This window comes from Pokkaliibacter plantistimulans (assembly GCF_003194385.1).
In the GTDB taxonomy this organism is placed as follows: domain Bacteria; phylum Pseudomonadota; class Gammaproteobacteria; order Pseudomonadales; family Balneatricaceae; genus Pokkaliibacter; species Pokkaliibacter plantistimulans.
The window spans coordinates 1-52,417 of sequence record NZ_LAPT01000028.1 but is presented as its reverse complement, the minus strand read 5'-3'; the positions used below and the strand labels follow the sequence as shown (position 1 = coordinate 52,417).

Genomic DNA, 52,417 nt, shown 5'->3' with positions numbered 1-52,417 from the left:
AGCAGAGAGCAGAGAGCAGAGCCGCAAAATCTATGCGGCCACATCCCCTTTTCAATATGAAGAGTTTAGCTAAAAAGCTTATTCTTGATCTTGTTCTTTATTTCACTCGCGAAACTTCTTTCTTCACTCTTTTCGTCAATTTGATTTGGCGTTAGTTGAATGGAAGCCTCAAACGCGGTGATTTTGTCTTTCACGCGTATATCGTTAATGCCTTTTAATACTGCATAGGTTTGGTTTCGACTAACAGCTAAGCTTTTTGGTATCTCGTCAATAGATTTCTGCGCTCGGCTTGTGACCATTTCTTGAGCAGACGTTATGAGATGATCTAAAGACAAAAGCTTAATGAATCGCTCTCGCTCTAGACTGTATTTTTCAAATGCTTCTGCAGGTAGCATAACGTTAATAGAATCGTGTCTATCTCGTTCAAATCCTCCTTGCCGATTAAGCTTCAGTAGTGAGTTGTTTTCAGGATTACCTCGGTATAGTGATGAAAGATACTCCAGCTCAGATCTAAACATTCTGTGTATTATGTAGGCATCTTTTACTGATACCTTTGATCTTTGAAGTATTTGCGGGTTGTTAGACTCAGGTATGAACTCATTACCATTTGCAAGAAGTGTTGTAGTCGGCTTGGCGTAAACTGGAACATGGCATCTGAAAAATTTAATTTCAGTATTGCTGGGAAGCAAAGTCTTGACGAGTCCATTTTGAAAACATTTAAACTCACTTTGTAGTGAGGTGAAGTTATCATTACTTCCAAATTCACATAACCATTCGTATGCAACTGGTAAGTTCTTTCCAAGATGCTGTAGATGAGATGTTATTGGTGTCTCGAAGTCTTTTGGTGTCCAATATTCGTCAATATCCAAAAATAAAATGTAATCATAGTGATTTTTGTTATTATGAAAACTCTGAGCATAACTTATCTGTTGGATTTTAGTGCTTACAGCATCACTTACTTGATCAACCCAATCATTATAATAAAAATTAACAGATGGAAATCTACTTCTTATGCTTCTTAAAATCTCTTCCGAGTTATCAGTAGTTCTGTTGATATGTATATCGATTGCTGAGAAACCAAAATAAAGATGATGGAAGATCCAATCTGCTAGATAAGGCGCTTCGTCTTTAGCAACGGCGACCAGCTTGATGTTGGGAAGAAGCTTGGCTTGAAGGCTCATTTAATGTAATCCTCAATTCTAAAGCCAGGCGGAATCATTCCGACAGGCTTATACTTTTTCCCTGAAAAAAGCGTTGGCTCATTCATATATTCCTTGGCCAGACGATTGTTGCTGCCGACAAAAAAGTCATCGAACGCTTTCTGCTCCGCAGGTGTAAATAGAAAATATCTGTCGTGTTCAGTTGGAATATTTGGAATGATAGATAAAATATTATCCCGCATTTTAGCATACTCAACAGGATTAGCTGCTTGCCTGCAGCGATGCTGTATGACTGCAAGTGCTCTAGTTGGCAGTGAAGGGTTGATAATACTGCTGCTTGATTCATTTTGTATAGAATCGATTTTGAATATATTAAAAAAATCGTCTACGACGTGATCGCTGTAACGAATAGCTATTATATTCTCTTTTCCTACATGTTGTGCCCATCTATCTGCACCTTGAGCATAGTTGAGCCAAGCGGCATTGCTGAATGCAAGTGTAAATAACGTTGAACCATATCTTACGTTAGGATCTTTTATTAACTGATTAAAAAGTGAAATAAGTAGTTCTGACTGTTGTCTGACAGTTAATATTATCTTCGCTTGCTTAAAGTTCTTTGTATAAAATCTCAAGAATTTTTCATTGTTAAAATATACTGGTGATAGCTCTGAAGAGATTATTGCATTTTTGGAGTCAGAGCTCTCTAGCTCTTCCTCTAATAAAGAAATTGCTTGGTCAATATCATACTCTGGCTGGTAGCCATGTATTTTCTTAAATGCAAAGGCAAAATGGTGATGAGAGTGATCATTCCACTTAATACTTTGTGGATAAAGAATGCCTTTTTCTAGAAGTAAGTCTTTATTGTTCTGCAAGGCAGACTGAATTGCAGATGTGCCAGTTTTAGACCAGCCTACATGTAGATAAAGTGTATCAAATTTCACGATTATAACTCAATTAATAAACTATTTATCCGCCAATCAACGGATAGCGGCCATTATCACTAATCATGCTGCCCCACTTGAGAATGTGAAGCTCATTCAATTTCTCTGCGGAGCTAATTACATCAGGGAAACCGCAAGCCAGCCATTTGTCGTTGGGGTGAAGAATATGGAATGTACTAAAACCAAGGTCGCCGGGTATCTGTGCATCTGCACGAACGTTGTCGCCGATATGAATTAGCGAGGAGATTTTTTTCTCCGTTACTTGCTCCTTCATATACCGCCACATAGTTCCATTATCTTTACGCTTCTGCTCTTCGCTCGAAACCAGCAATTGATAACGGCCATGAATGCCGACTTTGCGTAGCATTTTCTCAATTTGGTGGGGCGTATAGTAGGTGTCAGAAATAATAAATAGGTTTTTCTCACTTTGTGACAGCTGATTAAACAGCTCAACCATCTCATTTTTGGGTTGAATCATAGCCAGATCGTGGGAGAACTCCTGCCACATCCATTCATCTGCTTTCGATTCAGGTACGTTTAGTGAGCTGGCGATACGCCGATAAATGGCTTCAATACTGATATCACCCTGAAAACTGGACTCTTTACGAAGTTCGAATTCTGTTTCGTTGCGCAGCCTGACAAAAGTTTGTGCGTCATTGACGACACCTTGTTCTGCCAGTGACTTTCCTAGGAGTAACTTTGCGTAATCTGGTTCAGAAAATTCACGCCGCACCAAGGTGTCGAAAACGTCAAAGGAAACCGCATGATATGCATGGATCGCGCTGCTGACGGATTCCAGTGACTGGTTGTAGTTCATGTAGATATAGCTGGAATCCTGAGTGAACTGCCCGGTAGGTGGATAGTAGAAGAACTGTTCAAAGCCATTGTGCTCGGTAAGAACGCCCAGCAGCCGTTCGATAGCATGTAACATGGAGCCGTCATTAGGCAGGGGCTCAGCAGGGAAGTCTTCATAGCTGAAGCGCTTGCTTAACAACTGTTGCAAAGCCTTGGGCCTTGCCCAAAACATACCGCCTACAGGATACGGCAGGAAATCACTCTGCATCTGTACTTGCCATTCATCTAGAAATGGCTGGGCAAATCCCTTATTACACGTCCAGTGATTGACCCAGCTCGGCATCATCCAGAACGAAGTAGGGTAGTACAGACCAAGTTCAGGATGGTCGCTGAACATATTGAGCAGGCGGGTGGTGACTGAGGGGTCTTTCAGAATGAACTCGTTCTGATAGTCAGACCACTGGGTCTGCTCTTTGCCAGAGTACAAAGACTTCTTGGAGTGTAAGTGACAGAACAGATCATACTCCTGCAACTTACTACCGTACTCCACCAGCAGCGGGCCGAAGTTACGCCCTCTGTTGGGCACAACAGCCGTATCAATCTGTTTGACATTTTTGAGCTTGCCAAAGCGCGCTTTGGCAAGCTCGATATACTCCGGTTTGGAGAGTGTCAGCAGTAGGTCGAACTCAACAGGAAATTGCACCAGCGTATGATAAAAGCGCTCTATGAAGTCTTCATAAAAGATGTGCAGATGTACAGCAACCTTCTGCTCTTTAGCACTCTCTGTAAGGGCTGTAGATGCTTTCAGTTCGCTGGAAGGGCTCCACTTATTGGTAGCAGGTGTAGCCATCCGGCCTTCTCGTTGGCCATGTTCAAGGTAGTGGGCGAGAGGGCATAAACCAAGATGGTAAACATCTGTATGGAGCTTGTGATAAGTCTCGCTGTCAAAACTAGGAGAAGGGTTGACGTTGGCAAAGCTGGACTTCCTGAAGTAGTCGCTAAATAACTGCTCCAGATCATCGGTTTCAAGCTTGTATGTATCTTTGTACCAGGCCGGATCGAATAAACCTCCTCGCAGTGCACTTGCAAGGATACCTGCACGGTATGAACGTTGAGGGTCACGGCTGCCCTTAATGATCCGTTTAAGCTGCTTCTTGAAGGGGATTTTCATGAGATTGATTGCAACCTGGAGGACTTAGAGGCAGAAAAACTGCATTGGGTTAATAAAGTCGTTACCAGAAATGCTGTCATCAGCAAGAAAAAGGTGCCAGCTATTCTTAGGTAACATATTTCGTTGGGTCACAAAGGGTTTAAAAAGCTGCTCCACCTCTTCGGCAGTGTAGACTATGCCATGGTTATAACAGTGCGCAACATGTGACAGGGCACCTTGCATGACGAGCTCCAGATCGGAGAAATAGCGCTGCGCATTGGTTTCTCTGCCGTAATAGAAGGTAAAGGGCATTTCTTCTGTGCCACCCAGCTGGTCGATGTCAACAAACTGCCCATTAGGAGAAGTGAGTAAGCATTCGACAAACATCGAGCGATCCAGCATAAGATAACCATCACCTAGCTTCACGCCTTCTTTCAAGCAACCTTGCATCGTGACCTCTTTTCCTGCCACCAGGCTCGTGCCTGGCTTAGTCGCGATAACGTAAAACCCCTCAGTATGCTGTGCGGTGAGTAAAGTGAGGAGTTTTTGAATAGTACCTGAGTACCCAAGATCAAGCAGTAAAGGGGTGTACAGCGAGTCCATAAAGCCAACGTGTTGCAGATAAGCAAGATAAGCTTCACGACTCGGACCAGTCTGCTCACGGAGCAGTTCAAGATTGTCTTCCAGAAACGCTTCCATTGCCTGCAGGTCTGAGCTGCTGGATAGATCAAATCTATCTTCCAGTAGAGTCTCATCGAAAATCAGAGAAAGTGTTTGTTGAGTGAAACCAAACCGATCTTGCAGAAACGACCCAACTGTTCCTTCGTATTGTCCAGCAAGTGACCACTGCCAGGAGTCAGGCAAATGGATGCATATCCTGAAAAGAAATGTGCGTGATGCTAGAAGATAGGTACTATCTATATTGACTGCTTTAAGCGCCTGCTGAAGGTAATATCCTTCGCGGGCCAACGCAAATAGCTTAAATGGATAATCAGACGTTTTTCTGGCAATTGCAGTAACATAAGAAACTAAAATCGGGCCCACAAAAGACTTACCGAGACTATGGAGCGCAATGGTGTTTTTCTTTACCATCTTTGAACCTCAAAGCCTGAGAAAATAATAATTAATAATGGATTATTGCATTAGGTGTCTTCGATAAAATGCAGCCTCAAAAAGAAAATAATAATTTCTACTTGCGAATATCGAAGTAAAGGAGATGTCTCAATGGTGTAGATTGATATAGAAAAGATACGGATATAATACTGACGTTGGCCGTATGCAATAGTCATTCGATGAGTTGCGTCGCCAACACTCACCATTATATGTCAGAGCTAGTTTCTTAGGCGAAAACTAGCCATTTTCTGATTTCTGGGATGTTGCCAATCGCCATACATAGTGAAATTAAGGCCAGCAGATTCTGCAACGCTGGCTATCTCATCAACAGAATAGTGAAATGGATCAGAGTTGTACTTCGTCACGATACCGCCTGGCTCTTGCCTGATATCTTCTGTGTGTGAGGATGCTGGCGCTAGGAAAAAGGTAGCATAATAGATGCCATCAGGCTTTAGATTTTTCCTGACTTCAGATAGACATTTATGAATTAGTTCCAAAGGAAGATGGGTAAACAGGGATATCGATATCATAAAGTCAAACTTCTGGCCAAATCTTTCTATGAGAAATGAGTCATCTACAAGTAGATTTGGGCTTTTGTGGGTCAGTCCTGCTTCTTGTATCTCTATCTTGCCTGCATTTATAAGAGAGTTATTTATATCGAGGCCATAGTAATGTTGTTCTTCAAGATAGTTTATAAAGTGCAAACCACCTCGCAAGCATCCACAGCCAAGATCAAGTAGCTTATGCTCGGGTTGCAGACCTGATTTGAGCATAAAATCAAACTGCAATTTTCCGATTTCTTCCCACATCCCGCCAACGAATGCTCTATGGGCCCTATTATTTATGTCGTCTTCTGTCAACTCTCTATAATAAGAGTTGATTCCCTTCATATTGTGCACTGGTCCACTCCTGAAAATTAAAGAAGACTATATAAGTAGGTGAATGAAAATAGAAATTTTAAACATTAAATTTAGATTTTTTGATTAGAAGGTTCATATTTCCTGCTCCTGTAAGATCTTATCAATTTCAATAAGTGAGAAGTATCTTCTAAGTTGTTTTAAGCTATAGGTTAGGAAGCACATTTCTGAACCTGAGTCTGAAATACTCGACATTACTTTGGCAATCTGACTAGAAATATTAATGGTGCTGAGCTGCTCTCGAGCTATATTCTTAAATGTCTGTTCAGCCCGTTTTGTATCTATAAGCGCCTCTAGCCTTGCTAGCGTACTGGAAACGCTATTCTCCTTTGAAAAACTCGTAAAGCCGTTCAAAAATGAAATTGCACTTTCTGGTCCCTCAGACTTTAGGACAGAGTCTGCGGCATGGCATACCAATGCAGCTGAAGGGAATTCAATATCAAATGCATCTTTATAAGTTAACGCAGCACGTTGATGCTGACCAAGGCGTCTAAGCAGATTGGCTAACCGAATTTTGAAAGCGGGATTTTGAGGGTTTTTAAGTATTGCAATCCCATAATATCTCTCTGCCTCTAGTAATTTTCCTTGCTCTTCATAGATGTCACCAACGTAAACATATGCATAAGGGAAAGAACCTAAAGATATTGCCTTCAAAAAAAATCTTTCAGCATCAAAAAAATTTCCCTTAGACTTTGCTGTAATGCCTAAATCAATGATTGCTTGCCATGGCATCATTTCTTCTTCTGGTTTACTTTCCACGCTTTTAGGATGCGCAAGGTTTACTGCCTCAAAGGCAGTCGGCACCATCATTGGTGAGCATATTTTTTTTTGACTAAGCTTCTTTATTGTAAGAGCTTCTTCATCTGTCAGTGTGGAGGACCAGATAATATTCTCGTTTTCAGATTTTAGATTGGTGGATGATAAAATTTCATTCCATAAATTTTCTAAGCATTCAATCATATATGATGATGCGTTTTCTTGAATGATCTTCTCAGCTTTCTCTGTAAGTAGGTCTCTTTTAATAGGTGATTCTAGAGAAATATCCAACGCCAAGTTAAACTTATCATTCAGAATCTTAGGCAAGTGACAAGCATTGGATGTCATATAATTCTGTGTAATAAGTATACAGCGATCCTTGTTAAGACTATAAAAATCAAGAATTTTTTTATTATAGTTAAGCCACATTCTATGTGCTAAACATGGCTTTTCCCAAAACAGAGAATGGTCCAGAACATGTTGTCCATGAAGCAGTCTGTTACTTGCGCGACGATAAAGTGAGTCAATGCATGCAGCCCAATGTCTAACTATAAATATATAATTAACTTCATGATCACAGGCTTTATCCCAGCTCTCTAGCAGTAGTGATATCCTAGGGTCTTTTACACCCCAAAACTTAGAGTTGCTGTCTCGTCGTGCTATATATGAACGTAGCTGGAGTTTTGAGTTTTCATCGGGTTCAATGTTGACTTGGCCAATATCCATCCAAGACGTGCTACATGTGCTGAGTATTGCATCATTGACCTTAACTGCCTCCCAGTCCTCAAAGTGTCCCTTCAGATTTGAGAAGTTACCTTCCATCAAATTTAGACCCATATCTATTCCTAGATCTTGAAGCCAATTTGCAGTTACGGAAGTTGCACTCCTATGAAAACCGGTACAAATGAATCGTTTCACTATTCCTATACCTTTTTTCTCTTGGTTGAGGACTGTATAACTGCAATCAACATGGATTAACCAGTGTACTGTATATTTCTTTTAGCCTAGGTCCATTGGGACGCAATTTTAGTGCGCATTGAATGACTATAAGTGCTGCCTCTCTTTCGCCCACAGCCAATAGTCTTTCTGTTAGCACCCTCAATATGTCTACATCGACTGCAGATTCAATTGACTTAATTTCCTTAGCAATCTCGGATGTATGTCCTCCTCCAAATAAAACCGTTTCTAATGGCAGATGAGCTTCCGGTGTAGATATGTTTTTCTTGAATGTATCTAAAATATCGCAGAGCTTTTCTAGATCACAGTTTTGCGTAGCTCTCTCCAATATGAGAATATCAATTAGTTTTTTTCTGGCATTGAAGGCTATATCTATTAGCTCATCTTCACTGTCAACTCCATCATTAGATTTATCATCTTTTTCCAATATATCTAGGGACAGCCTATCTGATATCCAGTCAATATCTCCTTTAATTTGCTCCATGACTCTTTTAACAATATTATGTCCAAAAGAAAATTTCCTTCCTTCTATCCTACTCAGTTCAGTAATGAAGACATCGTTATCTCTAGGAGAGTTTTTATAGTTGCCATACCCCGAACCATACTTTCTTTGAAGATACAGCAATGCGGTGGCTTCCATAGATAGCGACTCATTTCTAGAAATGTCTTCTCTAATAATCCTAGGTATGCCAATTTGGTGGCAGAAGTCCGAAACTATATCTCCATCTTTTAAACTTTCACGGGAATATAAAACCAAACGAACATTGCTCTCTCCGAATACTCTATCAAACTTTTCAAATTTGCTTCTATATGAGGGAACGAGTATGTCAGGGTTGAAATAGTTTAAGCCATCTTTTACGAGTTGTTGAAATGCGCTCTGAATAAATGATACGGGAGGTCGAACATATCCAATAATTTTTACTTCACGGAAATGTGTCTTTAAATACTCTCTTAATGTAACCAGATCTTCCTCTGGAATATTGGATATGTCTTCGCCTGAGATAATTGCTTTATCTTTAGTGCAAGACCTTATTTCACTTTCTAGTCTTGCATTAAAGTTATCCCTCAGTATATCTATTTCATCGTGTGTTCGTGCAAGTTTTGTATGTCCATGATACTTGTAAGCATTACTAGAAAATACTGTTACAAAAAAGCCAGAATGGTTCGGGCTCCACAAATTTAGGTATTGACAGTTATCTATATTGGCATCGTGAAGTGTATTCTGGATAGTTGTTGAGCCGGTTTTGTGCATTCCAATATGAACTATACATTGCTTTCTCATTCTTCGGCCTTATTACCAGTAGTTATTTTCTGTGTAGACTGTTAAATAACTATACCCTGATGATTCACATAGGTGTGGTATCAGGCGTTCAATGGCATGCATAAAGGAGCCATCATAGGGTAGTGGTTCCTGCTGGAGATACGTAGAAAAGTTGCTTTCAAATAGAGGTAATAATATTTGTGGCCGTGCCCAGAACATAGTTCCAAGAGGAAAAATAAAGGCATGCTCCATAGATGGAAGTCCTATATCTGAGCATATCTTATCGGCAAACACCTTATTTGTACCAAAGTCAGATATATGATAGTCATCTGCGAATATCAAACCAATTTGATTATCGTTAAATAGTGAAAGCACCTGTTGAGCTGTAGCCTCTGTCCCTATGAGATTGTTCATCAGATATTTACGCCAGCGATCGCCTAGTCCACCTCCTACTTCCAGTGACTTCTTACTATGAAAGTGGCCAATGAAGGCATAGTTTCCACTAGTAATTTCTTCTTTTAGGTCAATTATTAAAGGTGCTATATCTCTTCCGATATTTTTCACCGAAATAACTTTAGTGTCTCTGGCTCCGCATAACTTAAATTTCTCTTTGACTGCATCGATATCCTCTCCATCAAGAACGGTAATGAAAAGATCGAAATTGCCGGGAAGATTCGAGAAATAGTCAGAAAATTCACTAGCTAAATCAGTATAGAAAAGGTGCAAGTGAACTGCATACATCTGAGCTGACTTCAGCTTGCTAGTGCCTTTGGTATCGTCTTTTAAAAGGACAGATTTGTGCGTGCTGGAAATTTGTTTCTTCAATGCGTTATAGAGAGGCACTGTGAAATAGTTTCCATTTTCTTCGTTACTTATCCATTCTAAGTCAGAGAATCCAGGCTTGGGGTTTCTAATATGAATTCCCTTTAAACAGCGTTCAACATAGTATTTTTGTGCAGTTTCTTTATTATTGTGATCATTGTAATCAGAGTCAAACTCATGCGTTTCGGATAGGAATTGGTCTATAGATTGACTCTTGTCTCTGAATGCTCGTGCTTCATCTATGCATCGTTCAATAAATTGTACATATTTAGAGAAATCTAACTTCTCTGCTACTAGTCTTTTGTTGATGCCTCTTTGGGAGTTTTTTTGTTTGATGTAGCTTACTATCTTGTTGGATAGATCTTCAGTATCCAGATAGCCAGCAATGCTGCTATTAGATCTGTTTCTGTTTAAAAACTCTGCACACCCAGTACTCTTGTCGAAACAAGCTACATGCACATCTGCTTGAAGAGCATCGATAACAACATTAGGGAATGGGTCCAGTCGTGACGTTAGGCAGAATACATCAGTAATAGATAGAATCGGGTCAAGGCTACTTTGATGCTCGAGAAACACAATATCATCTTGCATTGAAGCATTTTCAATGTGCGGTTCTATCCATACAGAATAAGCTAAGTCAGTTTCAGGCTTGTAGCCTGAGCCTACCCATACAAATTTGCACTTTCCCTTGTACTTCTTTTTGATCTTGATTGCAGTATCAACAAAGAGGTCTACGCCCTTTCGTATTTGAGCAAATCCTGCTCCCACAATCAGCTTGGTGTCACGTTCAAGCTTTAGCTTTGACCTTAACTGTTCCGCAGTTAATGATTTACCGTGACCTGCCGGTATATAAGGGAGTTTACCTTGGGGGTATACACTAATGTTATTAGGTGTGATAGATATATTGCATGTCTTTTTCAGCTCACGTTTTAGTGAGTCAAGAATGATATTAGCAGGGACAACTACTTTATCTGCCATCATCACTGTGTTGGTAATTTTCCCAACAGGGCGAGTGTAGTCTGCAAACTCATGTATTAGTGAGATACTGGGGATACATAGCTTATTTGCAGCTTGCAAAATATCTATAGTCTCTACAGAGTTGCAAATGATGCTCTTTATTTTATATTTCTGCTCAAGCCATTGTAGGATTTTAACTGATATTAGAAATACTCTGTGTTTAAGATCGGTAATGACCATACATGACCTTTCAGAAAAATCTTCATGAAGGTCTGACTCACGTAAAATGTAATGTATGATATTATACTTTTTTGACAGCTCGTTGCCGATATTTAGGCCAACTAGAGGGGCACCGGTCGCAGAGGATTCATGCGATACCACCACAATACTTTCTTTGTTACTATTAAATGCTTGTTTTCCTTCTTTACCATGCTTTTCAATTTCAAACAGTCCAACCCTTCCTTCACTTTTTCCATGTAGAAGATAATGTGATAGTGGGTTGACCTTACTTTTCTTGATGTCTGGATATAGCTCAAGATAAAGTTCGGTATCAAAACAATTGGGAACTATTAAATCGTTCCGTTTTTTCCAGTTTTTGATGTAGTGGTGTAATGGTGACTGCTTATAATCTGCTATATTGTTGCTTTCAAAATATTTACCCCAGTCAATATTAACTGTTGATAGGGTATCAAATTCAAACTGTTCAGCGTTATTTAGTCTTTGCTCTTCTTCCTCATAGCAGCCTAGTCGTCCCTCAGATTTCCCATGCGCTATGAAATGTACAAGCGGGTTTTGCTCGCTACTAGCAATATCATTATACTTTTTCAAGTAGTAGACACTATCAAAGAAGTTCTTAATTTCGATCTTTGATTTCTTCCAGTGTTTAATATAATGCTCTATTGGGTCTACATTTTCTGTGTCGTGAATATAGGTCTGAATGTAGGTATCCCATGCTAGGTTAGCTGACTGAAGTATTCCGTAAGCATGTAATTCCTCTACAGATAAGTGTGAATTGTGCTTACTTTTGATTGTAGAAATATCACTATCGACTGGTATGGTGGATGTGTCTTCTCTATTGACATTAAAAGAAGGTGCTTTTTCTATGTTTAATTGTTGCAGCACATTCTCTGTAGGTTGGTGAGGAATATCTTTAACCATCTCAATTTTATGGTGTGGTGCTTCAGAACTTGATTTTTTCTCATTATCAGCCGAAATGGCTGGTACTATCTCACTACTTTCAATTCCGGTGGTCATGCCTGTCTCGGGCAATTGCTCAGATTGCTGAACAGAGTCATCACTATGTGAGAAGCCGAGACGTCCTTCCGGCCTTCCATAGAGCAAGAAGTGTACGAGAGGATTAATACCTATCTCTTTTACATCAGTATTGTTAAGTAAATAGTAGGCAGTATCCAAGACGGCAGGAATTGTTGGCTGCAGCTTTTTCCAGTTAAGTATGAAATGTACAACAGGGTCTGTATTGGACGATAAATCATATAAAGTGCGATATTCATCCCACTCGATATTGAAATTAGAAATTAACTTGTATTCCTCATCCTGTTGAGCTGTTAACCTGAGTTTCTTTTTTATCAGGAATTCCATATTTATGCGTCCCACCTTGCTTAAGCTAATTTTTCATCAAGATATTCAAATAGACTTTTCATACTTTTGGGTAAGTATTTATAAGCTTTCTCAATGCAAATATGATTTTTTATGACGTCTTGACTGTTGGGAGAAATGTGGTGTAGGTCGATCTCTATACCTTTTTTCAGGACGTATTGCACTATTTCATTAAGACTATGTGATACACCAGATGCTATATTGTATATTCCTGAGGTATCTGACATAGATAGCTCTACAATAGCTGAAGCCATGTCATCAACATGAATAAAATCTCGATAGTATTCAGGATGAGAATAAATGTAAAAGCTTTTGCTGTTGAGGATGCTATTTACCAACACATCTATGAATCCGTGCTCTGAGTATCTTTTATTTCCAAACGGATTGCTAACTCTGGCGCATATAAATCTAATGCCTTGTCTGTTGCAGGCCTCTTTAAAATACAATTCTTCTACTAGCTTAGTTCTGCCATACCATGAGACTGGCTGATTAGTGTCAGTCTCTTTGCTTGGATGTCCTAAGTTTTCACCATACACAGTACCCGCAGAGGAAATGTGTACAAAGGCTTTTGCTGTAGATTGAGATATTGAATTTTCTATGTCGTGCAGTGTATGCCATGCTCTTTGCATTGATCCTTCAAAATCATCAATGAAAGATTTTGGCTTTAGTGATCCTATTGCATTAATGACAACTGGATATTGGGAAAATATTTCAGCCAAACCTTGAGTATCTTTAATATCTAGTTTAATGCAATTGTCTCTATTCGGCTCGGATCTTGTCACACCTACCCAGTCAATCCCTCTTTTCTCTAAAGAGTCCGCTATTGAGGATCCAATAAAGCCGTTAGCACCAATCACACATACTTTGTTGCAATTTATCTCTATTGTCATCTCAAATTCCTTGAGCTAGTAATTTACTTTACTAGCCCATAGTACGTCCTTGGTTTGAACAGATGTTTTATTTACTTGACTAAAGGAGACCACCAGGAGTTATTTTCAAGGTACCAATCTAAAGTTTTCTTAATTCCACTCTCAAAGGACTCGCAAGGCTTATAGTTTAAGTCTCTATTGGTCTTTGTTGCGTCGATAGCATAGCGCCGGTCATGACCTGCCCTATCTTCAACATAGGTGATCAGTTCTTCGGCATTGCCGTTAATTGCAGCGATAGCTTCTGGATACTTGGCAGTAAGTAATTCATTCTCTTTGAAAGTACTGTTTATTAGCCTGCATACTAGTTTAACTATGTCGATATTATGCCATTCGTTATGTCCACCGATGTTGTAACTATCACCAATGACGCCTTTTCGGATAACTAGATCAATACCTTGAGCATGGTCCTCTACGTATAACCAGTCTCGTACCTGTTTTCCATCTCCATATACCGGTAATGGCTTATTCCGCAATATATTGGTAATGATGAGTGGTATCAGTTTCTCTGGAAAATGGTATGGACCATAGTTGTTAGAACAGTTGCTTGTTGTTACCTCTAAACCATAGGTATGGTGGTATGCGCGCACAAGATGATCGGAGGCAGCTTTACTGGCAGAATATGGAGAGTTCGGTGCATAAGGTGTATTTTCATGGAATGCGGGATCATTAGGGCCAAGTGTTCCATATACTTCGTCAGTAGAAACATGATGGAAGCGGTGGGGAAGTGCAGCTTCACCTTTAGCTTTGGGTTCTTCCAGCCATACTTTACGTGCTGCTTTAAGTAAGCTGTACGTACCTAATATATTTGTTTCAATAAAAGCATCTGGTCCGGTAATCGAACGGTCAACATGGCTTTCGGCTGCGAAATGAACAATAGTATTTAGCTGTTTATCTCGTAATAGCTGTTCTACTAATTGTGTATCACAAATGTCACCGTGTACAAACTCGAAGCTTTCATGGTCGCTTACTGGATCTAAATTAGACAGGTTTCCTGCGTAGGTTAACGCATCTAGCACAACAACCTTGTCGTCTGGGTATTTCTTAATCCAATAATGGACAAAGTTGGCTCCAATGAACCCTGCGCCACCGGTGACTAGAAGTCTTTTTTTCATGTTAGCCTTCAAATTAATCAGAGAGGAAAAATATATACTAAATTTAATCTTTTAGTTCATCTAGCATTGAACTTAACTGGGTGCGCCAGTGTATGCCACTTTCAATGCCCAAGATGGATAGTAGATCTGTTTTATCAAGTACACTGAATGATGGGCGCTTTGCTGGTGTTGGAAATGAAGAGGAGGGAATAGCGTTTATGGGTACGGCTTTTGATAGTATTCCCTTACTGATTGCCAATTCTTGTATGGCAACAGCAAAATCATACCAGGATGCAATTCCTGAGTCAGTCCAGTTTAACTGCAAAGGGCTGTGTTCGGGTATTTCAGGATTAATGTCAATCAGCTGCCAAATGGTTGTTGCTAGTCCTTTTGCCCATGTAGGACTACCTACCTGGTCGTAAACCACGCCAAGCTTTGGTTTCTCCTGCATTAACCTAAGCATTGTTTTAACGAAGTTATTGCCATGTGCAGAGTATACCCATGCCGTACGGATGATGATGGAATTCTTTGCATTGTATAAGCAGACTGCTTTTTCACCTGCTAGTTTAGATGCACCGTACACTCCAAGAGGATTTGTTTTGTCGCTGTATGTGTATGGTGTACTTTTTCTACCATCGAAAACAAAATCAGTAGATATATGAAAAAGCCTGGAGTGATGTTTGGCACTCGCCTCAGAAATGAATGCTACCCCTTGTTCATTTATGGCATAGGCTGCTGTCATCTCAGACTCAGCTTTGTCTACGGCTGTATAGGCCGCAGTATTAATCACAATATCAGGTTTATATGCTTTAAATACTTCCCCTATTGCTTTTTTGTTTCTAATGTCTAGATCGTTAGAACCAAGAGCAATTAGTTCAATATTATCCGGCTTCGTTTTAACTACTTCCCGCGCAAGTTGGCCATTCTTTCCTAGAACCAGTACTTTTTCCATTGGCTTCTCCTGGCTATTCAAAAATATCTGCTTCTTTTAGAGACGGTGCTTTAGCATCTTTAGCTGACAGTTGCGGAGAGCCAATATCCGTTATTAATGGCCAGGTAATAGCTAGTGATGGATCATCCCATCGTAACGAACGATCATGCTCTGGTGAATAGTAGTCTGTGCATTTGTAAACAAACTCTGCCGATTGGCTAGTCACATAAAAACCGTGAGCAAAACCTTCTGGAACCCATAATTGACGTTTGTTTTCAGCGGAAAGTAATACTCCTACCCATTGGCCAAATGTGTTTGAGCTACGGCGTAGGTCAACGGCGACGTCAAATACTTCTCCATTTGTAACACGAACCAGCTTTCCCTGTGGATTCTTAATCTGGTAGTGCAGGCCTCTAAGAATGCCCTGACGGGATTTAGAGTGGTTATCTTGTACAAAAGGGCGTGTGCTGCAGTTTTCTTCGAAGAGGTTTTGGCGAAATGTCTCCATAAAGAAGCCACGTTCATCACCATACACTGTTGGCTCAATTATTTTTACGTCAGGTATTGCTGTATCAATAAACTTCATCTGGCATCTCGTCGAAAGATTGATGATTAGGAGCGGCAGGCCGCTCCTAACTAAGTTAGAACACTTTTTCAGAGAGTATTTTCATTAGGTATTGCCCATAGCCGTTTTTCAACAATGGTTTGGCTTGGGCTTCCAGTTCCGCAGCGTTGATGTAGCCTAGTCGATAAGCAATCTCTTCTGGGCAGCAAACTTTTAACCCCTGTCGGCGCTCTATTGCGGCAATGAAGTCAGAGGCTTCTAACAGTGAGTCGTGAGTGCCTGTGTCTAACCAAGCTGATCCGCGGCCCATCACCTCTACCCGAAGCTTACCTGCTGCAAGATACGCATTGTTTACGTCAGTTATTTCTAACTCACCACGAGGGGAGGGTTTTACCGCTTTGGCAATCTCAATGACGCTGTTGTCATAGAAATACAGACCTGTTACAGCATAGTTAGATTTAGGCTGTGCAGGCTTTTCTTCAATGGATATAGCTTGTCCATTCTGATCAAATTCAACGACTCCATATCGTTCAGGATCATTAACATGGTAGCCAAATACGGTCGCTCCTTCTGCCTGATCACTAGCACGCCTCAGTGAGTTAACAAGGTCGTGCCCGTAATAGATGTTGTCACCCAATACTAGGCAGCAGGGGGCATTGCCTATGAACTCTTCTCCAAGAATGAATGCCTGAGCAAGGCCATCAGGAGAAGGCTGCACCACATAGCTGATGCTGATACCCCATTGGTTGCCATTTCCCAATAATGACTCAAAACGTGGCAGTTCTTCAGGGGTTGATATGAGAAGAATGTCTCTGATACCAGCTAGCATTAAGATTGAGAGCGGGTAGTAAATCATAGGTTTATCATAAATAGGCATTAGCTGTTTACTAATGACCTTAGTAAGAGGGTACAATCTGGTGCCTGATCCTCCTGCCAAAATTATTCCTTTCCTATTTTGGGCTGTGCTACTAATCATCTCTGCTGTTAGTTCGATCATTCTATAACTCCTTTATTTGGTTTCTTTTACATGAGTCCTGAACAGAATTGTTGTGCATGCTGACTATTTACATATCCTTATGTTCGCGAATGGTAGCCAATATGATGACACCAATCCCGTACAGAAGAATGATCAAAATGCTGGCTGTAAGTAAGTTATACATTCTGTTAGGGAGTTCAGCACTTTCCGGAAGGCTGGGACTGTCTATCACTACAAGGTTCTTTAGTTTGCGATAGGCATCAATACGGGCTTTCTCAAGAGAGATCAAAGCACTCTTATAGGCATCTAAAGCGAAATCTGCGCTAATTTTTAGATCTTGGTACTGAGCATTCATATCACTTAATGTATTTTTCTTCTCAGAGCTTGCCAGCTTTGCCCGCTCCAATGCCAGTTGTTTATTAAGTGCGGTGATTTTGCTTTTGCTTCTGATTACGTCAGGCGCGCTGCTACTCATGTATGACAGTTGCGCTTTAAGATCTGCTTCAGCTTGGACCAGTTGTGCCTCAAGTTGGTTTACATTTCCCTGCATAGCGGCACCATCTTGCTCTGGGCTAAATAATCCGAACTTTTGCTGGAAATCTATTACGTCTTTCTGACTACCTCTGAGTAAGTCTTGTGAGCGTTTCAGTTCTCCTTCAACAAAACTTACCTGTTCTCTTGCTAAATTTTGACTTATCTGGTTAATGAACCATTCGCTACGTTTAATTATTGCCTGTACGACTTTCTGAGAGTATTCCGGGGTGAAAGCCTGCACCTGAACGTTTAGAACACCTGATACAGTATCAATATCTGCCGAGACATGATTTTTGTAGTATCGATACATATCTTCCTGGTTGAAGAATGTCCATGCTTTACTTAAAGGATCAGCACCGCTGTTTTCATAGTGGTTTCTAAGATGAAGTTCGCTCTCGAGATACTTCATCATATCTCTGGACAACACGTATTCCTGAACTAAAAGAAGGTCGCTGTTCCCTGACTTTCCTAATGCGCTTCCAAGCAAGGATAACTCACCTGTAGCTGTACTAAGCTCGTCCGATTGCTTAACAATCACGCTGGCATAGCTTACATATCTATCTGACTCTACAGCGAGCAGGTAGGTAGCTATCAAAAATATTGGTAGTACAACTATCAATAAAAAAGGGCGTTTCCACCAAATCTTTTTACCCTGCTTTGCAGGGGCAGCGTGATTGCTTGGAAATATAATAGGAGGCTCTGTATTCGGAGGTTGCGCTTTATTGGCAGGTTGCTGTACCGGAGGCTTGTTCGCCTGTTGTTGCTGAGCTGGGCTCGCAGGCTGCTGTGCCGGAGGCTTGTTCACCTGTTGTTGCTGAGCTGGGCTCGCAGGCTGCTGTACCGGAGGCTTGTTCACCTGTTGTTGCTGAGCTGGACTGGCTGGTTGCTGTACCGGAGGCTTGTTCATCTGTTGTTGCTGAGCTGGACTGGCAGGTTGCTGTACAGGAGGCTTGTTCACCTGTTGTTGCTGAGCTGGACTGGCAGGTTGCTGTACCGGAGGCTTGTTCGCCTGTTGTTGCTGCGCTGGACTCGCAGGTTGCTGTACAGGAGGTTTGTTCGACTGTTGTGGCTCTGTTGTGCCACCTGCAGATTGTTGCCCTGCCTCCGTTGTACTTTGATTTGAAATTTGGCTCATAAATATTAGTCGTTGAATTAGCCTGTTAATGGTGAAGTCGTATTTATAAAGATACTCTTTAGAGTGCATTGTAAATGGTGATGGCTCTATCAATACTCTCGTAAAATGTCATCTTGCCATCATCCAAAACAATGCCACAGTCACAGAATTCTTTAAGCAACCCTGGAGCATGAGAAACCATTATGACGTTCGCTGTTTCTCGTTTTTGATTCAATGCTGCTCTCGCTTTTTTTTGAAATCGAGGATCTCCTACAGAGGTAATCTCGTCTAGCAGATAAGTGTCAAAATCAAATGCCATGGATATAGCAAACGCTAGGCGACTTCTCATGCCAGAAGAATACGTTCTTACAGGAAGGTCATAGTTATAACCTAACTCTGAAAACTCCTGTGTAAAACTTTCAATTTCTTTTATGTTCTGTGCGCCATGAATTCTGGCCACAAAGCGAGTACCCTCACGACCTGTCATCATTGGGTGCAGTCCTGTAGATAAAGCAAGTGGCCAAGAAATTAGCTGATCAGTCTTTATTTCTCCCTTGTCGGGAAAGTCGATTCCACCTAGAAGTCTAAGTAGGGTAGACTTGCCTGCACCATTTCTTCCCAATATGCCTATATTTCTACGGCCAGGAATTGTGGCTGTAATATCACGGATAACATATTTTCTTCCAAGGCTTGTGGGGTAGTACTTTGTGACATTTATTAATTCAATCACGATGCCACTATCCTCTTCCATTCTAGTCGATACAAGGCAAGGCCAAGAAATAGGAAGAAAACTGCCCAAAAGGCTAGGTACTCAATGCTACCTCCAGCACTTGAGAAAGAGTCATAGCAAGCAGCTCGGGCCATTTCTGTACCATGTACGATTGGGTTCCAATCTATGTAGTGACGGTATTGTTGTGGTATCTCATCTAAGGAAAAAAATACGCCGGATATAAAGAAAAGAGGGCGCATTGCGATATCAATGAATTTTTCGGATTCAGGGAATCTGCTCTGTAATATACAGAAGCATATGCCAAGTCCTAAACCAAAAGTAACTAGGAAGAATATGCTTGCTATAAGTAGTAAAGGATTGTCGACCTGTACGTCTACACCAACCCAGAGGAAGACTAAAAATAGTAGTGCCAGTACAAATAGCAATATGAGACACTCTAAAAGCGTTCTGGCCAAAATGGCATCTATTGGTTTCACTTGCCTGTATCCAAATAAACCTTGGCTTGCCCGAATTGCTCCTGTAACTTGACTCTGTACCTTTAGGAAAAAGTTAAAAGGAATGTAGCCAAGCATAAAAAAGACGGGGAAAGGTATGCCTTGAACGCTATGCGATCCCGTAATGCTTCTAAATACTGTCATCATGAAAATGAAAGCTACAGGGTCTATAATTGCCCAGCCTATGCCTAATCTGAATGCACCAAACCTACCTTTAAGTTCACGGATAAATATGGCAAAAATAACATCTCTAACGATGAGTGCGGGATGTCGCTTTTTAAGTTGAGTCATACGTCAGTAATTTTGGGATAAGTTGGCTGGAACATGTAAAGAGAGCAGTAGTGTAGAAAGCTCATCGCATACATCTTTCCAGTTCGAGGCTTTTTCTTTCATGCGTGTCCGCATCTGTTCTCTAAGTTGATCATTGTCTGCTAAAGCAATTAAGCGCTTTGCTAACTGATCATTCACAGCATTAAACCAAATAGCGTCGTGATCATCTTGCGTGTATTGTGGTATTTCTCCACTTGGTCGGACTACAGGAATTGTCCCTTGCTGCATCGCCTCCATTACCACCATGGCCATGCCCTCGTTAGGAGATGGCTGCAGCAGATAGTCGTAGCTAGCGAGAATCGTGCTTATTTCTGAAGGGTTGCGCGAGCCAAAAAAGTGTATTTGCTCTTCCACGCCATATTGTTTTGCCATTAGCTGGAGCTTCCGTAAAGCACCTTCGTCTGGTCCATAACAGTCCAAATGCCAGGTTTGTCTCAGGCGTTTCAGTGCGACAATTAGTTGTATTCCTTGCTCAAGACCTTTTTGTGTCGCTAATCTACCTATATACACTAAACGTTTCTGTTTACGGACACCGGTTAGCAGCGGCTGTTGGATAATATGATGAAGGTGTTCAATACGTATATTGCTAAACTGTCTGATAAACTCAGCTGTTGCTTGTGAATCAGTAAAGCAATAGTTCGCATTCTTCAGGCTAAAAATTGTTGCTGCCTTATCTAGGATGTGTGAGAACCGTGTATTGTGGAAACAGGTAACTGTCTTATAGTTTTCCTGACGGCTCATCCATATAAGGGGTTGTGCGCGCCACAGTGATGCCATGAGCCAGTCAGGGGCTATTTCTTTTATTCTATGTATTGCCTTGAAATATGTACTAGGTCTATGTTTTTTCCCATTAAGAATATGCAGGCGAGTAAGAACATGTGCAGGTAGTTTTTCTATTAAATCTATATCAGCTTGCTCAATAACTAAAAGATGATATTCCACACCGTGTAAGGGACTTTGCAAGAGGTGCATTGCCACACGTTCCACACCACCTACTTTCAGCTCTGGTATGGCATGAATAACTTTAATGGTTCGATTCATAGTCCACCAGATTGAGAAATTCCTTGATGATTCGTTCGGGTTTATAGTGATCTAGCATGCAGTTACACTCATCGCATGTTGGAGGATGTAATGAGTACTGGTTTATCGACTCGGCAAGTACGCTGAGCTTTCTGATTGGTACTAGTTTTGCCAGTTTGCAATTTGCCACTGCTTCTCTAGCCCCGCTGCATGCAGTAGCAAGTACAGGCGTATGCAAAAGTAATGCTTCAATTAATACGGTTGGTAAACCTTCATAGTCTGATGAAAGAATGAGCAAACGTGCATGCTTCATCAGCTGGTAAGGATTTTCTACATGACCCAGAAAAATTACCCGATGATTAATTCGTAATCTTCTTGCTAGTCTCTGCAGTAGTTTTAGCTGGATACCATCACCGGCTATAACCAGTGGTAATTCGCAACTACTCATCGAGTAAGCTTTGAGTAGCCGATCAAAACGTTTTTGGGGAGCTAGCCGACCAACGGCTAGCAGATATTGTTTTTCTATAAGCTTTGCGGGTAGTGGACGGTCCAGTTTTGCAAGAGATGTAATTGCAGCACTATTAATCACATTTGGTAGAACACTGAGCTGATGTTTTTCTACATGCAGATACTTACTTAAGTCATTCCTTACCGCTTTTGACACTGCAATCGTTGACCGATCAACGAGTGCTCTGCTCATCACGTGTCGGTTGATCCAGCTTGGTAGCCACCAGGTGGCTTTCAAGTGCTTACTTTTTTTATTGTGAATAACTGGAAAGCACTTTGCTTCTTTAACTTTAGAAAAAAGTATTTTTGAATAATGACAATGTAGCAATATGTGCGTGTAGCCTTCTTTTTTAATAAGGCGGTCGAGCTGAGCACTTTTCTTTTCTGCTTTCAATGAGTAGTAGGCAAGGCTGCCTACCGTATATTTTGCTAGCTTTCTGACATATTTCACTATCGGGTTCTGACGCTTCATTAGTCCCGAACTGCCTAGTGAGTGAAGCTGTATGTCTATACGTAATGGGTATTCGGTCTTTTCCAGTACGATAATATCTGATGTTATGCCGCGGTCACTTAGCGTCTCGCATAGATTTATTACGGCTTTGGTAACTCCATTACCGTCAAGTCTATTTACCACGTGAGCAATTTTCATTTTTCTTTCTTACCGCTATTACATCTAGCGATGACTCTGTACGGCATACTGCGAATCAGCTGCAGAACATCCGTCAAGATTGAGCGCCATCCTGCTCCATGGCTGTAGTAGAGGCCGTGTCGTGACCATTTGAAAACTTCTTTTAGGCCCTCGCAGGGGGAAGTTCTTTGCTCTATAACGGCCAAGCGAAATGTCTGAAAGCGCAATACCGTATCTAACTTTTCACGAAAGTCGACTGGAAAACGCTGGTCTTCAATTAGCTGAGAGAATATTTCCAGACGCTGGTAGAAATCTTTCGGAAATTTATCTCGTGGCTTCCACAATGCTCGCCAGGCTTTCTGTAAGGGTGAGATGTAGTGAGCTCCTAGAGTGTTCTTATCATGTTGCCGATACTGAATCAGTTGCCGGTTTATACACACCAAGCCATTCTGCAATGCCGCATTCAATGCCAACCAGGCGTCATGCGGGTAGCTCTTGGGGAATGGCATACTGGCTAGTGCAAAATCTCTTCTGAATGCAACAGTGGCACCTGTTACAACGTTATGCCTCGATAACACCTCTAGGGAACGGCCATTACATAATTGGTGTTGACGTAACTCGTTAAAATTGACACAGCTCCATAAGTCGGGACTTAGCGCTGTTGATCTATCAGATATCCTGGCGGCATTACTAAAACTTAAAAGAGTGTTTGGTGCTGCCATATAGTTAAGTTGGACTGCTGCTTTCTCGGGAACCCAGACATCATCCTGGTCACTAAGAAAGATATACGTATTGCGGCATAGCTTTATTGCTTGTTCAAAGTTAGCTATATACCCCATATTTCTATCATTTCTGAATAGTCTTATGTTTAGAAACGGATTATTTTGCGCAAATTCTTCAATCAGTTTTAGCGTGTTGTCGGTTGAGCCATCATCACAAATGACTATTTCATCAGGCTTTAAGTCTTGATCAGCAATGCTCTGTAGCTGCTGCTCAATGAAACGTGCACCATTGTAGGTACAAAGTGCCACAGAATATGAGATTAACTCTGTATCTGGGAAATTTCTCTCTGGCGTTTGAGTCATGCAGTTTGCCGTAGATTAGTTAACCCAGAGGCGATATATAAAGCTCCTCTGGGTTAGCTTCAGTTAGAAATTAAGTGCGATTTTCGCTGCTACGGCAATTTGATAAATGATTTGGGTGATATCTTTCACTGCTTGCATATTTTTTGCGTCTACCTTTGGCAGTACCAGCAGTTGATCACCGGGACGAAGGGTTGATTTCTGGTTGAAATCTACCAGGCCATTAGCATGCACAATAGCGATCCGCTCAATGTCTGCACGTTCAGTGTAGCCTCCAGCCCAGGCAATATAATCTTCAAGTTTGGCTTTGGGGTTGAATACTACGGCCTGAGGCATCAGCACTTCTCCACCGACCTGAACCAAGTCGCTCTTCTGAGGAATTATTACCTTATCACCCTGTTCCAGGAGGATATTGGCAACGCTGCCGTTCTGTGAAACAACAACCGTGCCTTTAGGAATGATTTGCTGTGCACGTTTTACAAAGTCACTTACTAGTCCCGCTTCTTCTGTGCGGATTCGAGCCTCACCTTCAGAGGAGGCTGGTGCGGTATAAACGCTGCGCTCCAGGCGCTGCAGCGCTTGATCGATCATCTCTTTTTGTTTGGCAGCTACACTGGCTCGTTCGATGTAAATGGATTGGACATCGGCAAGTGCCGGATCTATCGCCACGTGATCAAGCAAATCCTGAAGGTGGGTGTCTTTCTTGACCGTGTAAGTTGATGGGCCTAAATAGCTACCCTGGATCAGTATATCGATGACCTGTGGTTTCAGGTCTGCATTGAAAGTGACGGTGTCGCCATCTTCAAGGTCAAAACTATTAAAGCGTGGGTAAGCAAGGTAAACCGAGAAAGGGACAGAGCTTCGAGACCCTTCAACGCCAACATGACTGATCTTGGCCAGAGGTCGGGCGTATTTGGTTAGTTCGCTACCGAGTGCCGTAGCGGTCGAGAACTCAAAACGGAATGGATTTCGTACTCCACCCTCGACTGTTACTGTTGAACCCTGAGGTTTGACCAGAATAACGTCCTGATCTTTAAAGCTGAAGTTGGGAAGGAAGCCCTGGCGCAAGAACTCATATAGGTCCACATCCAGCACAGGGTTGTTGTTCCGAAGAATGACGATGTGACGATAGCTACCACGCTCAGAATCTATGCCGCCAGCTCGGATAAGGAAGTAAAGCAGGCTGTCGGAGGCCATGCCCGCATACTGACCCGGGCGTAGTACAGGTCCGGTGACAAATACGCTAACAGGGGTTGCCGTGAGGAGGTTGACGTAAACATTGACGTTGTTAGGGTATACCGCCTCAATTTTGGAGGTTACTAATGCATTCAGCTTGCTTGCAGGTGTATTGCCTACTGTAATGGGGCCGACTTCTGGAATAAATACATTGCCTTGTGAGTCAACGGTTACCGTTTCACTCAGTGTAATGGCTCCCCATGCCTGCACGGCGATCTTGTCACCGGGGGCGATGAGGTAGCTCTCATTGAGGCCATCGTTGCGTTCTGCGTCAGACCCTCCCAGAAACAAGTTCGCGCCAAAAGGCGGAGGGAGGCCTTTCTCTGCTGATGGGAGTACTGACGATGTGGCGGTTGCGCTTGCTACTGGCTGAGACAGGTTGGGTACAGTGGTGTCTGCAGCAAAGCTGATGTGCATTGTTATCGAGAACAACAGCCCTACTGAAAGCAGAGCGCAACGTAGAGATAAAAAGCGGCTCATTGGGGATTCCTGTGTCCTGACTCTCATTTAAGTGAGCTGCTACTGAAGCCGCTCAGGTTGGCATCACTATCCACAGATGTGTTGCCACTGCCCATGCTAGCTACAACGTCTTTGGTTTTGAACCACTTAAGCCCCCATGGCTCACGGCATACGCTGAGTTGTGGTGAGCTGGCAGTGGGGGTGCTGGCATCAAGCATGAGGCAATTCAGGCCACTGGCTGATGAGTACTTTTTAGAGACGACATAGGTGTCGTTATTTATGGCGATAGGCTGGCCAACACTAGCGACTTCAAGATTGCTTGAGACGTTGTCAGTGACGATTTGTAAGTCAGTTCGTTGAGTGTGATCAATTAAGGCTCTAGAGGCGACCAGAGTTGGAGGGGTATTGCTGCATCCGGTCACTATCAGCAGTACGCTGAAGGGCGCTGCCCATGAAATTTTTAATAGTTTGCTCATATTTCACTGCTTGGTGTTCGGTATGAAGGGGAGCTGTTGTTGTAACAGTTACCGCTATGAAGAGTCTTGCAGCTGCTGTTAATGATCATTTGGATACGTGTGAACTGCCCAGCGTTTGAAAAGCTTCCATAGGTGCGGTTTAACTTGGAAGTAAGCTGCGTTGAGGACGATAAACATTAACACCATTATCCATTCTTTCGCTCCTATTAGCTCTAATGCCAAGCCTAAACCCGATGTGGATGTGGCTAAAATCAAGACAGCTACCAACGCGTGTTTGGCTGGAAGTCCTGCATTCAGGAAAAAATGGTGGATATGTTGGCGGTCAGCCTGAAAGGGGGACTTACCTTGTTTTAAACGTGTACGAATAACCTCAAGTATGTCCATGAAAGGCAGAGAAATGATCCAGAATGCTGAGATAGGGCTTATATAACGCGAGGGGGACTGCGTAGCATTTATCAACAGCCATGCGATGGTGAAGCCTACAAACATAACTCCGGCATCACCCATGAAAACCTTCCTCTCGAAGGGCCATAAGCCAAGGTTAAGGATCAGGTAGGGGATCAGAGCGACAATTACGATCAGTGCCAATAAGCAAAGATCAGTGTTCCCACGTATAAAAAGTAGAAGACAGATTTGTGCTAGTGCAATCAACGCTACTGAACCTGCCAGACCGTCGATACCGTCGATCATGTTGAAGGCGTTGATGCTGCCGATGATTGCAAATACTCCAACGACATAACCTAGTCCCCCTATGTTAAAGGATCCTAGTATCGGGAACTCTCCTAGATAAGACACTGGGTATTGAGCCAGCATCAGCATTAACAGACTGACCGCTGCTTGGACAAGTAATCTGGATTTGGCAGAGAGCTCTTTTAAATCGTCCAGTGCACCTGTCAGAACCATTATTGACACGCCTAGAATGTATAGCCCCTGATACTGCCAGTCGACATTCATGAAAAGAACGGGAGCCAGCATTCCAAGATACACTGACAGCCCTCCGATGTTGGGGACATGTCCGTGATGGACGGTTCTGGCATTAGGAATGTCAACAAAGCCCAGACGGGTTGACAAGGGGCGAAGCATCAGAAGGGCAATAAAAGCCGTTGACAGTGTAGTAACCGTTATGCTGAGAAAGTATTCCATGTTGCTGGCCGCTCCCTATCCTATGAGTTGCAGACAACTACCATTGAGGTACGCTACCGCCCTTGGATTTTGCGTTTCTTTCCAAAAAACGTACAAAATGAACCCCATGACTAGGAGGTCTTGGGGTGTATGTATTCAGCACTGCATGTGTTACAGGTGCGTTATAGCCTGTATCGGTAAGCAGATATGCTGTGGTCTATTCAAAATGTTTAGCAGGACGATGACTCGCTCTTCGCCACTTCGTGCGGTAAACAGGGCTTCCAGTTCTTTAAAACAGCCATCAACAATACGGATCTTCTCACCCTCTACAAATGTAAGTGGCGTGGACAGCTTCTTTCCGCTGTCCATGCACGAGCGTAGGTCTCGGACTATCTGGTCTGGCACAGGAAGAGGGGCGCCATTGAAGGTCACCAATTTAGATACGCCACGAGTTGAACGAATCGGGTACCAGTTGTCCTCGATACCATTCAAAGAGATGAATAGGTAATGAGGAAACAGAGGTTCTGTTACCCATTGAGGACCGCTCTTTCGTACTTTTTCGACTCTTATGGTCGGATGAAAGCACTCATAGCCCTGATTGCGCAGGTGGAGTTCTGCTCTGAAGCTTTCTCGAGGTTTGCATTGAATGAGGTACCATCGGGTCGCTGCAACTTCCATACGCTTCCATTCTCTGATGTTGTTCTTACTGAACAACAGAAACTTTGCTTATGTGCCAACGGCCATAACACTATCCCAGTACCGACTGAGCGCATTGTAACGAAGTGTCATGCTCTCGTCACCAGCTGTGATTGTTGTTATCCCGAAGAGCTTAACTTTTCAAACAGCAGGGGCCAATCAAATTTTTTTCAAAATCTTTACACTTTGGGTTTTTCTGTGTTTCGGCATGGTACATCGGTCTGCGCTGGAAAAGTTCTCCTAAGCCTTCGTATTTTGTATTCACTTGATGCTAGTTGGCTCTACCCTGAGAGTGCTTGCTATACCCAGGTACTAAGCAAGCTGTTTGCCAACTTGCTGTGTAGGGTACTTGGGAGGCAGTAAATGATTAGTTTGTATCTGCAGGACGATACAAATCGACTAAGTTTTGTTTTCTGCAGGATGCGTGGGATGGCGCAGCTTGATGAGCAGTGGTCACGTTCTCTCAGGGTCGTCTTCGATCAAATGATCATTAGTGGAAATGGAAGGCTGCCCAGTCATTCTTCTGTATCTGAGTTTTTGCTGACGAGCTGCTTGTGGCTTCTCGCTGATCCCACAGGTAATAGAGGTTGAGGCAGTAATGGAAGGATGCAAATGATCAGCTTGTTAGCCATGTTGCATTCTATACCTCTCTAATAGATATCCTCCAGGTTGAAAAAGGTTTACTCATGTTCGCATTTGCACTAGGGCGAGGCGAAATGTTGGAGACTGTGCTCCATCACGTGCGGTATAGGGGCAGGTGTCATCACTCCACCTCAAATGCTGGCGGCTTGCCGCCTGTATTAAACTCCGGCACTTTTCGATCCGCCATACCCTGGCCGTCTTTAAGAAACTTGATCATCAGGCGCATGTTGTTTGGAGAATCAGCATTACGCATGGCGGTTTCTTCTGTGATCTTGCCTTCCTTGAACAGATTGAAGATGGACTGGTCGAAGGTCATCATGCCGATGTGATTGGATTTGGCCATAATGTCTTTCAGCTCACCAATCTCTCCTCGCTTGATCAGCTCGCTGACACTGGACGTTCGCAACAAGATCTCGAAGGCAGCGCAGCGTTTACCATCGACAGTTGGCAGCAGGCGCTGTGACACGAAGGCGCGAATATTCAATGAAAGGTCGTGCTGAATCTGGCGGTGGCGGTCCTCAGGGAAGAAGTTGAGAATGCGGTCCAGTGCCTGGTTGGCGTTATTGGCGTGCAACGTCGACAGTGTAAGGTGGCCCGTTTCGGCAAAGGCCAGCGCATATTCCATCGTGTCACGGTCACGGATCTCACCGATCAATATGAGATCTGGCGCTTGTCGCAGTGTATTCTTTAGCGCCTCGCCGTAACTATGGGTATCCATGCCCACTTCACGCTGGTTGATGATCGATTTTTTGTGGCGGTGCAGGTATTCGATCGGATCCTCAATGGAGATGATATGACCAGCGTGATTACTGTTGCGGTGATCAATTAGTGCTGCCAGAGAGGTCGATTTACCCGAGCCAGTGGAACCGACAAATAGTACCAGGCCTTGTTTGTCCAGAATGACTTCGCGCAATACTGGTGGAAGGCCCAGTTCGTCAAACTGAGGAATGACAGTCTTGATATTACGTATCACCGCGCCAATCTGACCACGCTGAATAAAGAGGTTGACCCTGAAGCGTCCGACTCCGGGTACTGACAGAGCAAAGTTCAATTCCTGCTGTAACTGGAATTCGTCAATTTGAGGTTGAGACATCACCGCAAAAAGTAGCTGTTTAACTTCATCAGGGCTGACCGCATCGGCCATCGCAGTGAGAACGCCGTTGAATTTGATGCTCGGAGGTGCGCCTGGAGACAGGTAAAGGTCTGAGCCGTCGTCATCGACCATTTTGCGTAGTAAATCGACAAGTTCCATAGCGGAGCCTTTTCCTTATTGATTTTAAGTACCGCTGACCGTCAAGTCATATTTCGTCGTGCGAATAGACATTCAACCATCACTAGCGTGCTTGCCTGTCGCCACCGATATGATTGAGGTATTATGCCGCCTCGGCTCAACGGGGTGCCAACCTGCATGCAGGTGCTGAGAGGTGATGTTCTGTCACTAACCCGTCGAACCTGATCCAGATGATACTGGCGCAGGGATTTGAGTCCAAGTCCGCGACTGCGCCACTTCTTTTATTTTTGGGAGATGTGGCATGAATACCCGTATATCTATCAAAGCTGCCTTGCTGGGCATGGCAATGGCAACCTGTCTGCCTGTGTTTGCCGCAGGGGAGACCCTGACAGTCTACACCTATGATTCCTTCACCGCTGATTGGGGGCCTGGCCCTAAGGTCAAGACTGCCTTCGAACAGCAATGTAGTTGCACATTGAACTTCATTGCGTTGGAGGATGGTGGCAGTATGCTGCAGCGTCTGCGTCTTGAGGGTGAAACCACTCCTGCAGACGTCGTGCTAGGGCTGGACATGAATCTCATGGCCGATGCAGCAAAAACCGGTCTTTTCGCCCCCAGCGAGACTGATCTGTCTGCACTTAAGTTACCGGTCAAGTGGGATGACAATACCTTTGTGCCCTTTGACTGGGGCTACTTTGCTTTTGTTTACGACACCCAGAAACTGCCTCATCCACCCACTAGCCTGCAGGCGTTGGTGGATGCGCCAGATGACCTGAAGATCATTATTGAAGATCCACGGACCAGTACCCCTGGTCTGGGTCTGCTGATGTGGGTGAAGAAGGTCTATGGCGATAAAGCCCCGGAGGCCTGGGCCAAGCTAAGCAAGAAAACGCTGGCTGTCACCAAAGGGTGGAGTGATGCCTACTTCAATCTGTTCATGAATGGTGAAGCGCCCATGGTGTTGTCCTACAGTACCTCGCCTGCCTATCACATGGCTGTGGACAAGACGGATCGATATCAGGCCGCTGAATTCAGCGAAGGCCACTATCTTCAGGTTGAAGTGGCTGCACGCCTGAAGACCAGCAAGCATGCTGATCTCGCAAAGCAGTTCATGGCCTTTATGCTGACACCCGCATTCCAGCAGGAGCTGCCGCTGGGGAATGTAATGTATCCTGCTGTGGACATTGGCAAGGCGCTGCCCGATGCCTATGGCAAGCTGATCACCCCTGGTAAGACTTTGCTGTTTACCCCTGACGAAGTGGCCAGCGACAAAAAAGCGTGGGTTGATGAATGGCTGGAAGCAACTAGTCGTTAAGGGGGCTGAAGACAACCACTACGTGAGCAATCCCCCATTTTCTCATCCGCGCTGGGTCACACTGCCTGGTGTTGTGTCGGCACTACTGCTGATCCTGATCGTTGTGTCGGCGATGCTGGCGCTGGTATGGATGGCACCGGCGCTACCATGGGCATCAGTGTGGCAGGATGCCTATCTGCAGCGCATAGTGCGTTTCAGTCTGTGGCAGGCGACCTTGTCATCCTTGTTGGTGGTGTTGCTTGCAATACCTCTGGCTCGGGCCTTGTTGCGTCGTCCTGCCTGGCCGGGGCGCAAGCTGCTGCTGAGGATAATGGAGCTGACACTGGTGCTGCCACCTATTGTGGTGGTGTTTGGTCTGGTCGCTGTGCACGGGCGTCAGGGATGGCTACCGCAGTTACTCTCTGGGCTGGGCTGGCAGCCTCCTAACTATCTTTATGGTCTGGGTGGCATCCTGCTGGCGCATATTTTCTACAATGTTCCTTTATGCGCACGGTTGTTGTTACAGGAGCTGGAGCGTATTCCTTCACAGCACTGGCGTCTGGCTGCCCAGCTTGGCCTCAATAGTCGAGGCGTGTGGCTGATGCTGGAGTGGCCTGTCGTGCGACGAGCATTGCCACGATTACTGGCGCTGGTTTTCACTCTGTGTTTTACCAGCTTTGCCATCGTGATGACGTTAGGTGGCGGGCCTCGTGCTACCACGCTTGAAGTCGCTATCTATCAGGCACTGCGTTTCGATATGGATATTGGTCGTGCTGCCTTGCTGGCCATACTGCAACTGCTCATCTGCGCCTTGTTGTGGGGTGTTTCAGGACGTCTGGGCGGCATGCCGTCATTAACTCCCTATACGCTTTATCGACATTGGCCTCGTGCCGACAGTCTGGGCAGCAGCCGCTATGTCGATAGCGGCTGGATTGGGATGTTGTGGCTACTGTTGCTACCGCCATTGCTGGCCGTGGTGCTCAACGGATTGGGAGGCATCTGGTTGATGCTGTGGCGACATGAGCTGTGGGCTGCCTGGTGGTTGAGTATCAAGCTGGCATTGGTTGCGGGAGGGTTGGCAACGATACTAGCAACGCTTCTGCTCAGTGCGGCGGGTGGCTATGCCCGTCGGGGAGATCAGCGTATAAGTGCGTTGACAGAGGCCAGTGGCCACCTGACGTTGCTGATTCCGGCAATGGTGCTGGGGACGGGCTGGTTTGTATTGCTTCGCCCCTGGGTATCCCTGACCGAGCAAGGCTACAGTCTGGTGGTGTTTGCCAATACCCTGATGTGTCTGCCGTTTTTGATGCAGGTTTTGCGTGGCCCTCTGAACAGTCTCGATGAGCCGAGCAGACGGCTTGCAGATACGCTGGATGTTCGGGGCTGGTATCGATGGCGCTGGCTGCTGTGGCCACGGCTCAAACCTGCAATAGCGCTGGCCCTTGCGTATGGAATGACATACTCCCTTGGCGATTTCTCTGTCGTCGCTTTATTTGGCAGTCCGTCGCAGCCTACATTGCCTTTGTTGTTGTACCAGCTGCTGGGTAGCTATCGGTTGAGGGAGGCAGCAGGGTGCGCTTTGCTGATGCTGCTCACTATGCTGATGATATTTTTGCTCCTGGAATGGCTTGGGCGGCGAGGTTACAGAAGTGAGCGGGAAAGGTCATCGCCCTGATTACGTTGATCATCGGCCTGCAGCCTGGCAGGCGCGACACTCGGTTTGAGGACAGTGAATAGTGTTGGTGCTACGGCAGCTTGCGTTTGACTACCCTGAGCAAGACTACTGCTTTGATATGAATCTCATGGCTGGTCAGTGCCTGGCGGTGCAGGGGCCAAGCGGTGCAGGCAAGTCGACGTTGCTTAATCTGATCGCCGGATTTCTCGCTGCCAGCTCGGGAGAGATTGGCTGGCTGATGGACGGCTCATTGATTCGCTGGAATTCGTTGCTCCCCTGGCAGCGGCCTGTCACCACGGTGTTTCAGGAACATAATCTGTTCGAGCATCTGCCATTGTGGGCCAATATTGGTATGGGGCTGCATCCGGGCCTGAAGTTGAATAGCGTGCAACGCCAGCATATTGAACAGGTGTTGGATGATGTTGGTCTGGCAGGGATGGCGGACCGCCTGCCGGGGGCACTTTCGGGTGGCCAGCGCCAGCGTGTGGCACTGGCCAGAGCCTGGTTACGGCAGAAGCCTCTGCTGCTACTGGATGAGCCCTTCACCGGGCTCGATGTTCATACCCGAGAGCAAATGTGGGCAGGAGTAAAGCGGCAGTGTGCGGCGGGTGTCGCAGTCCTGCTGGTCAGCCATGACAGTGAAGACCTGGACGCATTGGCGGATAAGCGTCTGCGTCTGGAAAAGGGCATGCTGGTAGCATCCTGAAATAAAGATTCAGGAAGTTTGGCAGTAGAATCGCCGCAACCATACTCAGGGTGACGTCAACGGCAGTCGATTGATTGGCCCTCGCGAGCAAGATCGTCAATCGCGTTCTTGGATCGCTCCCCCCAGCTGAGGGTATTCGATGTTTAAAACCTGGCTAACCCGTGTTGCTTTTCTACTGTTGTCGCTGGCTGTCACCTACGCATACTTTCGTCCCAGACCCTGGCATTTCTCTATCGCCGACGGTGACAAATACGCCCATGCTTCGGCGTTCTTCCTGCTGACACTGGTGATACCACTGGTGCTGCGCTGGGCCGCACTGCGGTTATGGCTGCTGATGGTGCTGATAGGTGTAGTCGCGGAGTTCATGCAGGGAGCGCTGTTACCTCATCGCTCTTTCAGCTACTACGATATGGCAGCCAATGTGCTGGGCGTCTCACTGGCTGTGGCAGGGATTGTGGTAGTGCGGCGCCTGTGTGGAAGTGCCGAACGAAAATCCCCAGCACTTCCGGTTTCCCATCATTCCAGTCAAGACAAACGTTAGGCGCTTCCTCGAAGTGGGGGCTTAGTCAGCCAGACGACGATCCATTTCTTCGCACAGCCAGTGGCCAATAATCATATGAGCTTCCTGAATGCGTGCCGTTTCTGTTGATGGCATGCGTAATGTGCTGTCGGCTATATCCAGCAGTTTTCCTCCACTGACTCCCGTCCATGCGTAGGTATAACACCCCATCTCCTTCGCAGCCTGAATGCCGTCGATGACGTTGGCACTGTTGCCGGATGTCGACAGACCGATGATCACATCTTCCGGGCGGGCAAGTGCCTGAATCTGCCGGGTAAAGACACTGGAGAAGTCGTAGTCATTGGAGTGGGCCGTCAGAATGGAGGTGTCCACCGTCAAGGCCAGAGAGGCCAGCGGCCGGCGCTCAGCCTTGTAGCGCACCACAAATTCGGCTGCCAGGTGCTGGCAGTCGGCAGCACTGCCACCATTGCCCATAAACAGCACTTTGCCATTCTGAGTGACGCATTGATAAACCCGGTCGGCCATGGCGTTCAGTTCAGGCTCAAGGTCACCCAGAGTGCTAACTGCATCTATGTGGCGCTGCAACGTATTGAGAAATGACATGTCGTGGTCCGCTTCTGCAAAGTGGCTTTCTGTTCGCCAGCCTGTCGACCAGCAAGGTCCGATAGTTTAGCAAAAAGCTTCTGGTGTCACAGCCAAACGGGGGAGGCTGGTTGTTGTGCGTCATGCGTTGTCTGTCGTATTTTGGTCATTCGCCCGGAGGCGTGCGCCAATCTGATGCAGATATTACATACTGATGATCGGCTGTTTCTGTATCGAAAGGTACTGTACATGGCTGACGGTGAGTCAATAAGCCTGCAGGCGGGTGATATGGATGCCTGTCCAGCAGGAACGCCCGGAGAACGGCAAGCCTTTCATGGCCTTGGGATTGCATGCAAAATCGTGGATAAAGGGTGGCAGATGGTTATATCTGGACAGGCCAACAAGTGACAAGCTCCTCCGTGCCCGGGGATCTGGTGTTGGCTTAGTGTGCAGTTACCACGTATTGATTAGCCGGGGCTCACCCGAATTGGCAAACACGCAATGAATAACACTTGGCAATATCACAACTTTGAGCTGCGCAGTCACTTTCAGCCTATCTATTCGCTGGCTCATCGCCGTTGTGTTGGTCTGGAAGCACTTATCCGCACTCAGGATGGCAATTTACCCTGTTCGCCTCTCGAACTGTTCGCCATGGCTCGTGCTCGCGATGAAGAAGCGTTACTTGACCAGCACTGCCAGGCCCTGCATCTGCGTAACTATGCGGAACTGCTGCTCCCCGAACAGTGGTTGTTTATCAATGTCTGCCCACCTTCCGCGCTGGCCTATCCCGATCAACAGCTATTCTGGAACACCCTGAATCAGCTGGGTCTGGCGCCACAGCGCATGGTAATGGAGATCATCGAGCATGCCAGCAACGATCCGCTGTTGCTCGAAGAGCAGGTCAGGGAGTATCGGACCCGGGGGGCACTGGTTGCTATTGATGATTTTGGTGCCGGCCACTCCAACTTTGACCGCATCTGGCGACTACAGCCTGATATCGTCAAACTGGACCGTTCCTTGCTGGTTCAGGCCAGAGAGCAGACGCGCACACGGCATGTGCTGGGCAAACTCATTCAGCTGATTCATGGTTCCGGCGCGCTGGCGGTGATGGAAGGAGTTGAAACCCTGGACGACCTGCATCTGGTGTTTGATTCCGGTGCTGACATGGTACAGGGCTTCGGTCTGGCTTACCCCGCAGCTGATCCCCGCGTGGGGCTGGCAGAGGGGCGCCGCAAGCTCAATGCCCAGCTGGCCATCTGTGCGCGACGCAGCCAGCGTAATCAGCGTCTGCAACGCCAGCAGTTGGAGCGCTATACCAGCCAATTTACGGAACTGGTGTCACTGAGCCGTGGTGGCACACCTATGCACAGTGCCAGCGAGGCCATTCTGCGCCTGCCGGGGGTGCAGCGTTGCTATCTGCTTGATCAGGACGGTTACCAGCTCAGTCATAATATGGCGGCCCGGCAATCCACGGATGACGGACGTTTTCGCCCGATGCAGGATGCCTTGGGCGCCAGCTGGAGTCGACGTCATTACTTCAAGTCCGCCATTGCGCAGCCGGGACAGGTACAGGTATCTGATCCTTATCTGTCGGTGTCGGATGGCAGCATGTGCCTGACGTTATCCTGTGCTTTCAATGCGGAGTCAGGTCGCTTCCTGGTGCTGTGCTGTGATCTTCATGCTGCTGTTCTGGATCAGTCCTGCACGCTGCCTGATATTGCTTACGGCATATAAGCCTTCACCTTATTGACGGTCCACTGAGCTGTGCAGCTAAAACTGCTTTTTGACCTGCTCAATCGCATGCATCAGGGCTTCTGGCAGTGATCTGTCTTTGGTGTAGGCCAATCCCACCACTCTGGCCATATCAATCCCGCTGACTTCCCGGGTGGCAATCTGGGTTCTGCCTTCAACCGAACTGACAGGGACAAGGGACACGCCCATACCCGCCGCCACCAGATCCAATGCGTATTCCTCAGTATGGACCCGCGCTTTGACCAGCAGCTGTACATCGCGTTTTTCCAGAGCAAAGTGCCATGCATCCAGCACGTCGCAAAAGCTGCGGCTGATAAAGGGCACTCCCTCCAGATGTTCTAGGTTCAGTTTGGTCAGGCGTGTCAGCGGATGCTCGGCAGGCAGGGCCAGCACATAGTGGTCATTCCACAGCTTATGGAATACCTCATTGGGGCCAACCTGATTGCTGGCGATAATACGGGCATCCGCCGGCTGATCTTCTGTCACAAGAGTGACTTCCAGCTCGGGTACCTGACTGGCCAGCTCTTTTAGCAGAAAACCCAGACGTGGTCCGGACAGGAAGGGCATCAGACCGATACGCAAGGGCAGGGGAGCAGAGGGTTCCTTGAACTGGCGCTTGATATCGACCACTTCGTCCAGCACCTTGCAGGCCAGCGGATAGAGTTTTTCTCCTGCCGGGGTGGGAGTGACCCCCTTGCTGTTGCGGATGAACAAGGCGGTATCGAGCTCGCTTTCCAGCTGCTGGACAGCGGCAGAGATGGACGGCTGGGCGACAAAGCAGCGTTTGGCTGCCGCACTCAGGCTCAGTTCTTCATAGACGGCTTGAAAATAACGCAGGGCGCGGAGATCCATGACAGGGCTTCCGTTGATCGATATGTCGCAGGCGAGGTTGGCTATAGTCTACACCTTTAGCCCATTCAGAAAATCGCTATTTTACCTATTGCTCTGCTGTTCCTATGCTTGTCAGCCATAAGTACTGGTGACTATTTATTCCTTTGATGCTCACCAGCCCACGTTGATATGTTGCTAACAGCCTGCTGCGGCAGCCAGGGGGAGCCCAATGAATCTGTCTTTTCTTTCCACACTGGGAATGGACGCACTGAAGTCCAATGGTGTATTCGCCAGCGTTGCGAGTGCAAATGGTCATGCCCAGGGTGAGGGGGAAGTGTTCAGCGTTGCCTCTCCCATCAATGGCGAGACGGTGGCTCAGCTGCGTAATGCCAGCACTGAACAGCTGGAGCAGGTCGTGGCTGATGCCAGTGAGGCATTCCGTGTGCTGCGTACCATTCCTGCGCCCAAGCGTGGTGAACTGGTTCGCCGCATTGGTAATCTGGCGCGCGAATACAAAGAGGCGCTGGCGGCGGTGATCACGCTTGAGTCTGGCAAGATCACTCAGGAAGCATTGGGTGAAGTTCAGGAATGGATTGATGTGTGTGACTTCGCCGTTGGTTTGTCACGTCAGTTGCACGGTCTGAGCATTGTTTCCGAACGCCCTGGCCACCGGATGATGGAGCAGTGGCAGCCGTTGGGCCCGGTAGCGGTCATCAGCGCCTTCAACTTCCCCATGGCGGTGTGGAGCTGGAATGCCATGCTGGCATTTGTCTGCGGCGACCCCATTGTGTGGAAGCCCTCTGAAAAGACGCCGCTGTGTGCGCTTGCCTGCCAGATGATCGTCGACAAAGCACTGGCAACCATGCCTGAAATGCCCAAAGCACTGTCGCAGGTGATCATTGGTGGTCGTGATCTGGGTCAGGCCATCTGTGAAGACAAGCGTTTCCCACTGGTATCGGCGACCGGCTCAACCGCTATGGGCCGCAGCGTGGCGCAAACCGTCGGAGCCCGTCTGGGCCGCTCTCTGCTGGAGCTGGGAGGCAACAATGCCATGATCGTCAGCCCCACGGCTGACCTGGATCTGGCTCAGCGTGCCATCGTGTTCTCGGCAGTAGGTACGGCTGGTCAGCGTTGCACTACACTGCGTCGTCTGATTGCTCATGAAAGCATTGTGGAAGACTTGGTGGCACGTTTGCTGAAGTCCTACCCCAGTCTGCGTATTGGCGATCCTTCGGTGCAGGGCACCCTGATTGGGCCGTTGATTGACGAAAGCAGCTTCAACCGTATGCAGCATGCACTGGCGGCGGCTAGGGCTCAGGGTGGCGAAGTGATCTACGGTGGTGAGCGTATTGAGCAGAACGTACCTGCTGGCGGTTTCTATGTACGTCCGGCCATTGTCCGTATCGCTCACGATGCGCCTGTCGTCCACGAAGAAACCTTCGCGCCCATTCTGTATGTGCTGACCTACTCTTCGGTAGAAGAGGCCATCGAAATCAACAACGAAGTGCCACAAGGTCTGTCATCCGCCATCTTTACCGAAAGCATGCGTGAAGCTGAGCTGTTTATGTCAGCGGCAGGTTCTGACTGCGGTATTGCTAACGTCAATATCGGTACCTCCGGTGCGGAGATCGGTGGTGCGTTCGGTGGTGAGAAAGAAACCGGCGGTGGCCGTGAGTCAGGTTCGGATGCGTGGAAAAACTACATGCGCCGTACCACCAATACCATCAACTATGGTGGTGAGCTGCCGCTGGCTCAGGGCATCGTGTTCGAGTAAGTGCGATAACCAACAGTCGTTGCTGTAACAACAAAGGGCGCCCGGTTATTCACCGTGGCGCCCTTTGCATTTGGCGTGGGGTCAGTCTGTCAGATCACACCCAGATAAAGTTGCGTTCCTTGAGATACTTTTCCCCTTCCCAGCGATAAGCGCACAGCTTGCCACCATGTCGTGCGGCCACGCTGTAGTCGAGGCAGGCAATGTGGTCATTCAGGGGAACTGGTCGGCCCGTCATCCAGTAATGGCCGAAAAATACCGGCTTACATTGGTCATAGCCTGGCAGAAAATCAGGTGCGACCGGGTCATTCGGAATCAAGTGGCGCTTGTGATCGCTGATCAGTGCCAGCTGGCGGTAGGTCAGTGCCTGCTGATCCCACCAGCGTACTCGTAACTGGGTACGAGGGTTGCCGTCCTTGTCGAGATACTGTGAGCCTTCAGGCAAGTCCATTTCCAGCCCCTTGAGCAGCGTTTCTACTGCCTCATACACCGGGCTGTCGCTGCGGCTGGCCTGAATCAGGAGCTCCGGGGTAAGGCGCGCACTGCCACGGGTCAGCTGCTCCATGACATTAATATGCTCCGGATGCCAGCAGGCGTGAATCACGCGCAGGCCCTGCAGATCGAGATAGAGCGGCAATTGCCAGAACCAGTTGATGGCATCCTTGTAAGCTGCGGAACCTTCGCGTAGCTGACTCAGAAAGGCATGATGCTGATGGCGGTTCTTCACCGTATGGCGGCGCAGGTGCTCACCGGGATGTTCAGGGTCGGGGGTGGCATATGCCAGCGCATTGAACTCGTGATTGCCCATGACAGCGAGGGCGTGGCCCTCATCAATCATACTGCGCACAATACGCAGCACTTCGCGTTGCTGCGGGCCGCGATCAATAAGGTCACCGAGGAAGATGACCTGCCGGCCGGGCTGCTGCCACACACCGCGATTGCGGGTATAGCCAAGGCACTTCAACAGCGCCTTCAGGGCATGAGCATGGCCGTGGATATCCCCTATCAGGTCGTAAAAAATCATGGTTCAGAAGCTCCACTCCTTGTGTGCTGACGTCTGCCATCAGGATTCGAATCCGGCCCACCATCCTTAAGGTAAACGGGCCAAGCACCAGTCGATCATCCTGGGTATGGGGTCAGCGCAGCGGTTGCTATTCCTGCAACGTGAATCTTGTGTTCTCTTGATAGGAAGGTAGCCGTTTTGCAATAAGACAGCCAGTGCTAATAAGACGCAATCTGCAACGACGGATGGCCGATGCACTGTCTGGAGCAATGCAGCTACTCCAGACAGTGTTTATCGCGTTAAGGCAGAGCGGATCAGGAAACCTGCTCCAGGCAGGCAAGGCGATACTGAACGATATCTTCAATGGTCAGCACAGGCATGCCATGCTTTTTGCCAAAGCGGATAATTTCCGGCAAGCGGGCCATGCTGCCATCCTCATTGGCGACTTCGCACAGGACGCCCGCTGGTTGCAGACCAGCCAGTTTCATCAGATCAATAGTGCCTTCGGTATGGCCACGACGGGTCAGTACGCCGCCGGGTTGCGCTCGTAGCGGGAACACATGGCCAGGACGAGCCAGATGTTCCGGACGGGCATGGGCGGCAATGGCCGTCTTGACCGTGGTGACACGATCAGCGGCAGACACACCGGTGGTGACACCCTCGCGCGCTTCGATACTGACGGTGAAGGCGGTCTGGTTCTTGCTATTGTTGTCTTCCACCATGGGGGGAAGGTTAAGCTGGCGGATGCGCTCATCGCTCAGACACAGGCAGACGATACCGCTGCACTCTCGGATCATCAGTGCCATTTGCTGAGGGGTCAGGTGTTCGGCTGAATAAATCAGATCGCCTTCGTTTTCACGATCTTCATCATCGACGACGAGTACGCCTTGCCCTTGCTGAAGCGCAGCAATGGCCTGTTCAACGCGTTCAATAGGAGAGCCGAATTCGGCCAGTAAGGATGTTGCAGCGGTGATATCAGACTGATTCATGGTAATAGCTCCATTGGCTACCAGAATCAGGGCTAAAGGAAACGGACGCATTCGGCCTTATCAGTGACATGCGCTGTTCGTCTGCACTGATCAATGATCGTGCTGGCGGACAGGCACGCTCTGACATCAGCCTGATGCAGGACGTGCATAACCAATCTGCGTTCAGCAGATCGTATGGCTGGCCCTTATCCTCTTCCATCCGGACTATTACCGTCGGCTCTGGCCTCTCACCAGATCTGCTGACCTCCGTCCGACGACCTCCACAAAGGTAAGGCAGACTGAGCGCTCGCGGGCTCGTTGCTATCTGCCTTATTGCAGATGGGACAACATACCGCCGGTGGGGAATTACACCCCGCCCTGAGAATAAGATGCATTGCTTGAGCAATGCCGGACCATCCTAGTCAATTCCACCGGGCTTGTGAACCACCGACCAGCAGGTCTTTGACAACAGTCTAATCCCTGAGTGAGGTGGCAGATTCAGGCGAGAGCAGCAGCGGGTTTCGCTGCGGCACCAGGCTACAGGCCGCGCCGTATTTGTTGTTCAAGAAAAATGTCGCAAAAGCACCCTGTTGCGACGCTTATAAACATCTTCCCCCAGGGCTGCCCCGATATGATCACTTCAACACTTACCGTAGAACGCGCGCTGCGGTGAAGCCAAACAAAAGCCTAATTACCGCTACAGCCCTTGTGTCATCTGGGTTTGCCAAAGTGCATAAGATCACGGGAAGTGCGGCTGACTGCGGGTGATTGCCCGCCTAGAGAGAACGCCATGTTTAGCTATGAAAACAAACTTGCAGGATACGATGTCGCGCTTTGGCAAGCCATGCAGGCAGAAGTACAGCGTCAGGAAGACCATCTGGAGCTGATTGCCTCTGAAAACTACACCAGCCCTTACGTTATGGAAGCTCAGGGCTCTCAGCTGACCAACAAGTATGCGGAAGGCTATCCAGGCAAGCGCTACTACGGTGGCTGCGAGTATGTTGACGTGGTTGAAAGTCTGGCGATTGAGCGTGCCTGCCAGCTGTTTGGCGCCGACTACGCCAACGTCCAGCCTCACTCCGGCTCTCAGGCTAACGCGGCTGTATATATGGCGCTGCTGAACGCGGGTGATACCGTTCTGGGGATGAGCCTTGCCCATGGTGGCCACCTGACTCACGGTGCCAAGGTCAGCTTCTCCGGCAAGCTGTACAACGCTGTGCAGTACGGACTGAATCCCGAAACCGGCGAAATCGACTACGACGAAGTCGAGCGTCTGGCGCTTGAGCACAAGCCGAAGATGATTCTGGCTGGCTTCTCTGCTTATTCCCGTGTGGTTGACTGGGCGCGTTTCCGTGACATCGCCGACAAGGTCGGTGCCTATTTCTTCGTCGATATGGCTCACGTGGCTGGTCTGGTAGCGGCTGGTTTGTACCCCAACCCCATGCCTTATGCTGATGTTGTAACGACCACTACGCACAAGACACTGCGTGGCCCACGTGGCGGCCTGATTCTGGCGCGTCGCAATGAAGAGCTGGAAAAGAAACTGAACTCCGCGGTGTTCCCCGGTGGCCAGGGTGGTCCGCTGATGCATGTGATCGCGGCCAAGGCCGTCGCATTCAAAGAGGCACTGGAGCCTGAGTTCAAAGAGTATCAGCAGCGTGTTCTGGATAATGCCCGTGCCATGGCTGAAGTCTTTATCCAGCGTGGATACGACGTGGTGTCCGGTGGTACTGACGACCACCTGTTCCTGCTCAGTCTGATCAAGCAGGGTATCACCGGTAAGGATGCGGATGCGGCACTGGGCCGTTCGCATATCACTGTGAACAAGAACGCTGTACCCAACGATCCACAAAGCCCCTTTGTGACTTCAGGCCTGCGTATCGGTACGCCTGCGGTTACCAGCCGTGGTTTGGGTACGGTGCAATGTGCAGCACTGGCAGGCTGGATCTGCGATGTGCTGGATAACCTGGGCAATGCCGATGTGGAAGCTCAGGTACGCGAAAAGGTAGCGGGGATCTGTGCAGATTACCCCGTCTATCGCAGATAAGGCGTTACTCTCCGCTGCTGCCGAGAGACGAGTAGGACAGGTTCAGTAACGCTGGTTACTGAACCTGCTGGTACTGAATCCGGCAGCTGAAAGCAGGGTTTTGCGCTTGTCTATCGAAGGCAGAGCTGATGCTCTGCTGGTAATTTCGTGGTCCTGTCGGGTCGGGAGCCTGGCATGACAGTTAGCGTTTCAAGGAGTGCTGGTCAATGCAGCGTTTTTCCGGGTTCGGGCTGGCCAAACATGCCCTCAGTCACCATGAAAACTGGCAGCGGATGTGGCGCAATCCGACGCCGAAGAAAGAATATGATGTGATTATCGTCGGTGGTGGCGGTCATGGTCTGGCCACCGCTTATTATCTGGCGAAAGAGCACGGCATCACCAACGTCGCAGTGATTGAAAAAGGCTGGCTGGGCGGTGGCAACACGGCACGTAACACCACCATCGTACGTTCCAACTATCTGTGGGACGAAGCTGCTCACCTGTACGAGCACTCCATGAAGTTGTGGGAAGGGCTGTCACAGGACCTCAACTACAACGTGATGTTCTCCTCCCGGGGGGTGTATCACCTCTGCCATACCCTGCATGACCTGCGTGAAGGTGAGCGGCTGGTGCATGCCAACCTGCTGAACGGTATCCCTAATGAGATGCTGGACAAGGATCAGGTGGCGCGTGAGATTCCGGCACTGAACTGTGGCAAGAATGCCCGTTATCCGGTGATGGGCGCCACCGTGCAGCGTCGCGGCGGGGTTGCCCGTCACGATGCGGTCGCCTGGGGCTTTGCCCGTGGTGCCGATGCGCTGGGTGTTGATCTGATTCAGCAAACCGAGGTGATCGGTTTCCGCCAGAGCAATGGCGTGATTGAGGGCGTTGAAACCACACGGGGTTTTATCGCTGCACCGGTAGTGGGTTGTGTGACCGCCGGTAACTCCGGGGTGATGGCGCAGCAGGCGGGTTTCCGTCTGCCGCTGGAGTCTCATCCTCTGCAGGCGCTGGTATCGGAGCCGATCAAGCCTGTGCTTGACTGCGTCGTGATGTCCAACCATGTGCATGGTTATGTCAGCCAGTCTGACAAGGGCGACCTGGTTATCGGTGCCGGTATCGACGGCTATAACGGCTATGGTCAGCGCGGTTCCTACAACACCATTGAGCATACGCTGTCAGCGATTGTTGAAATGTTCCCGGTGTTCAGCCGTGTGCGCATGAACCGTCAGTGGGGGGGGATCGTCGATACGTGCCCGGATGCCTGCCCTATTATTTCCGCGACCCCTGTAAAAGGTCTGTTCTTCAACTGTGGATGGGGAACCGGTGGCTTCAAAGCAACACCCGGCTCAGGCAACGTCTTCGCTGCCACCCTGGCCAAACGTGAAGCGCACCCGCTGGCCAAACCGTTCAGCATGGACCGGTTCTATTCCGGTGCACTGATCGACGAGCACGGCGCTGCTGGCGTAGCCCACTGATCCACAGGAGAGAAATCATGCTGCATATCTATTGTCCTTACTGTGGTGAAAACCGGGATCAGGACGAATTCAAAGCCAAGGGTGAGGCCCATATCAGCCGTCCCCTCGACCCCATGGGCTGCACTGACCAGCAGTGGGGTGATTACATGTTCTTCCGCAAGAACCCACGCGGTGTTCACCATGAAATGTGGTACCACGTGGCAGGCTGTCGCAAGTTCTTCAACATGACCCGTGATACCGTCACCTACCGTATCTACGAGACCTACAAGATGGGTGAACAGCCCAGCGTCACTGCGGAAAGTCTGGCAGGAGGTCAGTCATGAGCACTGTATCCAGCAAAAAATCTGCGTCCAGAAAAGTGGCGCAAAGCAACCGTCTGACCCGTGGCGGTCGCATCAATCGCAACAAACCACTGAAGTTCAGTTACAACGGCAAGACCTACGAAGGTTTTGAAGGCGACACCCTGGCGTCAGCATTACTGGCCAACGGTGTCGATATCATTGGCCGCAGCTTCAAATACAGTCGTCCACGCGGCATCTTCGCGGCCGGTGCTGAAGAGCCCAATGCCATCATGCAGCTGGGCGCTACCGAAGCGACGCAGATCCCCAACGTGCGTGCGACCCAGCAGGAACTGTTTGATGGACTGGTGAGCAACAGCGTTAACGGCTGGCCCAACGCCGATACGGATCTGATGAGCTATATCGGTAAGGCCGGCGGCAAGATGATGCCCCCGGGCTTCTACTACAAGACCTTCATGTATCCTGAGTCCATGTGGATGACTTACGAAAAGTACATCCGTAAGGCGGCGGGTCTGGGTCGTGCTCCTGCAGAGTGGGATCCTGACACCTACGACAAGATGAATCACCACTGCGACGTGCTGGTCGTGGGCGCTGGCCCGGCAGGTCTGATGGCTGCCCTGACCGCTGCGCGTGCCGGTGCACGAGTGATCATTGCGGATGAGCAGCAGGAGTTCGGCGGCAGTCTGCTGCATTCTGCTGATACCATTGGCGGCCTGCCTGCTGCGGAGTGGGTCAAAGGTATCGTTACTGAACTGCAGCGTTATGAAGATGTACTGCTGCTTAGCCGTGCCACCGTCAATGGCTATCACGATCACAACTTCCTGACCATTCATGAGCGCCGTACCGATCACCTGACCGACCGCGCGCCCCTGAATATGTCTCGCCAGCGTATGCACAAGGTGCGTGCCGAGTGGGTCATTCTGGCCACGGGCGCTCATGAGCGTCCTCTGGTGTATGCCAACAATGATGTTCCCGGCAACATGCTGGCCAGTGCCGTCTCCACCTACATTCGCCGTTATGGCGTGGTGCCCGGTAACAAGCTGGTATTGATGACCACCAACGATGATGCCTATCAGACCGCGCTGGACTGGAAACTGGCGGGTCGTGACGTGGTTGCTATTGTCGATACCCGAGCCAATCCAACAGGCGCTCTGATAGAAGAAGCACGCAAGCTGGGGATTCGTCTGATTCCTGGTTCTGCGGTTATCGATGTGGAAGGTGGCAAGCGTGTGCACGGTGCCGTCTGCTGCAGTATCGATGCAACAGGTAGCAAGGTGACCAGCGGTAAGGAAGTGCTTACCTGCGATACTATCGCCAGCTCAGGCGGCTGGAGTCCGGTGGTGCATCTGTCCTGCCATACCGGCAGTCGTCCGGTCTGGAATGACGAGATCATCGGTTTTGTCCCGGGGGCCGCCAAGGAGCAGCGTCTGTGTGCCGGTGCAGTTCACGGTGTTTATGGTCTGGGCAAGGTGCTTGAAGATGGTGTCAACGCTGCTCAGCAGGCCGTGGCGGCACTCAAGCTGAACCAGCCTGAAGTAGAGCTACCATCCACCTTTGAACCGGTGAAAAGCCCTGCCATGGCGCTGTTCTATGTACCTCATGTGAAGCCTGTATCCCGTGCGCCCAAGCAGTTTGTCGATTTGCAGAACGACGTCACCGCGGGCGGAATTGCACTGGCTACTCGTGAAGGTTTCGAGTCGATCGAGCACGTCAAGCGCTACACTGCCATGGGCTTCGGTACTGATCAGGGTAAGCTCGGTAACATCAACGGTATGGCGATTGCCGCCATGACGATGGGCAAGACGATTGCCGAAACCGGCACCACGATCTTCCGTCCCAACTACACGCCCGTGACGTTTGGTGCAGTGGCTGGGCGTGATGCAGGTCACCTGTTTGACGTCAAACGCTTCACTGCCATGCACAAATGGCATGTAGAGCAGGGCGCAGAGTTTGAAGATGTGGGTCAGTGGAAACGCCCTTGGTACTACCCCAAAGCAGGCGAGTCGATGCACGATGCGGTGAACCGTGAGAGTAAGGCGGTCCGTGACAGTGTGGGTATTCTGGATGCTTCAACTCTCGGCAAGATCGACATTCAGGGGCCGGGTGCACGTGAGTTCCTCAACCGCATCTATACCAACGCCTGGGCCAAATTGGATGTGGGCAAGTGCCGCTATGGTCTGATGTGCCACGAAGACGGCATGGTCTTCGATGACGGTGTGACCTCCTGCCTGGGTGACAATCACTTCCTGATGACCACTACCACGGGTGGTGCAGCAGGTGTCATGGAGTGGTTGGAGCTGTGGCACCAGACTGAATGGCCAGAGCTGGAGGTGTACTTCACTTCCGTGACTGATCACTGGTCGACACTGACCATTTCCGGTCCCAACAGTCGTAAGCTGCTGGCGGAACTGACCAGTGATATCGATCTGGACAAAGACACCTTCAAGTTCATGGACTGGCGTGCAGGAACCGTCGCTGGTGTACCGGCACGGGTATTCCGTATCAGTTTCACCGGTGAGCTGTCCTACGAGATCAACGTTCAGGCTAACTATGGCCTGCACGTCTGGGAGAAGCTGTTTGAGCACGGTGCCAAGTACAACCTGACTCCTTATGGTACTGAGACCATGCACGTACTGCGTGCCGAGAAAGGCTTCATCATCGTTGGCCAGGACACTGATGGCTCGGTCACTCCGTTCGACTTGAACATGGGCTGGGCAGTGGGCAAGAACAAACCTTTCAGCTTCCTGGGTCAGCGTGGCATGCAGCGTGAAGACTGCGTGCGTGATAACCGTAAGCAGCTGGTGGGTCTGAAGTGCAGCGATAGCTCGGTCGTGCTGCCGGAAGGCGCTCAACTGGTCGATAATCCCAAACATCCGGTGCCGGTGCCCATGTTGGGCCATGTCACTTCCAGCTACTACAGCCCCAACCTGGGCCACGGTGTTGCCATGGCACTGATCAAAGGTGGTCTGTCACGCATGGGAGACAAAGTGTATGCACCTCTGCGTGATGGTCGTGTGATCGAAGCTGAAATCTGCTCTTCCGTATTCCTGGATCCGAAAGGAGAACGTCAAAATGTCTGAAGTGGCTAAAGCCCAAGTAGTTGAAGAAAGCTCGGCCGCCGTCAGCAAGGTGGCGGTTCTCCAGCAGCGTGCTGGTGCCGGAGTACAGGCCGAGTCGCCATTGCATCACGTCGGTCTGGATCATCTGGCACTGAATGTTCACCAGCGTGGTGGTGTGGCGCTGCGTGAGAAGAAATTGCTGGGTCATCTGGTACTGCGTGGTAACAGCGCCAATGCGTCCTTGCTGAAAGGCATCAAAAAGGTACTGGGGGTAGAGTTGCCGTTGGCGCCTCTCAGCTGCAGCGCCAAAGGCACAACCAGCATCCAGTGGATGGGCCCTGATGAGTGGCTGATTCTAGTCGAAGGGGGCAGTGAGTACGGTATCGAGCTGGCTCTGCGCGAGGCCATTGATGGACACATCTCTCTGGTCAATGTCAGTGGTGGTCAAACGGTTCTTGAGCTGTCTGGTCCTGATGCACGTAAGGTGCTGCAGAAATCCACCCCTTATGACGTGCATCCTGGTTCGTTTCCAGTGGGAAAATGTGTCAGCACCGTCTTCGCTAAAACGCAGGTACTACTGCAACGCACCGGGGAAGACAGCTACGAGATGGTGGTGCGTCGCAGCTTCAGTGACTACATGTGGCTGTGGCTGCAGGACGCCAGCGCAGAATACGGCTTGGTAATCAAGGCGTAGTGTCAGCCAGACGTTGTCTGGGTTGATGTATCGGGACGACTGACGGCGGTCAGTTGTTCCCTGTGTTTGCTACACTTTTTTGCCCGATATGGATCTTCCTCGCAATGTGACCATATCGGGCATTTTCTTTTTTGCTGCACTGCTTTAATCGCCCGCAGATGCGTCAGCAACTTAACCAGCACTTTAATGGCGCCGCTTTATTCACCGTAGCCGCCAGTTGAAGAATTCCCCCATTTCCTCAATCTTTGTTGCCTGTGTTGTAATACTTTTCTCTTTTACAGTTTCTATTCGTGTCAGCTAAAGTGGCGCTTGGCTTACTGTGCTGAAACCCGTTTCTAATTCTCATCGTGCGATAACCCCACCATGTTCAAAATCGTTGGAATGATTGTCATTTTTGCCTGCGTCATTGGCGGTTTCGTCATGGCGGGCGGTCAGATCATGGCGCTGTTCCAGCCCCTGGAGGTGCTGATTATCGGTGGTGCCTGTCTGGGGGCTTTCCTGCAGGCGAACCCGATTCGAATCTTCACCATCGTGCTCAAAAAATCGCCCACCATGTTCAAGGAGCGGTTTACTTATGAGTACTACACCTCCGTGCTGTGCATGATGTACGAGATTCTCAACAAGATCCGGCGTGACGGTTTGCTGTCGATAGAAGGTGATATTGATGATCCTTCCACCAGCCCGGTGTTCAGCAAGTATCCTGCGCTCCTCAAAGATGAGCGGCTGATGACCTATATCTGTGACTATTTACGCATCATGTCGCTGGGCAGCATGGCTCCCCATGAACTGGAAGGGTTGTTTGACATGGAGCTGAACAGTCTGAAAGAAGAGCTGGAGCATCCTGCTCATGCCGTTAACAAGGTTGCAGAAGGGTTGCCGGGGTTCGGTATCGTGGCGGCAGTATTGGGGATCGTGGTGACCATGGGGATGCTGGGTGATGGTGACAAAGAGGCGCTGGGCCATCACGTCGCCGCGGCGTTGGTGGGGACCTTCCTCGGTATTCTGGCGGCCTATGGCTTCTTTGGTCCGCTGGCAAACGTACTGGAGCATGATGCCAAGGAAGAGCTCAATCTGTATGAGTCAGTCAAAGCCTGCCTCATCGGTTCGGTATCCGGGCTGCCACCGGCCATGTCGGTGGAGTTTGGTCGCAAAGTGCTGATGCCGGGCCATCGTCCCTCCTTCAAGGAGCTGGAAGAGTCCATCCGTAATATCGGCAAGAGTTAATGAGAGCGCGACGTGGATAACAAACCTATCATCGTCAAGCGCGTCAAAAAATTCGCTGGTGGTCATCACGGTGGTGCCTGGAAGATTGCCTTTGCCGACTTTATGACGGCCATGATGGCCTTCTTTCTGGTGCTGTGGTTGTTGGGTGGTGCTACCGATGAGCAGCTGAAAGCTATTTCCAGCTATTTTCAGGATCCGATCGGCTTCTCTGATGCGAGTCCCTATGTTATCGATCTGGGGGGGGCACCCACTCCTGCTCCGCAAAAGACGCTTAATCCTGAATCTGTAACACAGGAAGGTGTACAGCAGATGACTAAGCAGGCTGAACCACCGCCTGCGGCTGATAGCATCAATAACGGTGACGCTGCCAATGCGAAAAGCAGTAGTGCGCAGGACCAGCAGGATCAGGATAATCTGGCGCAGATGCTCAGAGAGCTGCAGGCGAGGGTGGAGAACACGCCTGAGCTGAAGCGCTTTCAGGATCAGATTCACTTTGAAATCACCCAGGACGGGCTGCGCATCCAGATTCAGGACTCCAAGGAAAAGCCCATGTTCAATGTGGGCAGCGACAAGCTGGATCCGCATTTTGAGGACATGTTGCTGGATCTGGGAGATGTCATTAAGCGCCTGCCCAACAAGATCAGCATCAGTGGCCATACGGATGCCAAGTCTTATTACGATACCGCTGAGTTCAGTAACTGGGAGTTATCTACAGAGCGTGCCAACGCTGCTCGCCGGGCTCTGGTAGAGGGCGGCTACCCGGAGGATCAGATCGCCCGTATCGTCGGCTATGCTGCCTCCGCCTTGTACGACCCGCAGGATCCCTACAATCCCCGTAACCGCCGGATTGATATCATCGTTCTGAACAAGAAGGCGGAAGAGGCTATCCGTCAGGGCGAGGAAAACGGTGGCAATATCAACAAGGGTGATAAGGACACCATTAATCCCGAATCGATTCAGGCCGAACCGAAGGCGCCTGCTGGTACCTCTGCCACTTCTCCTGCGGCGTCCTCGCCCGGTGCTACGCCTAATGCACCAGCAGAAGGCGCAGGGAGTGCTGCTCCCACAGCTACGCCCTGATAGTGGGCATATAAAACTGGCTCCTGCATTCAATGAGTGCGCCACGAGTAATATTCAGGTCGTTTAACGACACTCAGCAGGGCGTGATTTGGCGAAAATACGGGCTAGGTTGACTGGAACGTTTCCGGTCTTAAGGGAAAGCCGCACGCCGTAGCCCTCACCCTTTGCCGGTGTGTCATATCCTCCCTCCATCGCTGTAAGGTGATGGAGGTTTTTTTATTGCTAACGCGCACTTCAGGTGTGCAGCAACGGGCGAAGCTGATCGATGAGTCGATTAGGAAATTGCCGGTAATCAGGGTAGGGGGTCAACAGAATCGAACCCTTGCGCCAGACCTGACCTGCCACTATCTCCTGGCACTGTGAGTGCGTCATCCCCAGCCCCTCCCAATTAGCCCTGCCAGCCACCCAATGCCACCCCTCGTGCTGAGCTAGCGAAGTGCTCTGGCACAGCAACGCTTCGTGCTGAAGCAGTTGCTGATTGCGATAGCTTCGCCAGTCAGCTGATGGGCTGGCGAGCTTGGCATAAATGGTAAGGATCTTACGCCAGTGGTTGCTGTTGGCGTTGATAAGTGCTGGAACGTTTGGGTGTTGCGGATCAACGTCTGGCGGCAATATCGGGCAGTGAGGGATATAGAGCGTGATATAAGGCGCTTGGCTGCCGAGATGCAGGCTTGTGTTCATCACTGTTTAGGCAAGCCCAAAATGCAATGCCACTACTGCCAGCATGACAGCGGTAAGCACGATCAGAAACTGGCGCTGCCAGCGCTCCCAGAAATCCTCGTCCTCCTGCCAAAGTGGATCATGCTCTTCTCTATCAACGGAAGAGGTGAGTTGGCTCGGAGAAGGTGCCTGCATGGCTTGCTGTCGAAGTGTCTGCCAGCGTTGCAGACCAGACTTGTATCGCTGTTCATGTACAAGATGAAGCTGCTCTGCCTCTTCACCCTTGGTGATATCACCTTGCTCCCTGCACACGCCGCTCAGGTGGGCATACAGGCAGGTCAGAAAATGCTCCTGCAGGAAATCCTGAACGTCCTGACTGTTGCTGAGATGCTTGCCACGGCAGAGCTCATCGGCAATAGCCAGATTTTCTTCCAGCTGTAGTCGCGCTCCGGCCAGATCTCCGGCCTGCTGCATTGTCAGCGCTAACTCTGCATGAACTGCAGGTCCGTAGGCCATGCCGGACTGGCGAATTAAAGGCTGAGCCTGACGCAATAAACTGATCGCTTCATTCAGCTGGCCACACAGGCGTGCTTCTGCCGCACGGCGGCGCAATGATGCAATCTCACGGTGCAAGGCACTGAGGGTGCGAGTACGAAGTAATGACGGAGCATTGATCAAAAAGCTGGAGGAGTGGAGCGGTTGCAGACCGGCTAAGGTCATACGACCAGCAACTGGGGGCGTGTTCATAACACCTTCATCATGCCGCAACACTTATGGTGACTGGCATGTCAGTGGGGACGCGCGGATTATAGCGCCTGATAGCCTGAAAAGGTGAGGATGTGGATCAAACTCTGGGATGTTTGGATAAAACAATAGTTTCAGAGAGCAGGCATGAAATGCGGCTGGGCTCAGGGGAGCGTGTGATCCTGATGTCCACAAGCAGGCATACACAAGTGGTTTGCAGGCAGTGAAAGTCGAGTCAGGCGGTAATAAACAACAAAGCCCGCATGTGGCGTAATGCTGTTCACTTAAGCGGAGCAGCCTTACGGTTCACCGGGTAGCGGGTTTTGGAAATCTTGACCGCCCTCGGCCTTGAGGGTCGAGGACGGTCATCCAGGAATAGACTGGCCACCCCGCTCTCAGTTCCGAGAGCCTTGCCCCTGTTCTCGATACCGGCTGCGCAGCCGCCATCACGATCAACTGCGCTACCTTCCTTGACGTGGGATAGCTGGGCCTCGATATGGTTTTCATCAAAGCCGTGTTCGTTAAGTGTGGTGGAGGCGATGTGCCGGAAGCCGTGGCCAGTCTGTCTGCCTTCATAACCCAGGCGACGCAGGGCCATGAGGAATACGGTATCTGATCTTGGTTTGTCGCCACGGCCACGGCCCGGAAAGAGCAGTTGGTAAGCACCCGTCAACGGGCGAAGTTCATCCAGCAATGCCAGGGCTTGTCGTGGCAGAGGCACTACGTGCTCCCTCCCTCGTTTCATCCTTTCAGCGGGTATCGTCCAAAGGGCATTGGGCAAATCAAACTCGGACCATGTGGCGGCCCTTAAC

The 52,417-nt window shown here is 48.4% G+C and carries 43 protein-coding genes, 2 pseudogenes and 2 riboswitches; of the genes and pseudogenes, 13 read left to right on the top strand and 32 right to left on the bottom strand.

Going from position 1 to position 52,417, the window contains the following annotated elements:
• Window positions 1-65: 65 nt before the first annotated feature.
• The 24 genes from WH50_RS07225 to WH50_RS07115 form a co-directional block, all read right to left on the bottom strand.
• On the bottom strand, window positions 66-1,181 hold the full coding sequence (locus WH50_RS07225) for a glycosyltransferase family 2 protein (RefSeq protein WP_110186705.1): 1,116 nt from the start codon (window positions 1,179-1,181) through the stop codon (window positions 66-68).
• On the bottom strand, window positions 1,178-2,101 hold the full coding sequence (locus WH50_RS07220; RefSeq protein ID WP_165838341.1) for a sulfotransferase domain-containing protein: 924 nt from the start codon (window positions 2,099-2,101) through the stop codon (window positions 1,178-1,180). The genes WH50_RS07225 and WH50_RS07220 overlap by 4 nt, the downstream gene beginning before the upstream one ends.
• A gap of 25 nt (window positions 2,102-2,126) precedes the next feature.
• Window positions 2,127-4,067 (bottom strand): rhamnan synthesis F family protein, encoded by a 1,941-nt coding sequence (locus WH50_RS07215; protein ID WP_110186703.1) that lies wholly within the window; start codon window positions 4,065-4,067, stop codon window positions 2,127-2,129.
• Window positions 4,068-4,091: 24 nt separating this feature from the next.
• A complete protein-coding gene (locus WH50_RS07210; RefSeq protein WP_110186702.1) occupies window positions 4,092-5,138 on the bottom strand; it encodes an HAD family hydrolase in 1,047 nt (348 codons plus the stop codon).
• Between the two features lie 239 nt (window positions 5,139-5,377).
• Window positions 5,378-6,049 (bottom strand): class I SAM-dependent methyltransferase, encoded by a 672-nt coding sequence (locus WH50_RS07205; protein ID WP_110186701.1) that lies wholly within the window; start codon window positions 6,047-6,049, stop codon window positions 5,378-5,380.
• Window positions 6,050-6,151: 102 nt separating this feature from the next.
• Entirely contained in the window at window positions 6,152-7,750 is a 1,599-nt protein-coding gene (locus WH50_RS07200; protein WP_133251268.1) for a hypothetical protein, read from the bottom strand.
• 46 nt (window positions 7,751-7,796) lie between these two features.
• Complete coding sequence (locus WH50_RS07195) at window positions 7,797-9,071, bottom strand: hypothetical protein (protein WP_110186699.1); 1,275 nt, start codon at window positions 9,069-9,071, stop codon at window positions 7,797-7,799.
• A 12-nt stretch (window positions 9,072-9,083) separates the two neighbouring features.
• Window positions 9,084-12,428, bottom strand: a complete 3,345-nt coding sequence (locus tag WH50_RS07190; RefSeq protein ID WP_110186698.1) for a rhamnan synthesis F family protein — start codon at window positions 12,426-12,428, stop codon at window positions 9,084-9,086.
• Window positions 12,429-12,448: 20 nt separating this feature from the next.
• Window positions 12,449-13,336: an NAD-dependent epimerase/dehydratase family protein gene (locus WH50_RS07185; RefSeq protein WP_110186697.1), complete on the bottom strand. Its 888-nt coding sequence runs from the start codon at window positions 13,334-13,336 to the stop codon at window positions 12,449-12,451.
• Between the two features lie 71 nt (window positions 13,337-13,407).
• On the bottom strand, window positions 13,408-14,487 hold the full coding sequence (rfbB, locus tag WH50_RS07180) for a dTDP-glucose 4,6-dehydratase (RefSeq protein WP_110186696.1): 1,080 nt from the start codon (window positions 14,485-14,487) through the stop codon (window positions 13,408-13,410).
• Window positions 14,488-14,530: 43 nt separating this feature from the next.
• On the bottom strand, window positions 14,531-15,418 hold the full coding sequence (gene rfbD, locus WH50_RS07175; RefSeq protein ID WP_110186695.1) for a dTDP-4-dehydrorhamnose reductase: 888 nt from the start codon (window positions 15,416-15,418) through the stop codon (window positions 14,531-14,533).
• Window positions 15,419-15,431: 13 nt separating this feature from the next.
• Complete coding sequence (gene rfbC / locus WH50_RS07170) at window positions 15,432-15,983, bottom strand: dTDP-4-dehydrorhamnose 3,5-epimerase (RefSeq protein WP_110186694.1); 552 nt, start codon at window positions 15,981-15,983, stop codon at window positions 15,432-15,434.
• Between the two features lie 55 nt (window positions 15,984-16,038).
• Window positions 16,039-16,959 carry a glucose-1-phosphate thymidylyltransferase RfbA gene (gene rfbA, locus WH50_RS07165; RefSeq protein WP_243410023.1) on the bottom strand — a complete coding sequence of 307 codons (921 nt, stop codon included), beginning with the start codon at window positions 16,957-16,959 and terminating at the stop codon, window positions 16,039-16,041.
• Window positions 16,960-17,026: 67 nt separating this feature from the next.
• Complete coding sequence (locus WH50_RS07160) at window positions 17,027-18,607, bottom strand: KpsE/RkpR family capsule polysaccharide export protein (RefSeq protein WP_165838340.1); 1,581 nt, start codon at window positions 18,605-18,607, stop codon at window positions 17,027-17,029.
• Between the two features lie 58 nt (window positions 18,608-18,665).
• A complete protein-coding gene (locus WH50_RS07155) occupies window positions 18,666-19,316 on the bottom strand; it encodes an ABC transporter ATP-binding protein (protein ID WP_110186692.1) in 651 nt (216 codons plus the stop codon).
• Window positions 19,313-20,101: an ABC transporter permease gene (locus WH50_RS07150; protein WP_110186691.1), complete on the bottom strand. Its 789-nt coding sequence runs from the start codon at window positions 20,099-20,101 to the stop codon at window positions 19,313-19,315. The genes WH50_RS07155 and WH50_RS07150 overlap by 4 nt, the downstream gene beginning before the upstream one ends.
• Window positions 20,102-20,104: 3 nt before the next feature.
• Entirely contained in the window at window positions 20,105-21,181 is a 1,077-nt protein-coding gene (locus WH50_RS07145; RefSeq protein WP_110186690.1) for a glycosyltransferase family 4 protein, read from the bottom strand.
• Entirely contained in the window at window positions 21,165-22,316 is a 1,152-nt protein-coding gene (locus WH50_RS07140; RefSeq protein WP_110186689.1) for a glycosyltransferase, read from the bottom strand. The genes WH50_RS07145 and WH50_RS07140 overlap by 17 nt, the downstream gene beginning before the upstream one ends.
• Window positions 22,313-23,380 carry a glycosyltransferase family 2 protein gene (locus WH50_RS07135; protein ID WP_110186688.1) on the bottom strand — a complete coding sequence of 356 codons (1,068 nt, stop codon included), beginning with the start codon at window positions 23,378-23,380 and terminating at the stop codon, window positions 22,313-22,315. Before WH50_RS07135 ends, WH50_RS07140 begins: the two co-directional genes overlap by 4 nt.
• Window positions 23,381-23,443: 63 nt before the next feature.
• Complete coding sequence (locus WH50_RS07130) at window positions 23,444-25,093, bottom strand: polysaccharide biosynthesis/export family protein (protein WP_110186687.1); 1,650 nt, start codon at window positions 25,091-25,093, stop codon at window positions 23,444-23,446.
• 23 nt (window positions 25,094-25,116) lie between these two features.
• Complete coding sequence (locus tag WH50_RS26075) at window positions 25,117-25,548, bottom strand: hypothetical protein (protein ID WP_133251267.1); 432 nt, start codon at window positions 25,546-25,548, stop codon at window positions 25,117-25,119.
• A gap of 78 nt (window positions 25,549-25,626) precedes the next feature.
• The gene (locus WH50_RS07125) at window positions 25,627-26,691 is read right to left on the bottom strand and encodes an undecaprenyl-phosphate alpha-N-acetylglucosaminyl 1-phosphate transferase (protein WP_110186686.1); all 1,065 of its coding nucleotides are present in this window, start codon (window positions 26,689-26,691) and stop codon (window positions 25,627-25,629) included.
• 150 nt (window positions 26,692-26,841) lie between these two features.
• Complete coding sequence (gene rfaH, locus WH50_RS07120) at window positions 26,842-27,348, bottom strand: transcription/translation regulatory transformer protein RfaH (protein WP_110186685.1); 507 nt, start codon at window positions 27,346-27,348, stop codon at window positions 26,842-26,844.
• 781 nt (window positions 27,349-28,129) lie between these two features.
• Complete coding sequence (locus WH50_RS07115) at window positions 28,130-29,260, bottom strand: PilT/PilU family type 4a pilus ATPase (RefSeq protein WP_110186684.1); 1,131 nt, start codon at window positions 29,258-29,260, stop codon at window positions 28,130-28,132.
• Window positions 29,261-29,390: 130 nt separating this feature from the next.
• Window positions 29,391-29,505, top strand: a riboswitch (TPP riboswitch).
• Between the two features lie 35 nt (window positions 29,506-29,540).
• Between WH50_RS07115 and thiB the strand changes: the two genes are divergently transcribed.
• From thiB to WH50_RS07095, 4 genes are all read left to right on the top strand, one after another.
• Window positions 29,541-30,554, top strand: a complete 1,014-nt coding sequence (gene thiB / locus WH50_RS07110; protein WP_165838339.1) for a thiamine ABC transporter substrate binding subunit — start codon at window positions 29,541-29,543, stop codon at window positions 30,552-30,554.
• Complete coding sequence (thiP, locus tag WH50_RS07105) at window positions 30,526-32,208, top strand: thiamine/thiamine pyrophosphate ABC transporter permease (protein WP_110186683.1); 1,683 nt, start codon at window positions 30,526-30,528, stop codon at window positions 32,206-32,208. Before thiB ends, thiP begins: the two co-directional genes overlap by 29 nt.
• 118 nt (window positions 32,209-32,326) lie before the next feature.
• Window positions 32,327-32,914, top strand: coding sequence for an ATP-binding cassette domain-containing protein (locus WH50_RS07100; protein ID WP_207780218.1), 588 nt, complete (start codon window positions 32,327-32,329; stop codon window positions 32,912-32,914).
• A gap of 139 nt (window positions 32,915-33,053) precedes the next feature.
• Entirely contained in the window at window positions 33,054-33,455 is a 402-nt protein-coding gene (locus tag WH50_RS07095; protein WP_110186681.1) for a VanZ family protein, read from the top strand.
• Between the two features lie 21 nt (window positions 33,456-33,476).
• On the opposite strand, the gene WH50_RS07090 is transcribed toward WH50_RS07095, so the two are convergent.
• Entirely contained in the window at window positions 33,477-34,037 is a 561-nt protein-coding gene (locus WH50_RS07090; protein WP_110186680.1) for a D-sedoheptulose-7-phosphate isomerase, read from the bottom strand.
• Between the two features lie 480 nt (window positions 34,038-34,517).
• Between WH50_RS07090 and WH50_RS07080 the strand changes: the two genes are divergently transcribed.
• Window positions 34,518-35,750 carry a sensor domain-containing phosphodiesterase gene (locus WH50_RS07080; protein WP_110186678.1) on the top strand — a complete coding sequence of 411 codons (1,233 nt, stop codon included), beginning with the start codon at window positions 34,518-34,520 and terminating at the stop codon, window positions 35,748-35,750.
• 36 nt (window positions 35,751-35,786) lie between these two features.
• On the opposite strand, the gene WH50_RS07075 is transcribed toward WH50_RS07080, so the two are convergent.
• Entirely contained in the window at window positions 35,787-36,620 is an 834-nt protein-coding gene (locus WH50_RS07075; protein ID WP_110186677.1) for a LysR family transcriptional regulator, read from the bottom strand.
• Window positions 36,621-36,828: 208 nt separating this feature from the next.
• On the opposite strand from WH50_RS07075, the gene amaB reads away from it, so the two are divergent.
• Window positions 36,829-38,373: an L-piperidine-6-carboxylate dehydrogenase gene (amaB, locus tag WH50_RS07070; RefSeq protein WP_110186676.1), complete on the top strand. Its 1,545-nt coding sequence runs from the start codon at window positions 36,829-36,831 to the stop codon at window positions 38,371-38,373.
• A 94-nt stretch (window positions 38,374-38,467) separates the two neighbouring features.
• Here the strand turns inward: amaB and WH50_RS07065 are convergent, their stop codons facing one another.
• Together WH50_RS07065 and ribB are read right to left on the bottom strand one after the other, a co-directional pair.
• Complete coding sequence (locus tag WH50_RS07065; protein WP_104156666.1) at window positions 38,468-39,394, bottom strand: metallophosphoesterase; 927 nt, start codon at window positions 39,392-39,394, stop codon at window positions 38,468-38,470.
• A 293-nt stretch (window positions 39,395-39,687) separates the two neighbouring features.
• A complete protein-coding gene (gene ribB / locus WH50_RS07060) occupies window positions 39,688-40,362 on the bottom strand; it encodes a 3,4-dihydroxy-2-butanone-4-phosphate synthase (RefSeq protein WP_104156665.1) in 675 nt (224 codons plus the stop codon).
• Between the two features lie 183 nt (window positions 40,363-40,545).
• Window positions 40,546-40,731: riboswitch (FMN riboswitch) on the bottom strand.
• A gap of 400 nt (window positions 40,732-41,131) precedes the next feature.
• Here ribB and glyA point away from each other — a divergent pair.
• The 7 genes from glyA to motB all read left to right on the top strand — a co-directional run bounded on the left by glyA (window position 41,132) and on the right by motB (window position 50,201).
• On the top strand, window positions 41,132-42,388 hold the full coding sequence (gene glyA, locus WH50_RS07055) for a serine hydroxymethyltransferase (RefSeq protein ID WP_110186675.1): 1,257 nt from the start codon (window positions 41,132-41,134) through the stop codon (window positions 42,386-42,388).
• Between the two features lie 206 nt (window positions 42,389-42,594).
• The gene (locus WH50_RS07050) at window positions 42,595-43,845 is read left to right on the top strand and encodes a sarcosine oxidase subunit beta family protein (protein ID WP_104156663.1); all 1,251 of its coding nucleotides are present in this window, start codon (window positions 42,595-42,597) and stop codon (window positions 43,843-43,845) included.
• Between the two features lie 17 nt (window positions 43,846-43,862).
• Window positions 43,863-44,168 (top strand): sarcosine oxidase subunit delta, encoded by a 306-nt coding sequence (locus tag WH50_RS07045; protein WP_104156662.1) that lies wholly within the window; start codon window positions 43,863-43,865, stop codon window positions 44,166-44,168.
• Window positions 44,165-47,224, top strand: a complete 3,060-nt coding sequence (locus tag WH50_RS07040) for a sarcosine oxidase subunit alpha (protein ID WP_243410022.1) — start codon at window positions 44,165-44,167, stop codon at window positions 47,222-47,224. The genes WH50_RS07045 and WH50_RS07040 overlap by 4 nt, the downstream gene beginning before the upstream one ends.
• The gene (locus tag WH50_RS07035) at window positions 47,217-47,897 is read left to right on the top strand and encodes a sarcosine oxidase subunit gamma (protein ID WP_110186674.1); all 681 of its coding nucleotides are present in this window, start codon (window positions 47,217-47,219) and stop codon (window positions 47,895-47,897) included. Before WH50_RS07040 ends, WH50_RS07035 begins: the two co-directional genes overlap by 8 nt.
• Before the next feature lie 363 nt (window positions 47,898-48,260).
• Window positions 48,261-49,121, top strand: coding sequence for a flagellar motor stator protein MotA (gene motA, locus WH50_RS07030; RefSeq protein WP_104156660.1), 861 nt, complete (start codon window positions 48,261-48,263; stop codon window positions 49,119-49,121).
• Window positions 49,122-49,133: 12 nt separating this feature from the next.
• Window positions 49,134-50,201, top strand: a complete 1,068-nt coding sequence (gene motB / locus WH50_RS07025; protein ID WP_110186673.1) for a flagellar motor protein MotB — start codon at window positions 49,134-49,136, stop codon at window positions 50,199-50,201.
• Between the two features lie 234 nt (window positions 50,202-50,435).
• Here motB and WH50_RS07020 read toward each other — a convergent pair whose 3' ends face one another.
• From WH50_RS07020 to WH50_RS27130, 4 genes and pseudogenes are all read right to left on the bottom strand, one after another.
• Window positions 50,436-50,882, bottom strand: a complete 447-nt coding sequence (locus tag WH50_RS07020) for a DUF6942 family protein (RefSeq protein WP_110186672.1) — start codon at window positions 50,880-50,882, stop codon at window positions 50,436-50,438.
• Window positions 50,883-50,888: 6 nt separating this feature from the next.
• The gene (locus WH50_RS07015; RefSeq protein WP_133251266.1) at window positions 50,889-51,608 is read right to left on the bottom strand and encodes a hypothetical protein; all 720 of its coding nucleotides are present in this window, start codon (window positions 51,606-51,608) and stop codon (window positions 50,889-50,891) included.
• Between the two features lie 277 nt (window positions 51,609-51,885).
• Window positions 51,886-52,064 (bottom strand): annotated as a pseudogene (locus WH50_RS26885) (IS4 family transposase); the annotation flags it as partial.
• Window positions 52,065-52,086: 22 nt separating this feature from the next.
• Window positions 52,087-52,417, bottom strand: a pseudogene (locus tag WH50_RS27130) (tyrosine-type recombinase/integrase); the annotation flags it as partial.

Bases quoted from the DNA above. Each gene is read 5' to 3' on its own strand.
- WH50_RS07225 (WP_110186705.1), bottom strand. From the start codon at position 1,181: ATGAGCCTTCAAGCCAAGCTTCTTCCCAACATCAAGCTGGTCGCCGTT.
- WH50_RS07215 (WP_110186703.1), bottom strand. From the start codon at position 4,067: ATGAAAATCCCCTTCAAGAAGCAGCTTAAACGGATCATTAAGGGCAGC.
- WH50_RS07210 (WP_110186702.1), bottom strand. From the start codon at position 5,138: ATGGTAAAGAAAAACACCATTGCGCTCCATAGTCTCGGTAAGTCTTTT.
- WH50_RS07205 (WP_110186701.1), bottom strand. From the start codon at position 6,049: ATGAAGGGAATCAACTCTTATTATAGAGAGTTGACAGAAGACGACATA.
- WH50_RS07195 (WP_110186699.1), bottom strand. From the start codon at position 9,071: ATGAGAAAGCAATGTATAGTTCATATTGGAATGCACAAAACCGGCTCA.
- WH50_RS07190 (WP_110186698.1), bottom strand. From the start codon at position 12,428: ATGGAATTCCTGATAAAAAAGAAACTCAGGTTAACAGCTCAACAGGAT.
- WH50_RS07185 (WP_110186697.1), bottom strand. From the start codon at position 13,336: ATGACAATAGAGATAAATTGCAACAAAGTATGTGTGATTGGTGCTAAC.
- rfbB (WP_110186696.1), bottom strand. From the start codon at position 14,487: ATGAAAAAAAGACTTCTAGTCACCGGTGGCGCAGGGTTCATTGGAGCC.
- rfbD (WP_110186695.1), bottom strand. From the start codon at position 15,418: ATGGAAAAAGTACTGGTTCTAGGAAAGAATGGCCAACTTGCGCGGGAA.
- rfbC (WP_110186694.1), bottom strand. From the start codon at position 15,983: ATGAAGTTTATTGATACAGCAATACCTGACGTAAAAATAATTGAGCCA.
- rfbA (WP_243410023.1), bottom strand. From the start codon at position 16,959: ATGATCGAACTAACAGCAGAGATGATTAGTAGCACAGCCCAAAATAGG.
- WH50_RS07160 (WP_165838340.1), bottom strand. From the start codon at position 18,607: ATGAGCCAAATTTCAAATCAAAGTACAACGGAGGCAGGGCAACAATCT.
- WH50_RS07150 (WP_110186691.1), bottom strand. From the start codon at position 20,101: ATGACTCAACTTAAAAAGCGACATCCCGCACTCATCGTTAGAGATGTT.
- WH50_RS07145 (WP_110186690.1), bottom strand. From the start codon at position 21,181: ATGAATCGAACCATTAAAGTTATTCATGCCATACCAGAGCTGAAAGTA.
- WH50_RS07140 (WP_110186689.1), bottom strand. From the start codon at position 22,316: ATGAAAATTGCTCACGTGGTAAATAGACTTGACGGTAATGGAGTTACC.
- WH50_RS07135 (WP_110186688.1), bottom strand. From the start codon at position 23,380: ATGACTCAAACGCCAGAGAGAAATTTCCCAGATACAGAGTTAATCTCA.
- WH50_RS07130 (WP_110186687.1), bottom strand. From the start codon at position 25,093: ATGAGCCGCTTTTTATCTCTACGTTGCGCTCTGCTTTCAGTAGGGCTG.
- WH50_RS26075 (WP_133251267.1), bottom strand. From the start codon at position 25,548: ATGAGCAAACTATTAAAAATTTCATGGGCAGCGCCCTTCAGCGTACTG.
- WH50_RS07125 (WP_110186686.1), bottom strand. From the start codon at position 26,691: ATGGAATACTTTCTCAGCATAACGGTTACTACACTGTCAACGGCTTTT.
- rfaH (WP_110186685.1), bottom strand. From the start codon at position 27,348: ATGGAAGTTGCAGCGACCCGATGGTACCTCATTCAATGCAAACCTCGA.
- WH50_RS07115 (WP_110186684.1), bottom strand. From the start codon at position 29,260: ATGGAACTTGTCGATTTACTACGCAAAATGGTCGATGACGACGGCTCA.
- thiB (WP_165838339.1), top strand. From the start codon at position 29,541: ATGAATACCCGTATATCTATCAAAGCTGCCTTGCTGGGCATGGCAATG.
- thiP (WP_110186683.1), top strand. From the start codon at position 30,526: ATGAATGGCTGGAAGCAACTAGTCGTTAAGGGGGCTGAAGACAACCAC.
- WH50_RS07100 (WP_207780218.1), top strand. From the start codon at position 32,327: ATGAATCTCATGGCTGGTCAGTGCCTGGCGGTGCAGGGGCCAAGCGGT.
- WH50_RS07095 (WP_110186681.1), top strand. From the start codon at position 33,054: ATGTTTAAAACCTGGCTAACCCGTGTTGCTTTTCTACTGTTGTCGCTG.
- WH50_RS07090 (WP_110186680.1), bottom strand. From the start codon at position 34,037: ATGTCATTTCTCAATACGTTGCAGCGCCACATAGATGCAGTTAGCACT.
- WH50_RS07080 (WP_110186678.1), top strand. From the start codon at position 34,518: ATGAATAACACTTGGCAATATCACAACTTTGAGCTGCGCAGTCACTTT.
- WH50_RS07075 (WP_110186677.1), bottom strand. From the start codon at position 36,620: ATGGATCTCCGCGCCCTGCGTTATTTTCAAGCCGTCTATGAAGAACTG.
- amaB (WP_110186676.1), top strand. From the start codon at position 36,829: ATGAATCTGTCTTTTCTTTCCACACTGGGAATGGACGCACTGAAGTCC.
- WH50_RS07065 (WP_104156666.1), bottom strand. From the start codon at position 39,394: ATGATTTTTTACGACCTGATAGGGGATATCCACGGCCATGCTCATGCC.
- ribB (WP_104156665.1), bottom strand. From the start codon at position 40,362: ATGAATCAGTCTGATATCACCGCTGCAACATCCTTACTGGCCGAATTC.
- glyA (WP_110186675.1), top strand. From the start codon at position 41,132: ATGTTTAGCTATGAAAACAAACTTGCAGGATACGATGTCGCGCTTTGG.
- WH50_RS07050 (WP_104156663.1), top strand. From the start codon at position 42,595: ATGCAGCGTTTTTCCGGGTTCGGGCTGGCCAAACATGCCCTCAGTCAC.
- WH50_RS07045 (WP_104156662.1), top strand. From the start codon at position 43,863: ATGCTGCATATCTATTGTCCTTACTGTGGTGAAAACCGGGATCAGGAC.
- WH50_RS07040 (WP_243410022.1), top strand. From the start codon at position 44,165: ATGAGCACTGTATCCAGCAAAAAATCTGCGTCCAGAAAAGTGGCGCAA.
- WH50_RS07035 (WP_110186674.1), top strand. From the start codon at position 47,217: ATGTCTGAAGTGGCTAAAGCCCAAGTAGTTGAAGAAAGCTCGGCCGCC.
- motA (WP_104156660.1), top strand. From the start codon at position 48,261: ATGTTCAAAATCGTTGGAATGATTGTCATTTTTGCCTGCGTCATTGGC.
- WH50_RS07020 (WP_110186672.1), bottom strand. From the start codon at position 50,882: ATGAACACAAGCCTGCATCTCGGCAGCCAAGCGCCTTATATCACGCTC.
- WH50_RS07015 (WP_133251266.1), bottom strand. From the start codon at position 51,608: ATGAACACGCCCCCAGTTGCTGGTCGTATGACCTTAGCCGGTCTGCAA.